Source organism: Serratia sp. B501 (assembly GCF_051172315.1).
In the GTDB taxonomy this organism is placed as follows: domain Bacteria; phylum Pseudomonadota; class Gammaproteobacteria; order Enterobacterales; family Enterobacteriaceae; genus Serratia; species Serratia ureilytica.
In genome coordinates this window covers 675,896-731,499 of record NZ_JBPIZB010000002.1, presented here as the reverse complement: position 1 = coordinate 731,499, position 55,604 = coordinate 675,896, and the positions used below count along the sequence as shown (strand labels likewise).

General features: G+C 60.1%; 57 protein-coding genes, 1 other RNA gene and 1 other annotated feature (2 of these 59 running past the window's edge). Of the genes, 43 read left to right on the top strand and 15 right to left on the bottom strand.

Features of this window, described 5'->3' with window-relative positions; genetic code table 11:
- A protein-coding gene (queC, locus tag ACSBQV_RS10060) for a 7-cyano-7-deazaguanine synthase QueC (protein WP_033644204.1) crosses the window boundary here: on the bottom strand, nucleotides 1-171 show its start. It extends 528 nt beyond the left edge of the window; the window shows 171 of its 699 coding nt (coding positions 1-171); the start codon lies at nucleotides 169-171; the stop codon falls past the left edge of the window.
- 94 nt (nucleotides 172-265) lie between these two features.
- The gene (locus ACSBQV_RS10055; RefSeq protein WP_099783806.1) at nucleotides 266-2,002 is read right to left on the bottom strand and encodes an SgrR family transcriptional regulator; all 1,737 of its coding nucleotides are present in this window, start codon (nucleotides 2,000-2,002) and stop codon (nucleotides 266-268) included.
- Nucleotides 2,003-2,106: 104 nt separating this feature from the next.
- Between ACSBQV_RS10055 and cof the strand changes: the two genes are divergently transcribed.
- Nucleotides 2,107-2,928 (top strand): HMP-PP phosphatase, encoded by an 822-nt coding sequence (gene cof, locus ACSBQV_RS10050; protein ID WP_047025761.1) that lies wholly within the window; start codon nucleotides 2,107-2,109, stop codon nucleotides 2,926-2,928.
- Nucleotides 2,929-2,991: 63 nt separating this feature from the next.
- Here cof and ACSBQV_RS10045 read toward each other — a convergent pair whose 3' ends face one another.
- Nucleotides 2,992-4,032, bottom strand: coding sequence for a PLP-dependent cysteine synthase family protein (locus tag ACSBQV_RS10045; protein WP_033642080.1), 1,041 nt, complete (start codon nucleotides 4,030-4,032; stop codon nucleotides 2,992-2,994).
- A 122-nt stretch (nucleotides 4,033-4,154) separates the two neighbouring features.
- Here ACSBQV_RS10045 and ACSBQV_RS10040 point away from each other — a divergent pair, with 122 nt between their 5' ends.
- The 5 genes from ACSBQV_RS10040 (at nucleotide 4,155) to amtB (ending at nucleotide 10,195) form a co-directional block, all read left to right on the top strand.
- Nucleotides 4,155-4,616 (top strand): Lrp/AsnC family transcriptional regulator, encoded by a 462-nt coding sequence (locus ACSBQV_RS10040; RefSeq protein ID WP_004940330.1) that lies wholly within the window; start codon nucleotides 4,155-4,157, stop codon nucleotides 4,614-4,616.
- 92 nt (nucleotides 4,617-4,708) lie between these two features.
- Nucleotides 4,709-6,484 (top strand): multidrug efflux ABC transporter permease/ATP-binding subunit SmdA, encoded by a 1,776-nt coding sequence (smdA, locus tag ACSBQV_RS10035; RefSeq protein ID WP_033642081.1) that lies wholly within the window; start codon nucleotides 4,709-4,711, stop codon nucleotides 6,482-6,484.
- Nucleotides 6,477-8,255 (top strand): multidrug efflux ABC transporter permease/ATP-binding subunit SmdB, encoded by a 1,779-nt coding sequence (smdB, locus tag ACSBQV_RS10030; RefSeq protein ID WP_099783804.1) that lies wholly within the window; start codon nucleotides 6,477-6,479, stop codon nucleotides 8,253-8,255. Before smdA ends, smdB begins: the two co-directional genes overlap by 8 nt.
- A 279-nt stretch (nucleotides 8,256-8,534) precedes the next feature.
- Nucleotides 8,535-8,873, top strand: a complete 339-nt coding sequence (gene glnK / locus ACSBQV_RS10025; RefSeq protein WP_004940327.1) for a P-II family nitrogen regulator — start codon at nucleotides 8,535-8,537, stop codon at nucleotides 8,871-8,873.
- A 35-nt stretch (nucleotides 8,874-8,908) separates the two neighbouring features.
- Nucleotides 8,909-10,195, top strand: coding sequence for an ammonium transporter AmtB (gene amtB / locus ACSBQV_RS10020; protein ID WP_033651092.1), 1,287 nt, complete (start codon nucleotides 8,909-8,911; stop codon nucleotides 10,193-10,195).
- 90 nt (nucleotides 10,196-10,285) lie between these two features.
- Here amtB and tesB read toward each other — a convergent pair whose 3' ends face one another.
- Nucleotides 10,286-11,149: an acyl-CoA thioesterase II gene (gene tesB / locus ACSBQV_RS10015; RefSeq protein WP_033642086.1), complete on the bottom strand. Its 864-nt coding sequence runs from the start codon at nucleotides 11,147-11,149 to the stop codon at nucleotides 10,286-10,288.
- 231 nt (nucleotides 11,150-11,380) lie between these two features.
- Between tesB and ACSBQV_RS10010 the strand changes: the two genes are divergently transcribed.
- Nucleotides 11,381-11,872 carry a YbaY family lipoprotein gene (locus tag ACSBQV_RS10010; protein WP_033642087.1) on the top strand — a complete coding sequence of 164 codons (492 nt, stop codon included), beginning with the start codon at nucleotides 11,381-11,383 and terminating at the stop codon, nucleotides 11,870-11,872.
- A gap of 64 nt (nucleotides 11,873-11,936) precedes the next feature.
- On the opposite strand, the gene ACSBQV_RS10005 is transcribed toward ACSBQV_RS10010, so the two are convergent.
- Complete coding sequence (locus ACSBQV_RS10005) at nucleotides 11,937-12,251, bottom strand: MGMT family protein (protein ID WP_033642088.1); 315 nt, start codon at nucleotides 12,249-12,251, stop codon at nucleotides 11,937-11,939.
- 156 nt (nucleotides 12,252-12,407) lie between these two features.
- Here ACSBQV_RS10005 and ffs point away from each other — a divergent pair.
- The 16 genes from ffs (at nucleotide 12,408) to ACSBQV_RS09925 (ending at nucleotide 25,511) form a co-directional block, all read left to right on the top strand.
- Nucleotides 12,408-12,504: signal recognition particle sRNA small type (gene ffs / locus ACSBQV_RS10000), an RNA gene on the top strand.
- Nucleotides 12,505-12,871: 367 nt separating this feature from the next.
- Nucleotides 12,872-13,669: a winged helix-turn-helix domain-containing protein gene (locus ACSBQV_RS09995; protein WP_033642089.1), complete on the top strand. Its 798-nt coding sequence runs from the start codon at nucleotides 12,872-12,874 to the stop codon at nucleotides 13,667-13,669.
- Nucleotides 13,654-14,148, top strand: coding sequence for a FidL-like protein (locus ACSBQV_RS09990; RefSeq protein ID WP_033642090.1), 495 nt, complete (start codon nucleotides 13,654-13,656; stop codon nucleotides 14,146-14,148). The genes ACSBQV_RS09995 and ACSBQV_RS09990 overlap by 16 nt, the downstream gene beginning before the upstream one ends.
- A gap of 435 nt (nucleotides 14,149-14,583) precedes the next feature.
- Nucleotides 14,584-15,027: a winged helix-turn-helix domain-containing protein gene (locus tag ACSBQV_RS09985; RefSeq protein WP_241900201.1), complete on the top strand. Its 444-nt coding sequence runs from the start codon at nucleotides 14,584-14,586 to the stop codon at nucleotides 15,025-15,027.
- Between the two features lie 30 nt (nucleotides 15,028-15,057).
- Nucleotides 15,058-15,561 (top strand): type II secretion system protein N, encoded by a 504-nt coding sequence (locus ACSBQV_RS09980; protein ID WP_143557052.1) that lies wholly within the window; start codon nucleotides 15,058-15,060, stop codon nucleotides 15,559-15,561.
- Nucleotides 15,562-15,687: 126 nt separating this feature from the next.
- Nucleotides 15,688-17,577 (top strand): type II secretion system secretin GspD, encoded by a 1,890-nt coding sequence (gspD, locus tag ACSBQV_RS09975; RefSeq protein WP_099783896.1) that lies wholly within the window; start codon nucleotides 15,688-15,690, stop codon nucleotides 17,575-17,577.
- A complete protein-coding gene (gene gspE / locus ACSBQV_RS09970; protein WP_168177228.1) occupies nucleotides 17,574-19,070 on the top strand; it encodes a type II secretion system ATPase GspE in 1,497 nt (498 codons plus the stop codon). Before gspD ends, gspE begins: the two co-directional genes overlap by 4 nt.
- On the top strand, nucleotides 19,060-20,271 hold the full coding sequence (gspF, locus tag ACSBQV_RS09965) for a type II secretion system inner membrane protein GspF (protein ID WP_099818243.1): 1,212 nt from the start codon (nucleotides 19,060-19,062) through the stop codon (nucleotides 20,269-20,271). Before gspE ends, gspF begins: the two co-directional genes overlap by 11 nt.
- Before the next feature lie 41 nt (nucleotides 20,272-20,312).
- Nucleotides 20,313-20,741 (top strand): type II secretion system major pseudopilin GspG, encoded by a 429-nt coding sequence (gene gspG / locus ACSBQV_RS09960; RefSeq protein ID WP_033644207.1) that lies wholly within the window; start codon nucleotides 20,313-20,315, stop codon nucleotides 20,739-20,741.
- Nucleotides 20,738-21,313 (top strand): prepilin-type N-terminal cleavage/methylation domain-containing protein, encoded by a 576-nt coding sequence (locus tag ACSBQV_RS09955; RefSeq protein WP_099783798.1) that lies wholly within the window; start codon nucleotides 20,738-20,740, stop codon nucleotides 21,311-21,313. Before gspG ends, ACSBQV_RS09955 begins: the two co-directional genes overlap by 4 nt.
- On the top strand, nucleotides 21,225-21,572 hold the full coding sequence (gene gspI, locus ACSBQV_RS09950) for a type II secretion system minor pseudopilin GspI (protein WP_241900202.1): 348 nt from the start codon (nucleotides 21,225-21,227) through the stop codon (nucleotides 21,570-21,572). The genes ACSBQV_RS09955 and gspI overlap by 89 nt, the downstream gene beginning before the upstream one ends.
- On the top strand, nucleotides 21,569-22,183 hold the full coding sequence (gene gspJ, locus ACSBQV_RS09945) for a type II secretion system minor pseudopilin GspJ (protein ID WP_033642096.1): 615 nt from the start codon (nucleotides 21,569-21,571) through the stop codon (nucleotides 22,181-22,183). Before gspI ends, gspJ begins: the two co-directional genes overlap by 4 nt.
- Complete coding sequence (gene gspK / locus ACSBQV_RS09940) at nucleotides 22,180-23,082, top strand: type II secretion system minor pseudopilin GspK (RefSeq protein ID WP_099783794.1); 903 nt, start codon at nucleotides 22,180-22,182, stop codon at nucleotides 23,080-23,082. Before gspJ ends, gspK begins: the two co-directional genes overlap by 4 nt.
- 3 nt (nucleotides 23,083-23,085) lie before the next feature.
- Entirely contained in the window at nucleotides 23,086-24,219 is a 1,134-nt protein-coding gene (gene gspL, locus ACSBQV_RS09935; protein ID WP_099783792.1) for a type II secretion system protein GspL, read from the top strand.
- Entirely contained in the window at nucleotides 24,216-24,680 is a 465-nt protein-coding gene (gspM, locus tag ACSBQV_RS09930) for a type II secretion system protein GspM (RefSeq protein WP_033651100.1), read from the top strand. Before gspL ends, gspM begins: the two co-directional genes overlap by 4 nt.
- Nucleotides 24,681-24,695: 15 nt before the next feature.
- Nucleotides 24,696-25,511: a prepilin peptidase gene (locus tag ACSBQV_RS09925; protein WP_434991437.1), complete on the top strand. Its 816-nt coding sequence runs from the start codon at nucleotides 24,696-24,698 to the stop codon at nucleotides 25,509-25,511.
- Here the strand turns inward: ACSBQV_RS09925 and gspS are convergent.
- A complete protein-coding gene (gspS, locus tag ACSBQV_RS09920) occupies nucleotides 25,508-25,870 on the bottom strand; it encodes a type II secretion system pilot lipoprotein GspS (RefSeq protein WP_033642100.1) in 363 nt (120 codons plus the stop codon). The two genes, ACSBQV_RS09925 and gspS, sit on opposite strands and share 4 nt — an antisense overlap.
- Before the next feature lie 253 nt (nucleotides 25,871-26,123).
- Here gspS and gbpA point away from each other — a divergent pair, with 253 nt between their 5' ends.
- Nucleotides 26,124-27,551, top strand: coding sequence for an N-acetylglucosamine-binding protein GbpA (gbpA, locus tag ACSBQV_RS09915; RefSeq protein ID WP_099783788.1), 1,428 nt, complete (start codon nucleotides 26,124-26,126; stop codon nucleotides 27,549-27,551).
- A gap of 52 nt (nucleotides 27,552-27,603) precedes the next feature.
- A complete protein-coding gene (locus tag ACSBQV_RS09910) occupies nucleotides 27,604-28,122 on the top strand; it encodes a cytochrome b (protein ID WP_099783786.1) in 519 nt (172 codons plus the stop codon).
- Between the two features lie 281 nt (nucleotides 28,123-28,403).
- Here the strand turns inward: ACSBQV_RS09910 and ACSBQV_RS09905 are convergent, their stop codons facing one another.
- The 3 genes from ACSBQV_RS09905 to ACSBQV_RS09895 form a co-directional block, all read right to left on the bottom strand.
- Nucleotides 28,404-28,607: an HHA domain-containing protein gene (locus ACSBQV_RS09905; RefSeq protein WP_004940313.1), complete on the bottom strand. Its 204-nt coding sequence runs from the start codon at nucleotides 28,605-28,607 to the stop codon at nucleotides 28,404-28,406.
- A 50-nt stretch (nucleotides 28,608-28,657) separates the two neighbouring features.
- Nucleotides 28,658-29,026 (bottom strand): Hha toxicity modulator TomB, encoded by a 369-nt coding sequence (tomB, locus tag ACSBQV_RS09900; RefSeq protein ID WP_004940312.1) that lies wholly within the window; start codon nucleotides 29,024-29,026, stop codon nucleotides 28,658-28,660.
- 159 nt (nucleotides 29,027-29,185) lie between these two features.
- Nucleotides 29,186-29,539, bottom strand: a complete 354-nt coding sequence (locus ACSBQV_RS09895) for a hypothetical protein (RefSeq protein ID WP_047025751.1) — start codon at nucleotides 29,537-29,539, stop codon at nucleotides 29,186-29,188.
- 407 nt (nucleotides 29,540-29,946) lie between these two features.
- Between ACSBQV_RS09895 and ACSBQV_RS09890 the strand changes: the two genes are divergently transcribed.
- Genes ACSBQV_RS09890 through ACSBQV_RS09880 form a run of 3 tightly spaced genes read left to right on the top strand, consistent with a single transcriptional unit; the run spans nucleotide 29,947 to nucleotide 32,418 of the window.
- On the top strand, nucleotides 29,947-30,660 hold the full coding sequence (locus ACSBQV_RS09890) for a metal ABC transporter ATP-binding protein (RefSeq protein ID WP_099783784.1): 714 nt from the start codon (nucleotides 29,947-29,949) through the stop codon (nucleotides 30,658-30,660).
- Entirely contained in the window at nucleotides 30,657-31,514 is an 858-nt protein-coding gene (locus ACSBQV_RS09885; protein ID WP_033651105.1) for a metal ABC transporter permease, read from the top strand. The genes ACSBQV_RS09890 and ACSBQV_RS09885 overlap by 4 nt, the downstream gene beginning before the upstream one ends.
- 25 nt (nucleotides 31,515-31,539) lie before the next feature.
- Nucleotides 31,540-32,418, top strand: coding sequence for a metal ABC transporter solute-binding protein, Zn/Mn family (locus ACSBQV_RS09880; RefSeq protein ID WP_042783804.1), 879 nt, complete (start codon nucleotides 31,540-31,542; stop codon nucleotides 32,416-32,418).
- Nucleotides 32,419-32,523: 105 nt separating this feature from the next.
- On the opposite strand, the gene ykgO is transcribed toward ACSBQV_RS09880, so the two are convergent.
- The 4 genes from ykgO to sdeX form a co-directional block, all read right to left on the bottom strand.
- The gene (ykgO, locus tag ACSBQV_RS09875) at nucleotides 32,524-32,664 is read right to left on the bottom strand and encodes a type B 50S ribosomal protein L36 (protein ID WP_004940304.1); all 141 of its coding nucleotides are present in this window, start codon (nucleotides 32,662-32,664) and stop codon (nucleotides 32,524-32,526) included.
- A gap of 12 nt (nucleotides 32,665-32,676) precedes the next feature.
- A complete protein-coding gene (locus ACSBQV_RS09870; protein WP_004940303.1) occupies nucleotides 32,677-32,931 on the bottom strand; it encodes a type B 50S ribosomal protein L31 in 255 nt (84 codons plus the stop codon).
- Between the two features lie 186 nt (nucleotides 32,932-33,117).
- Nucleotides 33,118-36,264: a multidrug efflux RND transporter permease subunit SdeY gene (gene sdeY / locus ACSBQV_RS09865; protein ID WP_033651107.1), complete on the bottom strand. Its 3,147-nt coding sequence runs from the start codon at nucleotides 36,262-36,264 to the stop codon at nucleotides 33,118-33,120.
- 17 nt (nucleotides 36,265-36,281) lie between these two features.
- Entirely contained in the window at nucleotides 36,282-37,469 is a 1,188-nt protein-coding gene (gene sdeX / locus ACSBQV_RS09860) for a multidrug efflux RND transporter periplasmic adaptor subunit SdeX (protein WP_033642108.1), read from the bottom strand.
- 142 nt (nucleotides 37,470-37,611) lie between these two features.
- Between sdeX and acrR the strand changes: the two genes are divergently transcribed.
- The 3 genes from acrR to mscK all read left to right on the top strand — a co-directional run bounded on the left by acrR (nucleotide 37,612) and on the right by mscK (nucleotide 42,129).
- Nucleotides 37,612-38,271 carry a multidrug efflux transporter transcriptional repressor AcrR gene (gene acrR / locus ACSBQV_RS09855; protein ID WP_033642109.1) on the top strand — a complete coding sequence of 220 codons (660 nt, stop codon included), beginning with the start codon at nucleotides 37,612-37,614 and terminating at the stop codon, nucleotides 38,269-38,271.
- Nucleotides 38,272-38,282: 11 nt separating this feature from the next.
- Nucleotides 38,283-38,636: a DsrE/DsrF/TusD sulfur relay family protein gene (locus tag ACSBQV_RS09850; protein WP_042783805.1), complete on the top strand. Its 354-nt coding sequence runs from the start codon at nucleotides 38,283-38,285 to the stop codon at nucleotides 38,634-38,636.
- Nucleotides 38,637-38,736: 100 nt separating this feature from the next.
- Nucleotides 38,737-42,129, top strand: coding sequence for a mechanosensitive channel MscK (mscK, locus tag ACSBQV_RS09845; protein ID WP_099783778.1), 3,393 nt, complete (start codon nucleotides 38,737-38,739; stop codon nucleotides 42,127-42,129).
- Nucleotides 42,130-42,160: 31 nt separating this feature from the next.
- Here the strand turns inward: mscK and rsmS are convergent, their stop codons facing one another.
- Complete coding sequence (rsmS, locus tag ACSBQV_RS09840) at nucleotides 42,161-42,340, bottom strand: pleiotropic regulatory protein RsmS (protein ID WP_016928837.1); 180 nt, start codon at nucleotides 42,338-42,340, stop codon at nucleotides 42,161-42,163.
- A gap of 108 nt (nucleotides 42,341-42,448) precedes the next feature.
- Complete coding sequence (priC, locus tag ACSBQV_RS09835) at nucleotides 42,449-42,985, bottom strand: primosomal replication protein PriC (protein ID WP_033642112.1); 537 nt, start codon at nucleotides 42,983-42,985, stop codon at nucleotides 42,449-42,451.
- A 134-nt stretch (nucleotides 42,986-43,119) separates the two neighbouring features.
- Here priC and ACSBQV_RS09830 point away from each other — a divergent pair, with 134 nt between their 5' ends.
- The 12 genes from ACSBQV_RS09830 to ACSBQV_RS09775 all read left to right on the top strand — a co-directional run.
- Nucleotides 43,120-43,500 carry a DUF454 family protein gene (locus ACSBQV_RS09830; protein WP_016928835.1) on the top strand — a complete coding sequence of 127 codons (381 nt, stop codon included), beginning with the start codon at nucleotides 43,120-43,122 and terminating at the stop codon, nucleotides 43,498-43,500.
- A gap of 268 nt (nucleotides 43,501-43,768) precedes the next feature.
- Nucleotides 43,769-44,320: an adenine phosphoribosyltransferase gene (apt, locus tag ACSBQV_RS09825; RefSeq protein ID WP_019454166.1), complete on the top strand. Its 552-nt coding sequence runs from the start codon at nucleotides 43,769-43,771 to the stop codon at nucleotides 44,318-44,320.
- Nucleotides 44,321-44,412: 92 nt separating this feature from the next.
- Nucleotides 44,413-46,371, top strand: coding sequence for a DNA polymerase III subunit gamma/tau (gene dnaX / locus ACSBQV_RS09820; RefSeq protein ID WP_099783776.1), 1,959 nt, complete (start codon nucleotides 44,413-44,415; stop codon nucleotides 46,369-46,371).
- Nucleotides 45,704-45,768: a sequence feature (DnaX frameshifting element), on the top strand. (Overlaps the previous gene by 65 nt.)
- Nucleotides 46,372-46,412: 41 nt before the next feature.
- Nucleotides 46,413-46,742 (top strand): YbaB/EbfC family nucleoid-associated protein, encoded by a 330-nt coding sequence (locus ACSBQV_RS09815; RefSeq protein WP_004940264.1) that lies wholly within the window; start codon nucleotides 46,413-46,415, stop codon nucleotides 46,740-46,742.
- Nucleotides 46,742-47,347 (top strand): recombination mediator RecR, encoded by a 606-nt coding sequence (gene recR / locus ACSBQV_RS09810; RefSeq protein WP_004940263.1) that lies wholly within the window; start codon nucleotides 46,742-46,744, stop codon nucleotides 47,345-47,347. Before ACSBQV_RS09815 ends, recR begins: the two co-directional genes overlap by 1 nt.
- A gap of 142 nt (nucleotides 47,348-47,489) precedes the next feature.
- Nucleotides 47,490-49,355: a molecular chaperone HtpG gene (htpG, locus tag ACSBQV_RS09805; RefSeq protein ID WP_033651110.1), complete on the top strand. Its 1,866-nt coding sequence runs from the start codon at nucleotides 47,490-47,492 to the stop codon at nucleotides 49,353-49,355.
- 202 nt (nucleotides 49,356-49,557) lie between these two features.
- Nucleotides 49,558-50,202: an adenylate kinase gene (adk, locus tag ACSBQV_RS09800; RefSeq protein WP_004940261.1), complete on the top strand. Its 645-nt coding sequence runs from the start codon at nucleotides 49,558-49,560 to the stop codon at nucleotides 50,200-50,202.
- A gap of 165 nt (nucleotides 50,203-50,367) precedes the next feature.
- The gene (locus ACSBQV_RS09795; protein ID WP_099783774.1) at nucleotides 50,368-51,501 is read left to right on the top strand and encodes a sugar diacid recognition domain-containing protein; all 1,134 of its coding nucleotides are present in this window, start codon (nucleotides 50,368-50,370) and stop codon (nucleotides 51,499-51,501) included.
- A gap of 119 nt (nucleotides 51,502-51,620) precedes the next feature.
- Entirely contained in the window at nucleotides 51,621-52,886 is a 1,266-nt protein-coding gene (locus ACSBQV_RS09790; RefSeq protein WP_042783808.1) for a GntP family permease, read from the top strand.
- A 9-nt stretch (nucleotides 52,887-52,895) separates the two neighbouring features.
- Nucleotides 52,896-54,059: a glycerate kinase gene (locus ACSBQV_RS09785; RefSeq protein WP_099818233.1), complete on the top strand. Its 1,164-nt coding sequence runs from the start codon at nucleotides 52,896-52,898 to the stop codon at nucleotides 54,057-54,059.
- 119 nt (nucleotides 54,060-54,178) lie between these two features.
- The gene (hemH, locus tag ACSBQV_RS09780) at nucleotides 54,179-55,141 is read left to right on the top strand and encodes a ferrochelatase (protein ID WP_143557051.1); all 963 of its coding nucleotides are present in this window, start codon (nucleotides 54,179-54,181) and stop codon (nucleotides 55,139-55,141) included.
- 90 nt (nucleotides 55,142-55,231) lie between these two features.
- Nucleotides 55,232-55,604 carry the beginning of an inosine/guanosine kinase gene (locus ACSBQV_RS09775; RefSeq protein ID WP_099783768.1) on the top strand. Its footprint extends 932 nt past the window's final position, so 373 of the gene's 1,305 nt are visible here — the first part of the coding sequence; it begins with the start codon at nucleotides 55,232-55,234; its stop codon lies off the right edge, out of view.

Genomic DNA, 55,604 nt, shown 5'->3' with positions numbered 1-55,604 from the left:
CGCCTTGGCGCCGAGGGCCTCCGACAGCTCCTGAGCCACTTCAATTTCGGCGCGATGGCGCTGGCCGTAATCGAACGTGACGCAGTGAACTTCGTCATACTGTTGCAATGCCTGGATCAAGCAGGTCGTGGAGTCTTGTCCACCGCTGAAAACGACAACCGCGCGCTTCATAAAATCACCTTTTTGGGCTTTGGCCATTCCCGATACACATTCGGGCGGCAGGATAAAAATTGCGTTGCGGCGACAATAGTAGCAGAAAGGGCCGTCAGGCGCAGGGCGGTTCGGCTCCGGTCGGTGCGTCATCCACCGGCGGCGGCAGCCACGCCTGGCAAAAATCGAACCAGCCATGGGCGGTCAGCGTCACGCCATGCATGCGCGGCGGCGCGCTGATCTGATACTGGTAGTGGAACAGCGGCGTGATGATGGCGGCGGCCATCAGCTGTTGATAATAGGCCTGCAGCCGTTCGAAGCGCAGTGGCTGCGCCTGCAGCTGCTGGATCTCCCGCAGCGTCTCCTGTTGCTGCTGCCAGCGGCTTGCCGTCAGGATGCCGCGCCACAGCGGATCCTGCCGCAGCCAGCTCTCCAGCGTCGCCTCCGGCGCCTCGCCGATCAGGTTGTCCGCCAGCAGCAGGTCGGCCTGGGCGATCTGCGCCTCGCTTTGCCAGCGTTTGCCGGCGTAGTAACGCACTTCCAGCTCGCAGCCGTGCTGCGCGAGCAGCCGCTGTAGCGCGACCGTCACCGTTTCCAGCTCGACCGGCGGCCGATACAGCAATGTTAGCCGAGCGGGCAGCGGGACATCTTCTTCAATCCGTTGGCTGGGGATGCGCCAGCCGGGCAGCATTTCATGGCTGGGGGTGATCACGCTGTTGGGGATCGGCAGATGGCTGAGCAGGCCGGACTGCTGGATCAGCATCAGCAGCTTTTGCCCCTGGGCTTCGCTCAGCACGCCGTGGCGCAGGTTCAGCGCCAGATAACACCAGCCCAGGCTCATGCTGCGCTGTACCGGCCGGGCCTGCGCCAAATCGTCTTGCTGACCGATGGTGATGCGCACCGGATGCCGGCAGCTGGCATCGGCGCCGGCGATGGGCAGATCGGGCGTGATCCAGTATTCGATGGTGTCCAGATACGGATGCTGCAGATGGTAACCGGCATGCTGTTCCAGCCTCACCAACTGCGGTTCATTCAACGCCAGTTTAAATGGGCCGGCGCCGATGGCCGGCAGTTCGGGGTGCGTCATCAGACAAGGCAGCTCCGCCAGCCGGTGTGCCAGCCAATAGTCCGGCAGGTGCAGGTCGAACTGAATGCACAGCGGATGCGGCAGGCTGACGTTCGCGACGCTGCTCAGGCTGGGTTGGCTGCGCGGATGGCCCAGCAGTTTTTCCAGCGTTTGCAGCAGTTGCTGGCCGGTCAACGGTTCGCCGTTGTGCCAGCGCAGCTGGCTACGCAAAAAGAATTGCCAGCGCAGGCCGCCATCGCTTATCTGCCAGTGGTGCGCCAGATCGGGCTGCGGCTCCGGGTTACCGGTCATCAGGCGCGTCAGCCCGGCGTGCAGGGTCGACACCAGATGTTGCTCGGCGCGGCCGGTCAGCGTGAGCGGATCGAGCGCCTCCAGCGTACGGTAATAGGGAATGCGCAGCGTCGGGCTGCCGGCCTGCCATTGCCCGCCGAGGTGCGGGCTGAGCAGATCCTGCAGGTGTTGCGGATCGAGCTGCGCCATCTCCAGCGCCCCCTGATGATTGCCCTGTTGCAACAGCTGCTGCAACAGCTGCGCGCGCAGCTCATCCGGGGTTTTCAGGCAATGCAGGCTGGCGCGTTTGCCGCGGCCGGGCTGCGAATGCCAGCTCAGCCAGCCCTGATCCTGCAGCTGCTGCACCAGCGTGCGGGCATGGCGTTCGCTGCAGTAGAACATTGCCGCCAGCTCGCCGATGGTCACGGCGACCGGCGCGTTGCCGAGCTGTTGATACAGGCGTTGATATTGGCTGAGACGGTGAACCAGGCGCATGAGCAGAAATCCGGAACAGTTTTCCCAAATTGTTCACTATTACTTCCGCAAATACCATCCCATACTGCACTGATTGTAATCGCGTTCACATTCATGAGGTCTTTATGTATCGCCTGGCGGCTTTCGATATGGACGGCACGCTGTTGATGCCGGATCACCGGGTTGGCCCGGAAACGCTGGCGGTGCTGAACCAGCTGGTGGAGCGGGAGATGGTGGTGACGTTCGCCACCGGGCGGCACTACCTTGATGCGCAACCGATCATGGCGCAGCTGGGGTTGCAGGGCTATCTGATCACCGGCAACGGCACGCGGGTGTATGACAACCGCGGCCAACAGCTGCACGCCGCCGATCTGCCGGCGGAGATCGCCGAAGAGGTGCTGCATCATCATTGGCGCACCCGCGCCAGCATGCACGTGTTCCGCGACGAAGGTTGGCTGACCGAGTTCCCCGCGCCGGAAGAGATGCTGCAGGCGCACCACCTGAGCGGCTTTCGTTTCCAACTGGCTGACGTGCGCCGCTTACCGGCGTTCGGCAACAGCAAGGTGTGCTTTGTCGCACCGCATGAGGAGTTGCTGGAATTGCAGGTGCAGCTGCGGGCGCAGCTGGGCGGCGAGGCCGATCTGTGTTTCTCCGCTTACGATTGCCTGGAGGTGCTGCCGCTTGGTTGCAACAAGGGCGCGGCGCTGGACCGGCTGAGCCGTCACCTGGGATTGACGATGGCCGACTGCATGGCGTTCGGCGATGCGATGAACGACAAAGAGATGCTGGGCGCGGTGGGACACGGCGTGGTGATGGGGAACGCCCTGCCGCAGCTGAAATCCCTGCTGCCGCAGCTGCCGGTTATCGGCCACTGCCAACAACAGGCGGTGGCTCATTATTTACAACATTGGCTGCGTTCACCTTGCCTCACCTATTCCCCCGAATAATGAGGTTCTCCTTACAGCCGGCCGGGTATGACTACCCGGCTTTTTTTTACGTTGCGCCCGGCGTTACAAATCCGCCAACTGCGCCAGATACGGTTGCAGATCGCCAATGTTGTTGCTGACCCACTCCGGGTTGTAATAGGTATCGAGGTAGCGCTCGCCGCTGTCGCACAGCAGGGTGACGATCGCCCCTTGCTCGCCGTTTTCCCGCATCTGCTTCGCCAATTGCAGCGCGCCCCAGACGTTGGTGCCGGTGGAGGCGCCGACCTTGCGGCCGAGCACGGCCTCCAGCCAGTGAATGGTGGCGACGCTGGCGGCGTCCGGCACCCGCAACATGTTATCGACCACCGAAGGGATGAACGACGGCTCGGCGCGTGGGCGGCCGATGCCTTCGATACGGCTGCCGCAGCTGCCGATCAGGGTGCGATCGCCGTGGTGGAAGCAGTCATAGAACACCGAGTTTTCCGGATCGACCACCGTCAACCGGGTGTCGTGCCCCTGATAGCGGATATAGCGCCCCAGCGTGGCGGAGGTGCCGCCGGTGCCGGCGCTCATCACGATGTGTTTCGGCACCGGGAAGGGTTCGCGCGCCATCTGGCGGAAGATGCTGTCGGCGATATTGTTGTTGCCGCGCCAGTCGGTGGCGCGCTCGGCGTAGGTGAACTGATCCATATAGTGGCCGTTCAGCTCTTTCGCCAGCTGTTCGGAAGCGGCGTAGATCTGGGCGGCGTGATCGACGAAGTGACAGCGGCCGCCGTAAAAGGCGATCTGCTCTACCTTGCGGCGTGCGGTGCAGGACGGCATCACCGCGATGAACGGCAGACCGATCAGCCGCGCGAAGTAGGCTTCGGACACCGCCGTGCTGCCGGAAGAGGCCTCGATGATGGTGGTGTTCTCGGTGATCCAGCCGTTGCACAGGCCGTATAGGAACAGCGAGCGCGCCAGGCGGTGTTTCAGGCTGCCGGTCGGGTGGGTGCTCTCATCTTTCAGGTACAGGCAGATGCCGGGAAACGCCGGCAGGTTCAGGCGAATCAGGTGCGTATCGGCGGAGCGTTGAAAATCCGCTTCTATTTCACCGATAGCATATTTTACCCAAGAGTTTGTCATGATTTGGCCTCAGAATAGGGGGCTGATTTATGGCGTAGCATAGCCTGTCGGCAGGAAAAAAGGATTGCCATTTTCCCTGTTTAATCGCCTAATGGGAGAAAATTTTTCTCCAGGTGGCCGCTATGTTAGATAAAACAGACCGTAAGCTGCTGTGCATGCTGCAGCAAGATTGCACCCAGTCGCTGCAGGCGCTGGCCGATGCGGTTAATTTGACCTCTACGCCGTGCTGGAAGCGCCTGAAGCGTCTGGAAGACGAAGGCTATATCCGCGGCCGGGTGGCCTTGTTGGATAACGAAAAGCTTGGCCTGGGGCTGACGGCGTTCGTACTGATCAAGACCCAACAGCACAGCAGCGAGTGGTATCAGGCGTTTGTGCAGCTGACCAGCCAGATGCCCGAGGTGCTGGCGTTCTACCGTATGGCGGGAGAGTACGACTACCTGATGCAGGTCGAAGTGGCAGACATGAAAAGTTACGACGGTTTTTACAAGCGCCTGGTGAACGGCGTGCCGGGCCTTATCGACGTCACCTCGAGCTTTGCCATGGAAAAAATCAAATACACCACCGCGCTGCCGGTGCCGGAGTGAAAAGTTCACCGGACGGGCGGCTCAACGGTGGTATCCTGCTCCGTTGAAGCGGAAAAAGAGACAAACCTCATAAAACCCTGGAATCAAACTGCGTGAGATTATTTGCACAAATCGGCTGGTACTTCCGCCGGGAGTGGCGCCGCTACCTGGGCGCGGTGGTATTGCTGATCGTCATCGCCATCCTGCAACTGCTGCCGCCTAAACTGGTCGGCATCATCGTGGATGGCGTCACCGAAAAACAGATGTCTACCGGCGTGCTGTTGGCCTGGCTCGGGCTGATGATCGGCACCGCGATCGTCGTTTACCTGCTGCGCTATGTGTGGCGAGTGCTGCTGTTCGGCGCTTCCTACCAGCTGGCGGTCGAGCTGCGCGAAAACTTTTACCGTCAGCTCAGTCGGCAGAACCCGGCGTTCTACCTGCGCCACCGCACCGGCGATCTGATGGCGCGCGCCACCAACGACGTGGATCGCGTGGTGTTCGCCGCCGGTGAAGGCGTGCTGACGCTGGTGGATTCGCTGGTGATGGGGTTGGTGGTGCTGGTGGTCATGAGCACCCAAATCAGCTGGCAACTGACGGTGTTGGCGTTAATCCCGATGCCGCTGATGGCGATCGCCATCAAATATTACGGCGATCAGCTGCACCAGCGCTTTAAATCGGCGCAGGCGGCGTTTTCCAGCCTGAACGATCAGGCGCAGGAAAGCATGACCAGCATCCGCATGATCAAGGCCTTCGGGCTGGAAGATCACCAATCCAACCGCTTCGCCGACGTCGCGGCGCAGACCGGCGCCAAGAACATGCACGTGGCGCGGGTGGATGCGCGCTTCGATCCGACCATTTATATCGCCATCGGCGCCTCTAACCTGCTGGCCATCGGCGGCGGCAGCTGGATGGTAGTGAACGGTTCGCTGACGCTCGGGCAACTGACCAGCTTTGTGATGTACCTCGGCCTGATGATCTGGCCGATGCTGGCGCTGGCCTGGATGTTCAACATCGTCGAGCGCGGCAGCGCGGCCTACAGCCGTATCCGCAGCCTGCTCGACGAGGCGCCGGCGGTGCAGGACGGCCCGCAGGCGTTGCCGGCCGGGCGCGGCGTGCTGGAGGTGGATATCCGCGCGTTCCACTACCCGGAAAACCCGCACCCGGCGCTGCATGATGTGGCGCTGACGTTGAAGCCGGGGCAGATGCTGGGGCTGTGCGGGCCGACCGGGGCCGGTAAGTCGACATTACTGTCGCTGATCCAGCGGCAGTTCGACGTCGACCAAGGGCAGATCCGCTATCACGGCCTGCCGCTTCCGCAGGTCAGGCTCGACGACTGGCGTTCGCGGCTGTCGGTGGTGAGCCAGACGCCGTTCCTGTTCTCCGATACCGTGGCGAACAACATCGCGCTGGGCCAGCCGGGGGCGACGCAGGCGCAGATTGAACAGGCGGCGCGGCTGGCCAGCGTCCATGAGGACATTCTGCGGCTGCCGCAGGGCTATGACACCGAAGTGGGCGAACGCGGCGTGATGCTGTCGGGCGGCCAGAAACAGCGCATCTCCATCGCGCGTGCGTTGCTGCTGGATGCGGAGATCCTGATCCTCGACGATGCGTTGTCGGCGGTGGACGGCCGTACCGAGCACCAGATCCTGCACAACCTGCGCAGCTGGGGGCAAGATCGCACGGTGATCATCAGCGCGCACCGGCTGTCGGCATTGACCGAAGCCAGCGAAATCCTGGTGATGCAGCACGGCGGCGTGGCGCAGCGCGGCGATCCGGCGGCGCTGGCGGCGCAGCCGGGCTGGTATCGCGATATGTACCGTTATCAGCAGCTGGAAGCGGCGCTGGACGAAGCGCCGGAAAACGGCGAGGAGGCGTTGGCCGATGAATAAAGTGCAAAAGCTGTGGCCGACGCTGAAGCGGCTACTGGCCTACGGCTCGCCGTACCGCAAACCGCTGGGGGTGGCGGTGCTGATGCTGTGGGTGGCGGCGGCGGCGGAAGTCGCCGGGCCGATCCTGGTCAGCTATTTTATCGATAATTACGTCGCCAAAGGGCAACTGCCGCTGATGATTGTCGGCGGGCTGGCGGCGGCCTACATTCTGCTGGAGCTGCTGGCGGCGGCGCTGCACTACTTCCAGGCGCTGCTGTTCAACCAGGCGGCGGTAGGCGTGGTGCAGCGGCTGCGTACCGACGTGATGGACGCCGCGCTGCGCCAGCCGCTCAGCGCCTTCGACACGCAACCGGTCGGGCAATTGATCTCGCGCGTCACCAACGACACCGAAGTGATCAAGGACCTGTACGTGATGGTGGTCTCCACGGTGCTGAAAAGCGCCGCGCTGATCGGCGCCATGCTGGTGGCGATGTTCAGCCTCGACTGGCGCATGGCGTTAGTGGCTATCTGCATCTTCCCGGCGGTGTTCGTGGTGATGGGCATCTATCAATATTACAGCACGCCGATTGTGCGCCGGGTGCGCAGTTATCTGGCGGACATCAACGACGGTTTCAACGAAGTGATCAACGGCATGGGCGTGATCCAGCAATTCCGCCAGCAGGTGCGCTTCGGCGAGCGCATGAGCGCCGCCAGCCAGTCGCACTATCTTGCGCGCATGCAGACGCTGCGGCTTGACGGTTTCCTGCTGCGGCCGCTGCTCAGCCTGTTTTCGGCGCTGGTGCTGTGCGGTTTGCTGATGTTGTTCGGCTTCAGCGGCGAAGGCGTGATTGGCGTCGGCGTGCTCTATGCCTTCATCAACTACCTCGGGCGTTTGAACGAACCGCTGATCGAGCTGACGTCACAACAGTCAATCCTGCAGCAAGCGGTGGTGGCCGGCGAACGTATTTTCGAACTGATGGATCGCAGCCAGCAAAGCTACGGCGCAGACGATCGTCCGTTGGCCGGCGGCAGCATCGATATCACCGATCTGAGCTTCGCCTACCGTGCGGATAAAAAGGTGCTGCAGCATATTTCGCTGGCGGTGCCCTCACGCGGCTTCGTGGCGCTGGTCGGCCACACCGGCAGCGGCAAGAGCACGCTGGCTAACCTGCTGATGGGCTATTACCCGGTCAGCGAAGGGGAAGTGCGTCTCGACGGTCGTCCGCTCTCCAGCCTGTCGCACCGCACGCTGCGCCAGGGCGTGGCGATGGTGCAACAGGATCCGGTGGTGATCGCCGATTCGGTGCTGGCCAACGTGACGCTGGGGCGCAACATCGATGAAGAAGCCGTCTGGCGGGCGCTGGAAACGGTGCAGCTGGCGGATCTGGTGCGCGGCTTCCCGCAGGGTATCCACACCCGGCTGGGGGAGCAGGGCAATAACCTGTCGGTCGGGCAGAAACAGCTGCTGGCGATGGCGCGGGTATTGGTGCAGGCGCCGCAGATCCTGATCCTCGACGAGGCGACCGCCAACATCGACTCGGGCACCGAGCAGGCTATCCAGCGGGCGCTGCGCGTGATCCGCGAGCACACCACGCTGGTGGTGATCGCTCACCGCCTCTCGACGATCGTCGATGCCGATTCCATTCTGGTGCTGCATCGCGGCCAGGCGGTGGAGCAGGGCAACCATCAACAGCTGCTGGCGCAGCAGGGGCGCTACTACCAGATGTATCAGCTGCAGCTGGCGGGCGAGCAGTTGGCGGAAGCGGTACGCGAGGAGAGCCAACCCGCCTGATCCCATGGGCCGCGATCGCGGCCCTTATTTTTCCCAACGCACCACAAGCAGGCAACTGGTCCAGGCTACGCCCCCTTTCTGCACTTTTTCGACGCGGCGCGCACCAAATCAGTGCGCATTATTTAACCCATTCAAGGTATCGGTACTGCGCCGCGCCGCGGCGGCGCCCGCGTGCCCGCTAATCCGCTGAATCGCCATGCAAAATAAAATGTGGCACAGCCCTTGCTACATATGAGGCGTACCAGGGGTGAGTTTGGGCTTAATTCGTGGAGAGGCAATATGAAGCTGGTGACCGTGGTAATCAAACCGTTCAAGCTGGAGGACGTGCGCGAGGCCTTGTCCTCCGTGGGCATTCAAGGGTTGACCGTAACCGAAGTGAAGGGCTTTGGCCGCCAGAAGGGGCACGCCGAGCTGTATCGCGGCGCCGAATATAACGTCAACTTCCTGCCCAAGGTCAAAATCGATATCGCCATCGCCGACGATCAGTTGGATGAAGTGGTTGATGTCATTAGCAAAGCCGCCTACACCGGCAAAATCGGCGACGGCAAAATTTTCGTTGCCGAATTGCAACGCGTGATCCGTATTCGCACCGGCGAAACCGACGAATCGGCACTGTAACCGCGAACTCAGTTAAGTGATGGGGATGATTGATAATGAAAAGACTGTTATCCATGTTGGGCCTGAGTTCGGTAACACTGGTTCCTTCTTTGGCCCTGGCCGCCCCGGCGGTCGCCGATAAGGCCGACAACGCCTTTATGATGATCTGCACCGCGTTGGTGCTGTTCATGACGCTGCCCGGCATCGCGCTGTTTTACGGCGGCCTGCTGCGCGGCAAAAACGTGCTGTCGATGCTGACGCAGGTCACCGTCACCTTCGCGCTGGTCTGCGTGCTGTGGGTGCTGTATGGCTACAGCCTGGCGTTCAGCGAAGGCAATGCGGTGTTCGGCGGATTCCAGACGGCGATGCTGAAAGGCATCGGCATCGACAGCGTCACCGGCAGCATCAGCCAGATGATCCACGTCGCTTTCCAGGCCTCCTTCGCCTGCATTACCGTGGCGCTGGTGGTGGGGGGCTTCGCCGAACGCATTCGCTTCTCGGCGGTGCTGATCTTCGCGATCCTGTGGTTCACCCTGTCTTACCTGCCGATCGCACACATGGTGTGGGGCGGTGGCTATCTGGCCACCGACGGTGCGCTGGACTTCGCCGGCGGCACCGTGGTGCACATCAACGCCGCCAGCGCCGGGCTGATCGGTGCCTATCTGCTCGGCAAACGCGCCGGCTTTGGTAAAGAGGCGTTCAAACCGCATAACCTGCCGATGGTGTTTACCGGCGCGTCCATCTTGTATATCGGCTGGTTCGGCTTTAACGCCGGTTCCGCCAGCGCGGCTAACGGCATCGCGGCCTTGGCATTCCTGAACACTGTGGTGGCTACTGCGGGCGCCATTCTGTCCTGGACCTTCGCCGAGTGGGTGCTGCGCGGCAAGCCTTCGTTGCTGGGCGCCTGCTCCGGCATGATCGCCGGGCTGGTTGCCGTTACGCCGGCGGCGGGCACCGTGGGCGTGGGTGGCGCGTTGATCATCGGCCTGGTGGGGGGCGTCGCCGGCCTGTGGGGCGTAGTGACGTTGAAGAAATGGCTGAAAGTGGACGACACCTGCGACGTGTTCGGCGTGCACGGCGTGTGCGGCATCGTCGGCTGTCTGCTGACCGGCGTGTTCACCGCTTCTTCCCTCGGCGGCACCGGCTATGCCGAAGGGGTGACGATGGGGCATCAGGTGTGGATCCAGCTGCTGAGCGTCGTGATTACGCTGGTGTGGTCAAGCGTCGCTGCCTTTATCGCCTTCAAGATCGCGGGCGCGATGGTGGGGCTGAGAGTGCCGGAAGAGCAGGAACGCGAAGGGTTGGACGTCAACAGCCACGGCGAGAGCGCCTACAACCAGTAAGACTCGAAGCAGGGCAGTGCGCTAAATACGAAAATAATGATGAAGCAAAAAGGGGCGATGGAAACATCGCCCCTTCCTTTATGCCGCGAATCAGGCGTCGCGTTGGCGAATCACCCCTTCCTGTACGGTGGTGGCGACCAGCACGCCGTCGCGGGTGTAAATCTGGCCGCGCACAAAGCCGCGTGCGCCGGAGGCGGAGGAGCTTTCCACCGCGTACAGCAGCCAATCATCCATGCGGAACGGGCGGTGGAACCACATCGAATGGTCGATGGTGGCCACCTGCATGCCCGGCTCGAGGAAGCCGACGCCGTGCGGCTGCAGCGCCGTCGGCAGGAAGTTAAAGTCCGATGCGTAGCCCAGCAGATATTGGTGGATGCGCGCATCGTCCGGCATGCTGCCGTTGGCGCGGAACCACACGTAGCGATGCGGTTCTTCCACGCTGCCCTTCAACGGGTTGTGGAATTTCACCGGGCGCATTTCGATCGGCTTCTGACCGATAAATTTTTCGCGTACTTTGGTCGGCAGCATCGGCGCCAGCTTCTGAGCAATCTCTGATTCGGACAGCAGCCCTTCCGGCGGCGGCACGTCCGGCATCTGGTTCTGGTGCTCGAAACCTTCTTCCGGGCTCTGGAAGGAGGCGGTCATATAGAAGATAGGTTTGCCGTGCTGGATGGCGCTGACGCGACGGGCGCTGAAGCTGTTGCCGTCGCGCAGGGTTTCTACGTCGTAAACGATCGGCTTGCTGCTGTCGCCCGGGCGCAGGAAGTAGCTGTGGAACGAGTGCACGCTGCGCTCGTCCGGCACCGTCTGTTTGGCGGCGTACAGCGCCTGACCGACCACTTGCCCGCCGAACACCTGGCGCAGCCCCAGATCTTCGCTTTGGCCGCGGAACAGCCCTTCTTCGATTTTCTCCAGATCCAACAGATCGAGGAGGTTTTGCAATGCCTGGCTCATAAAATTGTTACCTTTCTAATAATCATTTTGCGCAGTGTGCGGAATATCACGGCGCGGCGTCAATATCTTGCGTTAAAGGGCCGATGAGAATGCTCTTAATAGTGAGCGCATTGGGCAGGCTAAGTGATTAATAGGTGGGGTAAAGTGGATTTATCAGTGTTTTGTGCTAAGTTTAATGAGTGAGGTGGTGAAAGCCACCAACGTGTTGATAATAAAAAAGGAGACCGATCCATGAAACTCTGGCAAATCGTAGGCGGTGCCGCGGCACTGACGATCACGCTGGCAGGATGCGCGCAAAAGAGTGCTGATGTGCCTACACCGGCGGCCGGCAACCCGGCGGCTGCGCAGACGCAGATTCAGGGCCCGGCGGTGACAGGTTCGGTTAATATACGTCAGCGCATTGCGCTGCCGCCGGACGCCGTACTGACGGTCACCCTCTCTGATGCCTCGCTGGCGGATGCGCCGTCCAAAGTGATTGCACAGCGCGCGATACGTACCGAAGGGCAACAAGCGCCGTTCAACTTTACGCTGCCGTACAACCCGTCTGATATCCAACCGAATGCGCGCATCATTCTGAGCGCGGCGGTGACGGTCAACGGGCGACTGATGTTCATTACCGACACGATCCAGGAAGTGGTTAACCGCAACGGCACCCGCGCCGATCTGCTGCTGGTTCCGGTCCAGGGCGTGCCGATGCAGGCTGCGCCAAGCGCAATGCAGTAATTCTGCTGCGGTACGGCAAGACCCAATCAACAGCCTTTGCGCTTCGGCCAAAGGCTGTTTTGTTTTACCAGCGCCAGCCGTAGCGATCGAAATCGACCGTGCTGTGCGGGCCGAAAATAATCCCCTCCGCCAGCAATGCCTGCCGTTGCCGTTGAAAATCCTCCCCCTGCTGCGAGATTTGCCCGTGCCGGTTGATTACGCGGTGCCACGGCAGCGTGCTGCCTTCCGGCAAACGCCGCAGCACACCGCCGACCTGACGCGCGGCGCGCGGCGAACCGGCCAGACGGGCGACTTCACCGTAGGTGGTGACTTTGCCGTACGGAATAGCGGCCACGATATGGAATACCCGCTGGCTGAAAGAGGCGTCTTCGGGTTGCATGTTGCAGTTCCTGCGCGAGTTAAAACCCAGGCGGAGAGTGTGCCACAATGCAGGTGGGCAAGAAAACAGCGGTTGGCCCCGGTTGGCTTGCTATTTGATGGGGCATCGCCGATAATGCCCACCGCTTCGGAGTACAGAAGCCGTCAATGGGGGCCCTGTTGGTTCTCCCGCAACACTAACTTGTGAACTCGGTCAGGTCCGGAAGGAAGCAGCCGCAGCAGGTGACGTGTGTGCCGGGATGTAGCTGGCAGGGTCCCCACCCATTTGCGTCCCGCAAAACGCTTTTCCCCGTTATTCATCAAGTCGATACGCTGAACAGGCGTTACTTGCGCACGTCGCGATCGCGAAGCGTGTCCTCTGCACCGTTTAGCCTTTATCCCCCTGATAGAAATGTATTGTTGCCAACAGATCCGATGACGGCGAAAAAAATAACGCGTATACCGCCATTTGTGGGACAAATAAGGATGGAGAGATGGGGAAAATTCTTAAAGTTGCGCACCTGTTGGGATGACGTTAGTATTGTTTTTTCTCTGTGCGAAAAAACTATCCGCGCTTAGCGGCGGTCGTCGAACTGGCTCAATAAGTTTAAATAATAACCCGTGTGCGCTGTCAGGCTAAACATGATTTATATCATTGATAAAGATATTACATTTAATACTGAAAACGGTTCATTGAAAAGTTTAAAGAAGGGACGGGAAGTTTTCTTATCCAGCGTCAATGCCAGAGTATTCAAATGCTTGCTTGAACACGGTCATGAGACGGTGAGCCGCGAGACGCTGTTGCAGCAGGTTTGGACCGATCACGGCTTGAGCGCCTCTTCAGCGACGTTAAATCAATATATCAGCCTGACCCGACGCGCATTGACGTCTGTCGGTTTCAACGAGCGCCTCATCGTTACCCTATCCAAAAAGGGGTATAGACTTAATCGAATAATACCTGTCGACCGACTGCGGATTGATTTACCCGAGCCCCCTCAGCTTGCCGATGCCGCGGTGACGTTGGCGTCACCTGCCGCAACGACAAAAAACACCCATCACTATTTTTTTATTCTGCTGCGCAGTTTATCGATCGTCGTACCCTTATCTTTTCTGGCGCTGTGCTTCATCTATTACAAGCACCATCGCGACAGTGAAAAGAAGCAGGTATTGTCCTACGTCGGCACGGTGAACGGTTGCCCGATCTACTATGCCGGCCATTTTTTGGCGAATCACCAGGACGGCTACTTGCAGTTTCTGGTCAGGAAAGATTTGTATGGCCGGCATTGCCGATCCGGCGAGGTCGTCATTACCAAGGTTAACCGTTCTCAAAATGCCAATGAAGACAGCGGACGCCAGTTTATCGCCAAATGCACGAAGGACAGTGCGGCTGTTTTGCATAACTGTGAGAGCGAGTACATTCGGGCATGGAAAAAAAGTTAAATATTCTGTCAGCCACGCTGGTCGGCCTGTGCGTGTTGACCGGCAGCGTGATGTATTCCCTGATACGCAGCCATCATGACTTCAGTGATTTTTCCTGTGAAGCGAACGCCACGTTCAATTATTTCAATTCACTGGACGCGCAGGCGGCCCATAACGACATTCAGCTGTCGCTGAAAATAAACTACATCTTTTTGTCCGGCGATAAGGGCGTGATGGTCCTGTCGGGGTTAGCCAACGACGGTGAAAAGAAATACTTCGTCAATCGGCGGGTTAACTTCAGCTATGTTTCGCAGGGGAGTTTTTATCGATTTCAGTACGGCGAGGTCAACTATTCGCCGCGTGATACCTTACCGGAAGAGATTTATACCTACTTTTTCAGCAATGAGTCGACGTTTTATCATATTCGCAGCATTGATAAAAACACGTTGATGTTTAGCAATGCCTATTCGCCGATGTTCTTATGCAATATTGAGTCCTGACTTTTACTTTATTGCCTCACCTGCTAAAGGTGTATTTTATTTGCCTTTTATAGCGTTCCGCCGTCTTTTTAGCGCACAACTAATAACATGAGTTATTATCGGTAAGTGTCTATTTTTCGCATTACTAATCGAATTTAATGGCGATTCATCTATTTTATAAATCCTTCTATCATCATGTTTTTAAATGATTTAATGGCTTTGCGCTGGTGTTGTTTTGTTAGATTAATTTTATATTGTTTATTTTTAACAAATAAGTTGCATGAATATTTTCAACATGATTAATTGAGTCAGCTCTTAAAACGGTGAATCACTTACTTGCGTTGAAAATGCATCTGCCGCATGCGTGCAAAGGTAATGGCACAGGGAGCCTTTGGACTTCATTAAACTGATAGGCGAGAGATGGACATACATAGCATTGCCCTGAACGAGACTCTGTTGGAAAATGAGTTGGTGATCTTAAACAACAATGAAAAGACGCTGTTATTTAAAAAAGAGAATGTGCTCATCGAAATGACCGAATTGCAGCGGCGTTTCATGCTGTGCCTGTTGAGTGGCATCTATAAGAAAAATGACATTATTCGCGCAGTCTGGTTCTGCAACCATGAGACCATCAGCGACAATAACTATTATCAAATGATATTCCAATGCCGCGCTTTGCTCTCCCGCCACGGTATTCCTGGCGAGGTGATCAAAACCATTCCCCGATTTGGCGTGATGCTGAGTTTCCAGGCCTGCGAACGCGTGAATACGCGGGAGCAATGCTTGGCGCCGGCGGCTAATAAACAGCGGCGAACGTGGCTGGACGCCGTAAATTATAAAGTGGCGCTGGCCATCACGCTGCTGTTTTCCGTGGCGATGGTGTTGGGCATTTCCGCTTAGCGTTGGCGCCGTTGAATAACCGGGGGGCCAGTGAGCAAGCGGTTGATAGACTTTTTTATTCTACTTTTCTTCCTGGCTAATTTGACGTTCATGCTTTCTCAGGTGTGGCGAATGATAACCGTGAATAACGAACCCATTGAGCCGCACCTTGAAAGTGGGCGTGGGCAAGTGCGCCATGACGCCTTTCCCCAGGAAGATGACATCGAGAAAATTAACGACGCACACTGGTTTGGCCGCTATCAGGCGGCGAAAAGCGGCGAAAAGGCGCGCGGGTATAAGGTCGGCGAGTGGACGATCGACGCCGAGCTGCTGGCTAATGCGCCGGAAGCCGCGGCGCTCGGCAAGATAACCGGTTTGCTGTTCAGTGATAGCGCCGAAAAAAGCCTGGTCATCGTGGAGCATGGCGGTAAACAAACCGGGTATGGCGTTGGCGATCGGCTGGTCGGCAGCAATGCCGTTATCGTGCGGATATTAAAAAATAAAATACTGCTCGATGAAAACGGTTATTACGCCGCGCTGACGTTTAAAGAGTAGCCGGCGCGCCGTTTCGGCGTAGGGTGTTTTACAGCATAAGGCGACACTGTGATGACGCATTTTATTTTTCGTTCCTGCGCAGGCTGGAGCGCCGGTTTATGGCGCGCGTTAGCGGCGGCGGCCGTCATGATTGCGCTGGCTGGCCCGTCGCGTGCGGAGCAATTCTCCGCCAATTTCAAAGGCACGGACATTCAGGAATTTATCAATACGGTCAGTAAAAACCTGAGCAAGACCATCATTATCGATCCGGCGGTGAAAGGTAAGATCACGGTACGCAGCTACGAACAGCTCGACGAGAAGCAATATTACCAGTTCTTTCTCAATGTGCTGGACGTCTACGGCTATACGGTCATCGGCATGCCCAACAATGTCCTGAAGGTGATCGCCGCCAAAGAGGGAAAAAGAGCCGCGCTGTCGCAAAACGGCGGCGAGGCGATCGCCGAAGGGGATGACGTGGTGATGCGCGTGGTGCCGCTGCGCAATATCGCGGCCAAAGACGTTTCGCCGATCTTGCGTCAGCTTAACGACAGCATCGGCGTGGGCAGCGTGGCGCATTACGAGCAGGGCAATGCGTTGTTGATCACCGGCCGAGCCGGGGTGGTCAACGGTCTGCTCGAGCTTGTCAGGGAGATGGATCAGGACGACGGCAATCGGGTCGAGAGCCTCGCGCTGAAGCATGCGGCGGCGCCGGAGATCGCGCGGATGGTGAACGAACTGTTTCGCGAAGAGGGCAAACGGCGTATGGCCGGGGCTGGCTCGCTGCGGCTGGTGGCGGATGAGCGCACCAACAGCGTGATGATCGCCGGGGACGATCGGGCCCGCGAACACGCCAAAGAACTGATTGAGCAGTTGGATAACAAGAGTGTCACCCAAGGCAATACCCAGGTTATTCCGCTTAAGTACGCCAAGGCGCAGAGCCTGGTCGAGGTGCTGACCGGCGTGAGCGCGGGCCTGCAAAACGAGAAAGAGAGCGCCGCCGCCAACGTGGCGCTGTTGAAAAATGTGGTGATCAAGGCCGATGAGCAGACCAATGCGCTGATCATCACCGCCGCGCCGGACGTGATGCGCGATCTGGAGGCGGTGGTCGCCAAGCTGGATGTACGGCGCGCGCAGGTGCTGGTCGAAGCGGTGATCGTCGAAGTGCAGGATGGGCAGGGGCTGAACATCGGCGTGCAGTGGGCCAACAAATACGGCGGTGGCACGCAGTTCGCCGGCCAGGCGCCCGGCATCTCGGCGGGGTTCGAAAACGGCATGAGCGATGTGTTCGGCAAGGCCAACGGCCTGATGACCGGTTTCTACAGCGGCAACTGGGGCGTATTGCTGTCCGCCATCGCCAGCAACAACCAAAACAATATCCTGGCTACGCCGAGCATCGTTACGCTCGATAACGCCGAGGCGGAGTTCAGCGTCGGGCAGGATGTGCCGATCCTCACCGGTTCGCAAACCACTAACAGCGATAACGTTTTCAATACCGTGTCGCGCAAAACGGTGGGCATCAAGCTCAAGGTCAAACCGCAGATCAATCAGGGCCAGTCCGTGCTGATGCAGATCGAGCAGGAGGTCTCCAGCGTTGCCGACAGCGCCGGCGCCACGCCGGATTCGCTGGGGGCGACCTTCAATATCCGCACGGTCAACAACACGGTACTGGTGGACAGCGGTGAGACCGTGGTGGTGGGCGGACTGCTGGACAAGTCCAACTCGGAGCTGGAGAGCAGCGTGCCGATCCTGGGCAAGATCCCGCTGGTGGGGGCGCTGTTTCGCTCGAACGCCACCAAAGCGAGCAAGCGTAATTTGATGCTGTTTATCCGCCCGACCATCATTCGCAGCACCGAGGGGTATGCCCGGCAGAGCCAGCGCAAGTTAGGCAAGTTCGACGCCGAGCAGCAGGACGATCGTGAGCTGAATAACGCACTGCGCAGCGAGATCGCCGGCGATAAGAAGGTGGTCGACAATCGGGCGTTCCTCGCCACCGTCGCGCGTATCGAGGCGTTTTATTCGCGCGGAGCGCGCCCGTGAAGCCCCGTTCTGCGGGGCCGCGGCTGCCTTTTGGCTGGGCGCGGCAGCATGGCGTGCTGGCCGTCGACGGGCAGAGCGGGATTCAACTGTATTGTCACTCCGAGACCCGCCACGCCGCGTTGATGGAGGCGTACCGCTGCCTGCCCGGTGAGCCGACGCTGGCCCGGCTGGACACGGAGGCCTTTGAACAACGGCTGGTGGCGCACTATCAGCGGGAAAGCGGCCAGGCACAGAAAATGATCGACGACCTGGGCGGCGAACTGGATTTCTACGCGTTGGCGGAAGAGTTGCCGCAGCAGCAGGACCTGTTGGACGAACAGGACGATGCGCCGATTATCCGCCTGATTAACGCCTTGCTGAGTGAGGCGATCAAAGAGCGCGCCTCCGATATTCACATCGAAACCTACGAGAGCGAGCTGGTGATCCGTTTTCGCATCGACGGCGCGCTGCGCCGCATTCTGGCGCCGCAGCGCAAGCTGGCGGCGCTGCTGGTGTCGCGCATCAAGGTCATGTCGAAGCTGGATATCGCCGAGAAGCGCGTGCCGCAGGATGGGCGCATGGCGCTGAAGGTTGGCGGGCGGGCGATCGACGTGCGGGTGTCGGTGATGCCGGCCAGCCACGGCGAGCGCGTGGTCATGCGCCTGTTGGATAAACAGGGCGTGCGGCTCGAACTGCCCAGCCTGGGCATGGCGGCGGCGCATCAACAGGCGTTGCTGCGCCTGATCCGCCAGCCGCACGGCATTATTCTGGTCACCGGCCCGACCGGTTCGGGCAAGAGCACCACGCTCTATACCTTGCTGAACCAGATCAATGACGAACAGCGCAACATCATGACGATCGAAGATCCCGTCGAGTATGAACTGGCCGGCATCGCGCAGACGCAGGTGAACCCCAAGGTGGACATGACCTTCGCGCGCGGGCTGCGCGCGCTGCTGCGTCAGGATCCCGATGTGGTGTTGATCGGCGAGATCCGCGACGGTGAAACGGCGCAGATCGCGGTGCAGGCCTCATTGACCGGACATCTGGTGCTGTCGACCCTGCATACCAACACGGCGATCGGCGCCGTGACCCGGCTGCGGGACATGGGCGTTGAACCGTTTTTGCTTTCCAGCTCGCTGAGCGGCGTGTTGGCGCAGCGCCTGGTGCGCCGGCTTTGCCCGCACTGTCGCGAGCCTTATGCGCTGCCTGACGCGCAGCGGCGCCAACTGGGGCCGGCGTCGACGCGGGCGCTGACCTGCTGGCGCCCGATAGGATGCGAGGCCTGCGGCGGGCAGGGCTATCGCGGCCGAATCGGTTTGCATGAACTGTTGGTGCTGGATGAACCGATGCGCAGGGCAATCCACCGTAGCGACGGTGAGCTGGACATCGCCAGGCTGGCCGGGGAGCGCTATCAGCCGCTGCGCCAGGATGGGATCGCCAAAATGTGCGCCGGAGAGACCAGCCTGGAAGAAGTGTTGCGGGTGACGAGCGAAGGGGATGGCGATGAAGTTTGATTATCGCGCCTGCGATCGTGAGGGGCGCGCCCGGCGTGGCGTGTTGGAGGCGGATTCTCTGCGCCAGGCCCGCGATCGGTTGCGTGAGAAGGGTTGGCAGGTGCTGGCGGTGCAGGCGCGCAGGCGATCCGCTCTTGCCGGCCTGCTCGCCGGCCGTTGGATGAGCGGCGTGAGCAGCGGCGATCTGGCGCTGCTCACCCGGCAACTGGCGACGCTGCTGTCCGCCGCGCTGCCGCTGGAAGAGGCGCTGATGGCGGTGGCGCGGCAAACGGAGAAAAAAGGCCTGCAGGCGGCGTTGACTCAGGTGAGGCAGCGCATTCTGGAGGGTTTCCCGCTGGCGCAGGCGCTGGGGCAGTATCCGCAGATTTTTGACCGTCTCTATTGCGCCATGGTGGCGGCCGGTGAGATTGCCGGCCATCTGGGGCCGGTGCTGGAACGGCTGGCTGACTATGTCGAACAGCGCCAGCACATGAAGAACAAGATCGTGCAGGCGTTGGTGTACCCGATGGTGCTGACGGCGGTGGCGATTGGCGTGGTGGCTATCTTGCTGACGGCAGTGGTGCCGAAGGTGATCGAACAGTTTGTGCATATGAAGCAGACCTTGCCGCTGTCGACCCGGATGCTGCTCGGCGCCAGCGACGGATTGCGCCAATGGGGGGCGGCGGTGTTGATGGCGGCGCTGGCGGGCCTTGGCGCTTTCCGTTATCGCCTGCGGGATCCGGCGCGGCGCGCACGCTGGCATGCGTTCATCCTGCGGCTGCCGGTGGTCGGCAAGCTGTCGCTGGCGGTGAATACCGCGCGCTACGCCAAAACGCTGAGCATTTTGAACGCCAGCGCCGTGCCGTTGCTGGAGGCGATGCGCATCAGCGCCGGCGTGTTGGGTAACGAGGCCGCCCGTGAGCGCCTGCTGGCGGCGATGGAGCGAGTGCGAGAGGGGGAAGGATTGTCGCCGTCGCTTGAAGGCACCGCGCTGTTCTCGCCGATGATGCGACACATGATCATGTCCGGCGAGCGCAGCGGCGAACTGGACATGATGCTCGAACGGGCGGCGGCGATGCAGCAGGAGGCCTTCAGCCGGCAAATCACGCTGGCGCTGGGGCTGTTTGAGCCTTTATTGGTGATCGCGATGGCCGGTTCGGTGCTGTTTATCATTCTGGCCATCCTGCAGCCGATATTGCAGCTCAATAATATGGTCGGCTAATCATGCCGTTAATGGAGAGTAAAGTGAGTCATATCAGCAATATGCGCAGGTCCCGGCAGCGTGGGTTCACGCTGCTGGAAATCATGGTGGTGATCGTCATTCTGGGGCTGTTGGCCAGCCTGACCATCCCAAGCCTGATGGGTAACAAGGAGAAGGCCGATCGGCAAAAGGCCGCCAGCGATATCGTCGCGTTGGAGAACGCGCTGGATATGTACAAGCTGGATAACGGCCGTTATCCCAGCGCGGAGCAGGGGCTGGCGGCGCTGGTGACCCGGCCGACGCTGGCGCCGATCCCAAGGAATTATCCCGAAGACGGTTATATCCGCCGCTTGCCGCAAGACCCCTGGGGGCAAGCGTATCGTCTGCGCAACCCGGGGCGCCATGGCAAGCTGGATGTGTTCACGCTGGGGCCGGACGGCGTCGCTGATACCGATGATGACATCGGTAACTGGGTGGCCGACGCGCCATGAGGCGCATACGCGGTTTTACGCTGCTGGAGACCATGTTGGTATTGCTGCTGCTGGGGGTGACCAGCGGCCTGGTGATGCTGAGTTTTCCGGCGGATGAGAAGCCGTTGGCGCAGCAGGGGGAGCGATTGAGCCATTGGCTGAATGCTCTCGCCGAGCGGGCCGAGCGCGAAGGGGTGAGATATGGCGTGGCGTTCGATGACGGCGGTTGGCGCAGCGTCGCCGAAGCGGGGCGGGAGAGCCGGGATCAGTATGCTCTGCCGGACGGCGTCGCGCTGCGGCTGAGCGTTGAAGGGCAAACCGTCGCGCTCGCCGCAGAGGCGGCGCTGCCACAGGTGTGGCTGTATCCGGGGGGCGAAACCACGGCGTTCAGCGTGGAGCTATCGCAGGGCAAGTGTCTGTGGCGATTGCAGGCGCCCGGTTACTTTGTATTTGAAACGACGGACATTCGTTGCGATGACGCGGAAAATGAGATGCCAGCAGGGCATGACGCTGCTGGAAGTGATGGTGGCCATGATGATCTTCGCCATCGGCTGTCTGGCGCTGATCAACAGCACCGGCGGCCAGGTGCGTAGCCTGAGCGCGATCGAAGCCAAGACCGTGGCGCTGTGGGTGGCGGACAACCAGCTGACGCTGCTGCAGCTCGAGCCCCGCCCACCGACGCTGGCCTGGCATTCGGGCTCCACGGTGATGGCCGGTGAAACCTGGCACTGGCGCTATCGCGGGCGGGAGACCAGCGACGCCGGGATGCGGGCGATCGCGATTGAAGTCAGGCGCGACCCGCAGGATCGCAATGCGCTGGTGGAGATGCTCGCCTATAGGGCGTTGCCGTGAAGCGCGCTTTGCAACGGGGTTTTACGCTGGTGGAAATGCTGTTGGCCATCGCCCTGTTCGCCATGCTGTCGCTCACCGCATTGACGGTCTTCAGAGGCGTGCTGAAAAACGACGAAATCACCCAGCGCAAATCGACGCAGTTGACCCAGCTGCAACGGGCGCTGGCGATCGTCGAGCGCGATTTGACGCAGGCGCAGGCGCGCGCGCCGACCGGCGATAAACGCTGGCCGGCGGCGCCGGAGTTTGCGGTGCTGCAGACGGCGGGAGAGGAAGGCGGCGATTTTCAGCTGCTACTGATCCGAAACGGCTGGCCGAACCCCCAGGCCCGATTGCCGCGCGCCACGCAGGAGCGGGTGGCGTATCGCTACCGGCAGGGGCGGCTCGAACGCCTCAGTTACCCGAATTTGAGCAGCCCGCAGGCGGCGGCGCGCAGCGTGCTGCTGCTGTCTGAGGTGACGCGGTTCCAACTGCGTTTTTACCGGCAGGGCGAATGGTTGACGGCCTGGCGCGCCGGCGGGCTGCTGCCGCAGGCGGTGGAGATCGTCATCGACACCCCCGCGCTGGGGGAAGTCCGGCGCATCGTCACGTTGCCTGCCGCGAGGCCATTATGAATAAACAACGCGGTATGGCGCTGTTGATGGTGTTGCTGATGATGTCGCTGATGGCGATCGTGGCGGTCAATATCAACGATAACTGGCAGCGTTCGCTGGCGCGCACCCAGTCTCAGCAGGATCGGTTGCGGGCGAAATGGCTGCTGCTGGGCGGCGAGAGCTACGCCCGGCAGCGGCTGCAGCAGGCGGGAGAACAGCGGAGGGCGTGGGGGGCATCAGGGGTGACCTTCAGCATGCGCACCGAAGAGGGGGAAGTGGCGATACGTCTGCGCCGCGTTGACGCCTGTTTCAACCTCAACGCCCTGATCCGCGCCGCCCGCCCGGCGGATGTCGGCGATAGCGAGGGGGGAACCCCCAATAAGGAGAGACGAATATTCATGCTGCTATTGAACAATCAGGGGATCGCCGCTGCCCAGGCGGGCGCGATTGCCGATGCGATCGTCGCCAGAGCCTATGGCGAAGGGTATCTGATGGGGGATGTCAGCGAGCTGCGGGAGCTGGCCGGCATCGACCGCGAGCTTTATCTGCGTCTTGCGCCGCTGCTTTGTGCGGCGCCGGATGCCGAGCTGCGCCTCAATCCGGACGCCGTGAACGACGCTCAGCTGCCGCTGCTGCGGGCGATGTTGATGAACGCGCTGAGCGATGAGCGGCTGCGGGCGCTGCTGGCGGCCCGCCCGCCGCAGGGCTGGCAGACGCTGGCGTTTTTGTCGCAGGAAAAAGCGCTGCAGGCGCTGGGCGAGGATGGCCTTGGCGAGCGACTGATTTTCGACGATAACCGCTGGATTGCGCAGCTGCAGCTTAGGCTGAACGACGGACGCTATCGGCTGGTCAGCGCGTTGCAGCCGGGCCCGTCAGGCGTCACGGTCAGCGGACGTCGGTTCGACAGAGGGGAAGGGTAAACGATGGCGAACACCATCCTGCTTATCGCGCTGGACGATGATGCGATGGCCGATGTGCGCTGGGGCCGCGTCGGCGAGACGCGCTGCCGCTTTGCCGCCCGCCTCGTTCTGGCCGAAGGCGGTAGTGAGTTGGCGGCCATGGCGCAGGGTAGCCGGGTCGTGGTGCTGGTGCCTGCCCGTCATGTGGTGCTGAGACAAACGACATTCCAGGGCAAGGCCCGGCAGGCGACGCCGCTGGCGCTGGCGTACTCCCATGAGACCGGATTGTTGACCGATGTCGAGCAGATGCATTGGGCGGTGCTGGGCAAGGTGCAGCGCGATTTCACTATCGCCGGCGTTGCGCTGGCGCAGATGCAAGGGTGGGTTGATAGCCTCAACGCCTGCGGCATTCGCGTCGATGCCCTGCTGCCCGACGTGCTGGCGTTGCCGTTGCCGAACCAATGCAGCGCACTGCGCTGGCGCGGACACTGGCTGCTCCGAACGGGGGGCATGCAGGGCATGCAGTTGCCCGATGCCTGGGGGGACAGCGTCCCGTGGCCGACGCCGGATTGGTGTCTGCACAGTGGCGGAGAGGTGCCGGCGGGCTGGGAAACGGCGCGTATCGATGAGGATCCGCTGTGGCGATTGGCGGAAGAGGCCTGGAACAGCACATCCACGTTGTTGCAGGGGCGTTTCAAACCGGGCGTGCGCTGGCCGCGCCGTCTGCCCGATAAGACCGCCTGCGCGATGCTGTTGCTCAGCGGTTCGCTGCTGGTGGGGGGCTTGCATCACCAATTAATGGCCAGACAGAGCGAAAGCCAGATAACGGCGCTGACTCAGCGCCTGCTGCAGAGTGGCGAGACCGCGCCGGCGTTCGCCGAACGGGCGGCGCAAGCGTGGGCACGGCGTATGCAAGACACCCTGAATGCGCCGCAGCTGTTCAGGCTGTTGCCCTACGCGGCCGAGGCGCTTGCTGTCTGGGAACCTCCGCAGTTGCAGGCGCTGGCTTTCGACGCCGCCGACGATCGTTTGGTGGTGACGGTAAACAGAAATGACGCGCCGCTGCCGGCGCCGGTCAACGACGGTGGCGTCAGCATGACGTTCAGCGAGGGAAGCGCGCCTAACCAGGCGATCCTGACGGTGAGAGGTGAGCGATGAACATCGGTTGGCGCGATAAGGCGCTGCGGCGGGCAGTGCTGTTAAGCCTGTTGATGCTGATGGCCTGCGGCTACTGCCTGTATCAATTTTCACAGGCGCAAAAAAACGCACAACGGCTGGCGGCGCTGCGGGAGCAGGCGCGCGTCATCCAACAATTGCAGGCGCGTTTGCCGCAGAGCGCCGCCGCGCGCGAGCAACTGCCGGAGCGACTGCGACAGAGTGCGCTGGCATATCGCATCGCCATCGCCGAACTGACGGAAAGTGAAGCGGATGTGCGGGTCACGCTGCCGCCCGTGCCGTTTGAACGCCTGTTGCCGTGGCTGGCCGCCCTGCAACGCGAGCACGGGATCCGCGTGCTCTCACTCGCCGCAGAACGTGCGGGGCAGGCGCCGGGCGTGGTGCAAATCAGCCAACTGCGGGTAACGGCGCAACCGGCGATGTCACCCACGCGACGACAATAGAGGATCCAGAGAGCCATGCTATCCGCAATAAACGCAGTGGCCGATGAACACTGGCTGCTATTTAGCGCCGTGTTGAGCCTGTGCATCGGCAGTTTTATCAATGTGGTCGTTTATCGGCTGCCTGTCATGCTTGAGCGCGAAATGGAAATGGCGCAGGCCGAACGATTTAATCTCTTTTTGCCGCGTTCATTCTGCCCGTGTTGCACAATGAAAATATCGGCGCTCGATAATATTCCTTTATTAAGTTGGCTGCTGTTGCGCGGTCGCTGTCGTTATTGTCGCACGCCTATTTCCATCCGTTATCCACTGGTGGAGTTATTGCTGATGCTAATGGGAATAACGCTGGCCTGGCGCGTCGGCATGGGTGTGGATTGGTTTTTCATGTTGGCGTTTGCTGCATTGCTGCTGGCCTTGGCGGCGATCGACAGCGAGCGTCAGCTGTTGCCGGATTGCCTGACGCTGTCGCTGCTGTGGGCCGGGCTGTTGTGGCATTGCCTGGCGCACCCGGCATTTTTGTCGGCGGCGGTCATCGGCGCGCTGGCGGGGTATTTGACGTTGTGGCTGCTGTATTGGGGATTTCGTCTCGCGACCGGCCGCGAGGGGCTGGGATATGGCGATTTTAAACTGCTGGCGGCGCTCGGCGCCTGGGGCGGCTATGCCGTTTTGTCGTCGATTCTGCTGTTTGCCGCCACCGGCAGCCTGCTGTGGCTGCTGCTGCGGGTGTGGCGCGGCGGCGATGGGGCGCAGCCCCTGCCTTTCGGCCCGGGGTTGGCGGTGGCGGGCGCCGGCGCGGTAGCCTGCCAGTGGCTTGCGCTACCGCTGGCGGGTTAACGGAGCTGGGCTAAAAACGGCGCCAGAGTTCGGTTGAGTCCGCTGCACTTCTCTTGCAACGGCGTGGCGTCGGCCTCCAGCTGCGCGGCGACGTTTTTGCCTGCATCAAGCAACTGGGTGCGATTAAGCGCCGGCGCCCAGCCTTTTCTCTCCGCCGCCTGCAACGCCGCCGCCGCGAGTGGGTCGTTGGCCGGGATATCGGCGCGGTTGCAGCGTTCTCTCAGAAACTGGCCGGCACCGACCAGCGATGACAGCTGGTCGCGCTGGATGGCGGCGTCAGGGGCCGATTTGGCGGCGTGCTGACAGCCGGATAACAGCAGGCATGCCATGAACGCCGTGGCGATGTTTTTCAATGTCACGTTATTTTCCCTGTGGAAGTGGCGCGGTGTCGGTATTTTCTTGCACCGCATGGCGGCGCTTTACGAGGTCAGGAATATGTTAACCCTTTATCATGCGGTTTAATATTCTGACGGCATTAGGTTTTATTATTTTAATGCATTCTAAGTGCCGGGCGTTCAGGGCTTCTACTTATTATTCCTCTCGCGGTATCGCCGCATCTCTTTGAGTTTCTTCTCACTCAGTTGGAATCCAATAAATTTAACTGGAGTCGTAATGAAATTATCCAAAATCGCCCTGATGATGGCAGCGCTCACTGCCTCCTCGGCCGCCTGGTCGCACGGTTATATCGAAGTGCCCGAGAGCCGCGCTTACAAGTGCAAGCTGGGCAGCAACACCGACTGCGGCAGAGCGCAGTGGGAACCGCAGAGCGTCGAGCAGGTTTCCGGCTTCCCTGGCGGCGCGACGCCGCGCGACGGCCAGCTGGCCAGCGGCGGGGTGGGCGGTTTCGAGCCGCTGGATCGTCAGGGCGTCAACGTCTGGGCGTTGAACACCATGAAGCCGGGACCGCAGACGTTCACCTGGTACCACACCGCCAAGCACAAAACCAATAACTGGCGTTATTACATCACCAAACAAGACTGGGACGTGAATAAGCCGCTGTCGCGCGAGGCTTTCGAAAAAGAGCCGTTCTGTGAAGTCGATGGCCATGCTCAGGCGCCAAAAGATCGCGAAGTGCACCAGTGCGTGGTGCCGGAGAGAACCGGCTATCAGGTGATTTATGGCGTGTGGGAAATCAATGACACGGTGAACAGCTTCTATCAGGTGGTTGACGTCAACTTCGAGGACGACGGCGTCGTGTCCGAATGGCGCAAGCAGCTGCAAGGCTCTCTCACCGGCAAAAACCTGCAGGTTGGCGACAAGGTGATCGCCCGCTTCTTCGATGCGGACGGTGAAGTGCTGACGATGAAAACCGAGCTGGCGATCGACAGTGAGGCGCTGACCGACAAAAACCGCTGGAACCACGCGTTGGCCAGCAAGATCAACGCCGAACAGAAAGCGGTGCGTGCCGGGGTGAAAGACGGTAAAGGCAACGTCAATCCGGTGTTTGGCAATAATGCAGTCTTCGCCAAACAAGGCAGCACGATGAAGAGCGTGGTGATCTCCTATGAGGAAGAAACGCCGGCTATCACCGAAGAGATCCGCATCGGCAACCTGTCCAGCACCAAGATCAAGGACGGTAAAGCTCAGCTGACCTTCAATGCCGAGGTTAAAGGCAAATTGACCGTTGAGGCGCGCGTTTACGATCACGGCCAGACGGAAAAAGGCTACGTGAAAGAGACGCTGGAAGACGCCAGCCAGCCGCTGACCATCGCGCTGAACAACGTCAGCGAGGGCCACCACATGCTGAAAGTTATCGCCAGCAACGACAATGGGCAGAGCATTCAGCCGGATATCGAAAACTTCAATCTGGAAGCTGAATCCACCGGCGGTGGCGGCAATGGCGACTACAACTTCGTCTTCCCGAACGCACTGAGTAAATACACCGCCGGCACCACGGTGCTGCAACCGAAAGACGGCAAGGTTTATCAGTGCAAACCTTTCCCTTACAGCGGTTACTGCATGCAGTGGAACAGCGGCGCGACTCAGTTTGAGCCGGGCGTGGGATCCAACTGGCAGGATGCCTGGGTCGTGAAAAAGTAAGTGCGAATCGGATAGGCAAGCGGCCAATGATGGCCGCTTTTAAAGGAGCTTTATGTCACACGAACCTGCCCGTTACGATCTTTTCAGTCGGTTACTGCATTGGGGCATTGCCGCCGTGATGATCTACGTCATGATCGTGGGTTATTCACTGCATTTTATGGCGGATGCGAGCATCTTCGCCTTTTTCTCCGTGACCAATATGTCGTTGGCCTTGGTGCTGACACCGCTGATGGCGGCGCGCTTTATCTGGCGTTTTTTCCGGCCTAAAGTGCCTTATGGCGATATGCTGCAAGGGCGCGAGAAGGGGTTGGTGCATTTGCTGCACGAAATATTCTACCTGCTGATTTTCGTGGTGTTGCTGAGCGGCTTTCTTATGCTGGAGCACGGCTTTGCGGTATTCGGCGCGATCGATTTTCCCCGTCCGATTGCGAATCTTGAGGTTAATCGTTTCTTTTTCGCCGTGCACCGTTATTCATGCATCGCGCTGTCGGCCATGATTGTACTGCACATCGCGGCGGTGATTAAGCATCACTGTTTCGCCCGGCGGGCGATTTTGCGCCGTATGCTCTGAGCCTGGCGGTGATGGATCACGCCGCCCGGCGCGGCGGCGTGGCAGCGATGGCCTCAGGGATATTCGCCGCGATGTGCACCACACAGGCAATGTGAGGCGAGCGTCTTCACGCGTGAATAGCGTTAAGGCGTAATACCCCGGGCATTAACCGAGAATTGTTGCTATTTATTATTAACGGCAAAGATGAGTGTAATTAACATTTCGTTGTCAATAGGAAAATGACCTATTCAACTTGAACATTGAAGCCGATAAAAGCATCGGCTCAACGCGTTGGGGGCTGATTATCTGACATATTTCCAAACGGAGGTGGGGATTTTGTCATACAGCTTGTTCATGGTCAGCTCCGCCAAACGATGATCGGCGGCTGAGTAAAACAGCTCCAGTTCATCATCGGAAAGCTCGTACTTATTTTTTTCAATAACACGTTCGAGAGTATCAATCGTGGTGCATTTACGTAAACGCATCAGATAGTCGGTTTTAGTCATGGTGGCCTTTTAGTTTAATAACCGTAAAATAGCTCGGGAATAATTATCCCCTAAGTTTTCATTGTCGTACAGATGTCCTCTCCTGAGAACATTCTGAATAATCTCGCCTTGGTTTTTTGCCAGCGGCGCAGGTCGGAATCATTGATACCGTAGCTGCTGAACAGCGTATAGGTATCGTCGAGATATTCCTCGACTAACTCCGACAAATCGGATTCGTCCATGTATTTAATTTTATAACTCATCACAAACGAAGCGATATGTTCGATCAACTCATTAAGCTGAAGGTTGACGGAGGATGTCGGATCGTTGACCCACCCGTGGTGGCTGTCTCCCAGGGTGGCGATACCTTCATCATACAAATTTTCGCACAAGAATTTGAGTTGAGCAATGTCGTGTCGCTTAGGCGAATACTCATCCATATCATCCCCTCCGTAAGTCTTAATGGCGGTGTTGATAACACTATGTGAGTAAGCTGATTTACATCATGAACGGAGGCAGCTTAACGGTGGTTAAATAAACTTCCCGTAAAATGAATATAAATCATTTTTTCGCGTTTGGCCTGCAGTTATTACGTAAACTTACAATTCATCCGCGGTTGATGGGCGTGAGTTATCAATGATGTCGAAGATTAAACCCCGTTGCGCCACACGGAACCGGACGCTATCGCTGATCGTGTCTTCGCTGTTGATATCCAGGCAAGCATTAAAAATGCCCCACTTATAGCGATAACTCATTGAATAATCGCTGTCACCTTGTTGCACTATATCAAGTATTTCTAATGAATCTTCGGCATAGCGTGCGCTTTCAGAATAAAAACTGAGTCCGCTGGTCAGCGACGGCACTAACTCCGCAATATTGTCATTAATCACTTTCTTTAATTTTTTAACAGAAAGTGCGTTGACGTCCAGGTTACAGGCAAGGGTAACAAGCATTAATCTCGGCCAACAACAATGTTATCTGCTCATCTTACTCCTTTTCCACTCGCGCCGGTAAATTTTTCGATTTACCGCTGTTTTTTTACCTTCCGCCAACATTTTTGCCGAACGGGAATATCCCTGAGTTTGATAAGGGGGTGAGGGGGGAGACCTGCTGCGCGACGAGCTGTTACGTTCCGTTGCATTAATGAGTCCGGCAATGCTTGAGACATACTATTTATTGTGATGTTATATTGTAACTATAAATCTGTTGCTTTGGTTATTCCCTTGATTCCCACTTCTCAAAATGACGCCGCGTCGTCACTGAATTCGTTGTTCACCACCTCCGCGGCCGTGCGCTGTGCGGGCGCTATCGTTTTGTTGACTCTGCTGTGGCTCGGCATTTTTTGGGCGGTGTCGCTGCCATGATTTCATTACGTCAGCTGACGATAGGCTATGGCGCCACGCCGCTTTTCCCGCCGCTGAGTGGGCAGTTTAGCGCCGGTTCGTTAACCGCGGTGGTGGGCGTCAACGGGGCAGGGAAATCGACGTTGCTGAAAACGCTCGCCGGTTTGTTGCCGCCCTTGGCGGGTCGCCTGGACTTTAGCGGTGAAAAGCCGCTGCGCAAGGCTTATTTACCGCAGCAGGCGGAGCTGGATCGGCAATTCCCGATCGCGGTGAGCGATCTGGTGGCGATGGGATGTTGGCCGCAAAGCGGCATGTTCGGCGGTATGAACCAGCGTGCGGCGAGCCAGGTTAATGAGGCGCTGGCGAGCGTCGGCATGAGCGCGCTGGCGCACAGTCCGGTGGGTGAGCTCTCCGGCGGCCAGCTGCAGCGGGTGCTGTTTGCGCGCCTGTTGGTCCAACAGGCGCCGTTGATCCTGCTGGATGAACCCTTCACCGGCATCGACAGCGCCACTACGCAGATCCTGCTGCAGGTGATCGCGCAGCTGCACCAGCAGGGGAGAACGGTGATCGCCGTCCTGCATGACATGTCGATGGTCGCCGAGCATTTTCCGCAGGTGCTGTTGCTGACCCCGCAGGCGTGTCATTGGGGCGCGGCCGAGCGCGTGCTGGAACAGGTGCCGCGGTATCTCGCCGCCGAACGGCAGCCGGGCCTGCGGGTGGTGGCGCCATGATGCTGTTGCATGGGCTTATCGACCCTTTTCTCTCTTTCGGTTTTATGCGACGCGCATTGATGGCGTGTCTGGCGCTGTCGCTCAGCGCCGCCCCGCTGGGGGTGTTTCTGTTGCTGCGCCGCATGAGCCTGGTGGGGGATGCGTTGTCCCACGCGGTGTTGCCCGGCGCGGCAATCGGTTATCTGATTTCCGGCATGTCGCTGGTGGCCATGGGCGTGGGCGGCTTTATCGCCGGGCTGGCGGTGGCGATGTTGTCCGGCCTGGTGAGCCGCCGCACGCCGCTGAAAGAGGACGCCAGCTTCGCCGGATTCTATCTGGGGTCGCTGGCGCTCGGGGTCACGTTGGTCTCGCTGCGCGGTTCCAGCGTGGATCTGCTGCACGTGCTGTTCGGTTCGATTCTGGCGGTGGATGCGCAGGCGATGCTGATGGTCGGTGCGATCGCCACGGTGTCGCTGCTGGCGCTGGCCGCGCTGTACCGCGCGTTGGTGATCGAGTCCTTCGACGTCACTTTCCTGCGCGTTAACGCGCCGCGCCGGTTGGCGCTGATCCACGGCCTGTTTTTGGCGCTGGTGGTGGTCAATCTGGTGGCGGGGTTCCAGATCCTCGGCACCCTGATGTCGGTGGGGCTGATGATGCTGCCCGCCGCCAGCGCACGCTTCTGGGCGCGCAATCTGCCGCAGACGCTGGCGGTGGCGATGGGCATCGGCGCGCTGTCCAGCCTGATTGGGCTGGTGTGGTCCTACTACGCTTCGCTGCCTGCCGGTCCGGCGATCGTGCTCAGCGCCAGCGTCATCTTCTTTGTCTCGATCCTGTTTGGAACGCGTGGAGGCATTTACGCCTTTGCGCGCCGTTGAGAAGTGCCATTTGCAAGGAGAAAATATGAAACGTTTACCTATATCGCTGGCGGTCGCTGCTCTGCTGGCCAGCCCATTGGCGATGGCGAAGACCGTCGACGCCGTCGCCAGCTTTTCCATTCTGGGAGATATCGTTAAACAGGTGGGGGGCGATCACGTCAAGGTCAGCACGCTGGTGGGGCCGGATGGCGATCCGCACAGCTTCGAGCCTTCACCGCAGGACGGCAAGACGTTGGCGCAGGCCGACGTGGTGTTCGTCAGCGGCCTGGGGCTGGAAGGGTGGATCGATCGCCTGGTCAGCGCTTCGGGTTATAAAGGACAGGTGATTACCGCGTCACAGGGCATCAACACCCGCCAAATGGAGGAGGACGGCAAACCGATTACCGATCCCCACGCCTGGAACAGCATGAAAAACGGCGTGCAGTACGCCACCAACGTGATGAACGCCCTGATCGCCGCCGATCCCGAGGATGCCAACTATTTTCGCCAGCGCGGCGCCGAATACATTCAGCAGTTGCAAAAGCTGGATCTGTGGGCCAAAACCCAGTTCGCCGCTGTGCCGCCGCAGAAACGTAAGGTGCTCACCAGCCATGATGCCTTTGGTTACTTTGGGCAAGAGTATGGCGTCACCTTCCTTGCGCCGGTCGGATTTTCCACCGAGGCCGAAGCCAGCGCCAGCGATGTGGCCGGCCTGATCAAACAAATCAAACAGGAAAAAGTTAACGCTTACTTTATCGAAAACCAGACCGATCCGCGGCTGGTGAAACAGATTGCCGCCGCCACCGGCGCCAAGGCGGGCGGCGAGCTGTACCCTGAAGCGCTCTCGCGCGTGGGCGGCCCGGCGGCCACCTATGAGCAGGCGTTCAAGCACAATGTCGACGCGCTGCTGAGCAGCATGAAGTAATCACCGCCCCCGCTTGCCGGCGGGGGCAGCTTGCAGGTACTTTCTCGCCATAAAAAAAGCCCCGTTGAGCAGCAACGGGGCTTTGCGACAGATGACACTTTGGAGTTAACGCTTTTTCTTACGTCCCTGTACCGCTTTGAATCGCGGATTGCTTTTACAGATCACATAGATGCGGCCACGACGACGCACGACTTTGCAATCCGGGTGGCGATTTTTCGCCGAACGCAATGAACTCAATACCTGCATGGGGGTTCCTTGTTACTTATTGCCGATAAAGCGGCCAAAGCGCTGCTGGAAGCGCGCCGTGCTGCCTTCTTTGGAATAGTCTTTCTGCTTGCCGGTGTAATACGGATGCGAAGCGGAAGAGACGTCGAGGGTGACATACGGCCAGCTTTCGCCGTCCAGCTCGATGGTGCGATCGGTTTTGATGGTCGATCCCACTTTGAAGTAGGCGTTGGCACTGACGTCGTGGAACACCACGGTGCGATAATCGGGATGGATGCCGGGTTTCATAATGGCTCTCTCGTGTAATGTTATACTATAACAACAATTATGCGCCGACCGGGCATCACGATCAAGCGTAAATTGCACACACGAGTGAATTAATGAGAACGGTTTGCATTAAGCAACTGAAGCAAAAGAAAAAGGCCGCATGCGCGGCCTTTTCGATTATCGGGTAGAAATCTCTTCACTGAACGATCAGTGATGCTCTACCGGGTGGCTGTGTTCCAGGTCTTCGTTCTTCTTGCTGAAGCGGCGGCGAACCACCACGAAGAACACCGGTACGAAGAAGATCGCCAATACGGTCGCGGTGATCATCCCGCCCATTACGCCGGTACCTACCGCGTTCTGTGCGCCGGAGCCTGCGCCGCTGCTGATAACCAGCGGCAGAACCCCGAGGATGAAGGCCAGGGACGTCATCAGAATTGGACGCAGACGCATACGCACCGCTTCCAACGTCGCTTCGATCAGACCTTTGCCTTCTTTCTCCATCAGATCCTTGGCGAATTCCACGATCAGGATGGCGTTCTTCGCCGATAGACCGATGGTGGTCAACAGCCCCACCTGGAAGTACACGTCGTTATTCATGCCGCGCATCGTCGCGGCCAACAACGCACCGATAACCCCCAGCGGCAATACCAGCATGACCGAGAACGGCACGGACCAGCTTTCATACAGCGCCGCCAGACACAGGAACACCACCAGAATCGAGATGGCGTACAGCGCCGGCGCCTGGTTGCCCGACAGACGTTCCTGATAGGACATGCCGGTCCAGTCGTAACCGATGCCGCTTGGCAGTTTGGACGCCAGCTGTTCCATCAGGTTCATCGCTTCACCGGTACTCTTGCCCGGTGCAGCCTGGCCCAGAATTTCCATCGACGGCAAGCCGTTATAGCGTTCCAGACGCGGTGAGCCGTATTCCCATTTCGCCGAAGAGAAGGCGGAGAATGGCACCATCTGGCCGCTGGTACCGCGCACGTACCACTTGTTGATGTCTTCCGGCAGCATGCGGAACGGCGCTTCGGCCTGTACGTACACCTTCTTCACACGACCGCGGTCGATGAAGTCGTTGACGTATGAACCACCCAGTGCGGTGCTCAGCGTGCTGTTGATGGTGGTGATGCTCACGCCCAGCGCCTTGGCTTTTTCCTGATCGACGATCAGTTTGAACTGCGGCGTATCTTCCAGGCCGTTCGGGCGCACGCCCACCAGCACGTCCGGATGCTGAGCAACCATGCCCAACAGCTGGTTACGCGCTTCGGTCAGTTTTTCGTGCCCCAGGCCGCCCTGGTCAATCAGCTCGAAGTCGAAGCCGGTTGCGGTACCGAGTTCGATGATCGCCGGCAGGTTGAACGGGAACACCAGGCCTTCTTTAATCTGCGAGAAGGCGCCCATGGCGCGACCCGCGATCGCTTCTACCTTGTTCCCGGCCCCCGGCCGCTCGCCCCAGTCTTTCAGGCTGACGAATGCCAGGCCGTTGTTCTGGCCGTTACCGTTGAAGCCGAAGCCCGCGACGGTAAACACCGAAACCACGTTGTCCTTTTCCTTGTTCAGGAAGTAGTCGGAGACTTCTTCCAACACCTTGTTGGTGCGGGATTCGGTGGCGCCGGCAGGCAACTGCACCATGGTCAACAGGATGCCCTGATCTTCGTCCGGCAGGAACGAAGAAGGCAGGCGCAGGAACAGCAGACCCATGCCAACCACGATCAGCAGGTAGATGATCAGGTAGCGGCCGGTGCTGCGCAGGATGTTGCCCACGCTGTCGGTATAGTGATGCGTGCTCTTCTCGAACATGCGGTTAAACCAGCCGAAGAAGCCCGTTTTAACCCCGTGATCGCCTTTCGGGATCGGTTTGAGCAGGGTGGCGCACAGCGCCGGCGTCAGGATCAAGGCCACCAGCACCGACAGCGCCATCGCGGACACGATGGTGATCGAGAACTGACGATAGATGGCGCCGGTTGAACCGCCGAAGAACGCCATCGGCACGAATACCGCCGACAGCACCATGGCGATACCCACCAGCGCGCCCTGGATCTGGCCCATCGATTTACGGGTCGCTTCTTTCGGCGGCAGCCCCTCTTCGGACATGACGCGCTCGACGTTTTCCACCACCACGATGGCGTCATCCACCAGCAGGCCGATCGCCAACACCATGCCGAACATCGTCAGGGTGTTTATCGAGAAGCCGAACGCCGCGAGTATCGCAAAGGTCCCCAGCAACACCACCGGCACCGCGATGGTTGGGATCAGCGTCGCGCGGAAGTTTTGCAGGAACAGATACATCACCAGGAACACCAGGATGATGGCTTCGATCAGCGTTTTCACCACTTCGTTGATGGAGATCTTAACGAATGGGGTGGTGTCGTACGGATAAACCACTTTCATCCCTTGCGGGAAGAAGGGCGCCATCTTGGCCAGCTCGTCTTTCACACCTTTGGCGGTGTTCAAGGCGTTGGCGCCGGTCGCCAGTTTGATACCCAGGCCGGCGGCAGGCTTGCCGTTATAACGCGCGGTAACGGCATAGCTTTCCGCGCCGCGCTCGATGTGAGCGACGTCGCGCAGGCGCACCTGGGAACCGTCGGTATTGACCTTCAGCAGGATCTTGCCGAACTCTTCCGGCGAAGTCAGACGGGTCTGCGCGATGATCGAGGCGTTCAACTGCTGCCCCGGCACCGGCGGCAGGCCGCCCAGCTGGCCTGCGGCGATCTGGTTGTTCTGCTCGGTGATGGCGGAGGTCACATCCGTGGTCGTCAGCTGGTAGTTGTTCAGCTTGTTCGGATCCAGCCAGATACGCATCGCGTACTGGGCACCGAACAGCTGCACTTCACCCACGCCGGACGAACGGCTGATCGGGTCCTTGATGTTGGACGCCACGTAGTCCGCAATATCGTCCTGAGTCATGTTCGGATCGTCGGAAACGAAGCCGGCCACCATCAGGAAGCTGCTGCTGGATTTTTCTACTTTCAGGCCCTGCTGCTGAACTTCTTGCGGCAGCAGCGGGGTGGCCAACGACAGTTTGTTCTGGACCTGAACCTGCGCGATGTCAGGATCGGTGCCGGACTCAAACGTCAGGGTAATGGTGACGCTACCAGAGGAATCACTGGTGGAGGACATGTACATCAGGTTATCGATACCGTTCATGTTCTGTTCGATAATCTGTGTGACGGTATCCTGCACCGTTTTGGCATCTGCGCCCGGGTAGTTGGCGGAAATACTCACCGCCGGCGGTGCAATAGTGGGATACTGCGCGATTGGCAGTTTCATTATTGCAAGCACCCCCGCCAACATGACGATGATGGCGATTACCCAGGCGAAAATTGGGCGGTCTATAAAGAACTTAGCCATGTATTACAGGCTCCTTTTTATGACTTCTGCGCTTCAGACTGCGGCTGTTTTTGCGCCTGAGTGTCAACTTCCTGCACTTTTACCTGCGCGCCCGGATGCACTTTCATCAGGCCGGTGACGATGACGCGATCGCCGGCTTTCAGGCCATCGGTAACCAGCCATTTGTCGCCAATCGCCTGGTCCGCCTTCAGCGTGCGCAGCTCAACTTTGTTGTCTGCCCCTACCACCAACGCCGTCGCGTCGCCGCGCGGGTTGCGGGTGACGCCCTGTTGAGGCACCAGCAACGCATCGCTGCGTACGCCTTCGTCCAGACGGGCGCGCACGAACATGCCAGGCAACAGCGTATCGTTCGGGTTAGGGAACAGGGCGCGAATGGTGATGGAGCCGGTGGTCTCATCGACGGTGACGTCGGAGAACTCCAGCGTGCCTTCCTGCGCGTATTCAGTGCCGTTTTCCAGCATCAGTTTCACTTTGGCCTTGCCGTTTTCCTGCTTCAGCGCGCCGCTGGCCAGTTCTTGCTTCAGGCGCAGGAAGTCGGTGCTCGACTGGGTGACGTCGACATACATCGGATCCAGCTGCTGCACGGTGGACAGGGCGGTTGCCTGGCCGTTGCTGACCAGCGCGCCTTCGGTCACGGCGGATTTGCCGATGCGGCCGGAGATCGGAGAGGTCACCTTGGTGTACGCCAGGTTGATGCGCGCGGTTTCCACGGCGGCCTTGGCGGCCACCACGGCGGCATCCGCTTGCTGCAGCGTGGACACGGCGTTGTCATAGTCCTGCTTGCTGATGTAGCTGGTGCCCAGCAATGGCTTGTAGCGGTTTACCGTCACGCGCGCGATGGAAGCGCTGGCCTGCGCTTTGGCCAAATCGCCTTTCGCGCTGTCGTAGCTGGCCTGATAGGTCGCGGGATCGATTTGGTACAGAGACGTCCCGGCCTTGATATCGCTGCCTTCAACGAAGTTACGCTTCAGGATGATGCCGCTGACCTGAGGGCGAACTTCGGCGATGCGATACGCAGCGGTGCGGCCAGGAAGATCGGTAGTGATATTGAGAGGCTCGGCCTTCAAAGTGACTACGCCCACTTCAGGAGCCTGCTGTTGGGCGCCTTGCTGTTGGGTTTCTTTATCGTTACATCCTGTTAGCACTAAGCTGCCTGAAAGCATCAGAACGGCCGCCAGAGGCGTTAACCCTCTGTTTTTGTTCATAGAAAAACCTCAAGTGTCCGATTTCAAAATGATCAATGGATCACAAGCTTTAAAACCCATTGCTGCGTTAATTATATGTGCGTGCTATGGTACATACATTCGCGAATGTATGTAAATCACACTCCCCCTAAATAACAATGCCATGGCACGAAAAACCAAACAGCAGGCGCAAGAAACCCGACAGCAAATCCTCGATGCTGCGGTGAGAGAGTTCTCTGAACGTGGCGTTGCTGCAACGTCACTGACAGATATTGCCACCGCTGCCGGGGTTACGCGTGGAGCCATTTACTGGCACTTCAAGAATAAGGTAGACCTGTTTAATGAAGTTTGGGAATCTACCGAGCCGAAAATTGACCAGCTCGAAACAGAGTATCAGGCAAAGTTTCCCGATAATCCACTGCGGGTTATCCGGGAAATTCTGATTTACATTCTGACGTCTACGGTTGAAGACGGCCGCAGGCGGGCGTTGATGGAGATTATATTCCACAAATGCGAGTTTGTCGGTGAAATGATGCCGCTGCTGGATTCGCGCAAGGTGTTGTACCTCGCCGGCTACGAACGCATCGAAGCGGTGCTGTATAACTGCATTCACCACGAGCAATTGCCCGCCGATTTGCATACCCGCCGTGCGGCGATCATCCTGCGCGGTTATATCACCGGCCTGATGGAAAACTGGCTGTTTATGCCGGAAAGTTTCGATCTGCGGGCCGAAGCCGAAGCGCTGGTCGATGCGTTTTTGGAGATGCTGCAGTTTTGCCCCACCTTGCGCCTCAACCCCGACGTCGACCGCCTTCCTTTATAAGGAGAGATTTCATGTCATCAGTTGTTCTCATCGCCAACGGCGCCGCCTATGGCCATGAATCCTTGTTCAATGCGCTGCGGTTGGCCATCGCGCTGAAAGAGCAGCAAAGCAGTCTCGACCTGCGGCTGTTTCTGATGTCCGACGCGGTGGTGGCCGGGCTGGCAGGACAGCAGCCGCACGAAGGATACCATCTGCAGCAGATGCTGGAGATCCTCACCGCGCAGCAGGTGCCGGTCAAGCTGTGCAAGACCTGCGCCGACGCGCGCGGCGTCAGCCGCTTGCCGCTGGCGGACGGCGTGGAGATCGGCACGCTGGTCGAACTGGCGCAGTGGACGCTGGCGGCGGAGAAAGTGCTCACTTTCTGATTTCGCGACAACGGGACATCATCGGCAACGTTTTTGTTGTTCGTTGCCCGCCGGCGATCGTGATAATCTTCAGGCTTCTTAACCGATCCGAAGCTAAATCATGCATCGCTGGTTGACTCTGCCCTCTCTGACGCCGCGCTCGTTTGTCGGCGCATGCCGGCGGCGCATCGCCGCCGCGACACTCCTTTTCCTGATTTGCGCGCTGAGCTCGCCGGCGCAGGCGGCGCTGAACGGCGATTTGCCGCAGCGCAGCGAAGTGCAAAGCCAGCTGGAAGCGCTGAGCAAGCAAAAAGCCCTGACGCCGGTCGAAAAGCTGTCCCAACAGGATTTAACCCGCACGCTGGAGCTGCTGGACGCCATCGAGCGCAATCGGCAGGACGCGGCGCAGCTTAAACAGCAGGTGCAGCAGGCGCCGGCGAAGCTCAATCAGGTGACCGCAGAACTGGATGCGCTGAAGCGGCCGACGGACAGCGCGGCGGCGCGCGCCGCGCTGTTGCCGCTGTCGCTGCGCCAATTGGAAAGCCGGCTGTATCAAACGCTCGACGAGCTGCAAAGCGCGCAGGAGAGCCTCTCTACTTACAACAGCCAACTGGTGTCGCTGCAAACCCAGCCTGAACGAGTACAAAGCACCATGTACGCCGCTTCGCAGCGCCTGCAGGAGATCCGCAGCCAGCTCAGCGGCCAGACGCCGGGGCAAGATTCGCTGCGCAACAGCCAGCAGGTGATGCTGACCACCGAGCAGGCGTTGCTCAACGCACAGCTTGAGCTGCAGCGCAAAAGTCTGGAAGCCAATACCACGCTGCAGGATCTGCTGCAAAAACAGCGTGATTACACCACGGCGCATATCGACGCGCTGGATCGCTCGGTGCAGTTGCTGCAGGAGATCGTCAACAGCAAACGTTTGACGCTGTCTGAAAAGACCGCCAAAGAGGCGCAAAACCCGGAAGACGCCACCGATATCCAGCACGATCTGTTGGTCAGCAAACAGCTGGACGTCAACCGCCAACTGAGCCAGCGGCTGATCGCCGCCACCGAAGAGAGCAACACCCTGTTCCAGCAGAATATTCGGGTCAAAAACTGGCTCGATCGCGGGCTGCAGGCGGAGCGTAACCTGAAAGAACAGATCCAGGTGCTGAAGGGCAGCCTGGTGCTGTCGCGCATCCTGTATCAGCAGCAGCAGAGCCTGCCGCAGGGCACGCTGTTGGCGGATATGGACACGCGCATCGCCGATTTGCGGCTGGAGCAGTTCGATATCAATCAGCAACGCGACGATCTGTTCAAGGGAGAGGATTACATCAACCAGCTGGTGGCCGAAAGCAAGGAAAAGGCCGGCCCGGAGGTGATCGACGCGTTAAACGAGATCGTCGATATGCGCCGCGAACTGCTGGATCAGCTGAACAAGCAGCTCAGCAACCAGCTGTCGCTGTCGATCAACCTGCAGATCAATCAGCAACAGCTGACCAGCGTTTACGGTTCGCTGCAAGATACGCTGACCCAGCAGATTTTCTGGGTCAACAGCAACAAGCCGGTCGATCTGGCGTGGCTGAAGGCGATGCCGGAGGCGGTGCGCGATCAGATTGCCGGGCTCGATCTCAAATTCGACGGCGGCAAGCTGGTGCAGGGCGGGTTGAATGCGCTGGTGTTCCTGATCCCGATGCTGTTGGCGATCGGGGTATTGCGCTGGCGCTACCGGCTGATCGACGGCCATTTGCAAAAGCTGGCCAACGACGTGGGGCAACTTAAGCGCGACGGCCAACTGCACACGCCGAAGGCCATCGCGCTGACCTTGCTGAAAGTGTTGCCCGGCGCCGCGTTACTCCTCGGCGTCGGTTTCTGGATGTATCGCGCGGATTTCGGCATCAGCGACTTTATATGGGCATTGTCGCAGCAGCTGGCGCTGTCGTGGCTGGTGTTCGGCTTCAGCTATCGCATGCTGAAACCGGGCGGCATCGCCGAGCGGCATTTCAACTTCGGCGCCAACCTGTGCGCGCATTACCGCCGTCAGACGCTGCGGCTGGGGTTGGCGCTGCAGCCGTTGATCTTCTGGTCGGTATTGGGCGAGAAAGCGCCGCTGCGTCTGGTGGAAGACGTGATCGGCCAGATCGTGGTGATGTTGACGCTGGCGCTGCTCACGGTGCTGGTGTTCCCGCTGTGCCGCGACAGCTGGCGTGAAAAAGGCTCGCACGCCGTGCGGCTGGTGGTGGTCACCGCGCTGGCCGCCACGCCGCTGATCCTGCTGGGGCTGATGTTCGCCGGCTACTTCTATACCACGCTGCGGCTGGCCAGCCGCTGGATAGACAGCCTGTATCTGTTTTTCCTGTGGAATATCGTATACCTGACCGCGCTGCGCGGCCTGAGCGTGGCGGCGCGGCGTCTGGCTTACCGGCGCGCGTTGGCGCGGCGGCAAAACGTGGCGAAAGAAGGAGCCGAAGGCGGCGAACCGGTGGTGGAAGAGCCGCCGCTGGCGCTCGATCAGATCAACCAGCAGTCGCTGCGCCTGACCACCCTGGTGCTGTTCGCCATCTTCGCCAGCGCCTTCTACGCCATTTGGTCGGATCTGGTGACGGTCATCGCTTATCTGGACAGCATCACGCTGTGGCATTACACCAGCACCGTGGCGGGCAGCAGCGTGTCGCAGGCGGTGACGCTGGGCAACATGATGGTGGCGATCGCCGCAGTGATTGTCGCCTACGTGCTCACCCGCAACTTGCCCGGTTTGCTGGAGGTGGTGGTGCTGTCGCGGCTGCAACTGCGGCAGGGGGCGTCTTACGCCATCACCACCGTGCTCACTTACCTGATTACCGCCGTGGGCGCCGTGGTTGCGCTGGGATCGCTCGGCGTATCCTGGGACAAACTGCAATGGCTGGCCGCCGGTCTGACGGTCGGGCTGGGTTTCGGCCTGCAAGAGATCTTCGCCAACTTCGTCTCCGGCCTGATCATTCTGTTCGAACGCCCGATCCGCATCGGCGATACCATCACCATCGGCACCTTCTCCGGTTCGGTCAGCAAGATCCGCATTCGCGCCACCACCATTACCGACTTCGATCGCAAAGAGGTGATCATTCCGAACAAGGCGTTCGTCACCGAGCGGCTGATCAACTGGTCGCTGTCCGATACCATCACCCGCGTGCTGATCAAGGTCGGCGTGGCCTACGGCTCCGATCTCGACAAGGTGAAAAAGGTGCTGTTGCAGGCGGCGCACGACAACCCGCGGGTGATGACCGATCCCGAACCGCAGGTGTTCTTCCTCAACTTCGGCGCCAGCACGCTGGATCACGAACTGCGGCTCTATGTGCGGGAACTGCGCGATCGCAGCTACACGGTGGACGAACTGAATCGCTCAATCGACCGCTTGTGCCGGGAAAACGGCATCGACATCGCCTTCAATCAGCTGGAGGTGTATCTGCATAACCAGCAGGGCAATGAAGTGCAGGAAGTGAAAAGAACGCTGTCGCCGGACGACGGCGGCCAGACGGCGGCGGATAAGCAATGAGAGGCGAAAGGGACAGCGGCGCTGTCCCTGGTTACTGTCCGGCAGGCAGATAGGGAGAGGTGACGCCGGCGCGCTGCAGCTTTTCCTGATAATCCCGTTTGACGATATCCAGCGCCGCCAGCGCGGTGGCCGGATCGATCTCGTTGCATTCCAGCAGGTAAATCAAGTCTACCGCCAGCTGCAGTTCGGGTGAGGCGTTTTCCAGAGACATAGCACCTGCGCTTATTTAATTAATGGGATGAATAACTCGGGTATCGGCAGAGTATAGTGAACCCGGCGCGCAACCGGGGAATAATCATTAAAATATTGTGATAAATCTTCAAAAACCGTTTTCTTTGCGCTCGATATTGCGCTCGATGCGCGCCAACGCCTGACGACAGCGCATCAGCCGCCCCTCCAGCGCCGCCAGCTCGTGCTGCAGCTTTTGCTGCGCCGCCAGCGTGGTCTGGCGCCCCAGCAGGCTTTCCCGATCCTGAATCATGGCGATCAGCCGGCGTTCGTAATCCTGATGCTCGGCCAGCTTGTGGTAGAGATCGACCTCGGGGGCTTCCTTCGGCTGATTCTTGCGCCGCAGCGCCTGGGTCGCCAGCTCGCGCTGCAGGGCGGCGATCTGAGCCACCAGTTTTTCGGCCAGAAAGGCCACCTGGCTGGCGCGGCTGTCGTTAGCGGCGTTTTGCAGCTGGGCGAAGTTTTTCTCCACTTCGGCCAGGTAGTCGCGCAGCCGCGTGCCGCGGTTGGCGAACAGGGCGGCGTCGAACCGCGCCTGCGGGATCGGGGCGTCGCCGCGCGGGCTGACTTCGGCCGCCAGCGCCGCGATCTGCTGTGCCAACACCTGTAATAGACGCTGAGTGCTCACATAAGCTCCCTCTTGATTTCAACAGGCCTAAGCTTGCCCGCGATGCCGTCCTGAAACAAGCGCCGCATGTATATTCCGCCGGCGCGGCGCCGATGCTACAGTAAACCGCAACCGATTGAGGAGCGAAGAACCGCATGACGCGTGGGTTATTGATCATTTTGGGCTGGTTGGCGGTGGTGCTGGCGACGTTGGGCGTGGTGTTGCCGCTGTTGCCGACCACGCCGTTCCTGCTGTTGGCCGCCTGGTGCTTTGCCCGCTCTTCGCCGCGCTTTCATCACTGGCTGCTGTACCGTTCCTGGTTTGGCCCTTATCTGCGCCATTGGCAGCAGCATCGCGCGCTGCCGCCGGGGGCGAAGTGGAAAGCGGTGCTGGTGATCGTGCTGACCTTCGCCTGTTCGCTGTGGCTGGTGAAAATCTGGTGGGTGCGCGGGCTGTTGCTGCTGATGTTGGCCATTTTGCTGACCTTTATGCTGCGCCTGCCGGTTATTGATCTGCCGCAACAAAAACAGCGCTGATTGTACCTTAAACTCCTCAATAGCTTTCAAGCCGCAGCCAGGCGACAAACGCAGGCATCCCCGGGAGCTTACTTAGGTAAGTAATGCGTGCGGTCAACAACGCTGCGGGTTGAAAGATGCAGGGGAGAGTTGCATTTGTCCGCCAGTTTGCATAGATTTGGGCGTTTTCGTGCGCGGATCGCCTGCCATTTTTTCTCCGGTGTGTTTCACCCGGGGGCGGCGGGTGAGCGGCGCGCCGGTTTTCAGGCAGTTTTATCAGGCAACAATTATGACCGCTACTGCGCAGCAGCTTCAGTTTATTAAAGACAGTATCAAAACCATCCCGGATTATCCGAAGCCGGGCATCCTGTTCCGCGACGTGACCAGCCTGCTGGAAAACCCGTTGGCCTACGCCGCCAGCATCGAGCTGCTGGTTGAGCGCTATCGCGAAGCGGGCGTGACCAAGGTGGTGGGTACCGAAGCGCGTGGTTTCCTGTTCGGCGCGCCCGTCGCGTTGGCGTTGGGCGTCGGTTTCGTGCCGGTGCGCAAACCGGGCAAACTGCCGCGCGCCACGCTCAGCGAAAGCTATGAGCTGGAATACGGCACCGACAAGCTGGAGATCCACACCGACGCCATCACCGCGGGCGACAAAGTGCTGGTGGTGGACGATCTGCTGGCGACCGGCGGCACCATTGAAGCGACCACCAAACTGATCCGCCGTCTGGGCGGTGAAGTGAAAGACGCCGCGTTCATCATCAACCTGCCGGATCTGGGCGGAGAAGCGCGTCTGAACAAGCTGGGCATCGACTGCTACTGCCTGGTGGACTTCGCCGGTCATTGATGCGGCATCGCCCCTTGGGCACAACGGCCTCGCGGATTGCCGCGGGGCTGTGTTAGCATGACCCTCCAGATTACTCGACTTCTCCGGTATTAATGAGCTATCAGGTTCTCGCCCGTAAGTGGCGCCCTCAAACGTTCGCAGACGTGGTCGGCCAGGAACATGTCCTGACCGCGCTGGCCAACGGCCTCTCGCTGGGGCGGATCCATCACGCCTATCTGTTCTCGGGCACGCGCGGCGTGGGGAAAACCACCATCGCCCGCTTGCTGGCCAAAGGCCTGAACTGTGAAACCGGCATCACCGCCACGCCGTGCGGCCAATGCGACAACTGCCGCGAGATCGAGCAGGGGCGTTTCGTCGATCTGATCGAGATCGACGCCGCTTCCCGAACCAAGGTGGAAGATACCCGCGATCTGCTGGACAACGTTCAGTACGCGCCGGCGCGCGGCCGCTTCAAGGTCTACCTGATCGATGAAGTGCACATGCTGTCGCGCCACAGCTTCAACGCGTTGCTGAAGACGCTGGAAGAGCCGCCGCCGCACGTCAAATTCCTGTTGGCCACCACCGATCCGCAAAAATTGCCGGTGACCATTCTTTCCCGCTGCCTGCAGTTTCACCTCAAAGCGCTGGACGTCGATCAGATCCGCCAGCAGCTGGAAACGGTGCTGACGGCGGAGCAGATCACCAGCGACGCCCGCGCGCTGCAGCTGCTGGCGCGCGCCGCCGACGGCAGCATGCGCGATGCGCTGAGCCTGACCGATCAGGCGATCGCCATGGGGCAGGGGCAGGTGACCGCCGCCACCGTCAGCCAGATGCTCGGTACGCTCGATGACGAGCAGCCGCTGGCGATCCTCGAAGCGCTGGTCAGCGCCGACGGTGAAAAGGTGATGGCGCAGGTCGCGCAGGCCGCTTCGCGCGGCGTGGATTGGGAAAACCTGCTGGTGGAGACGCTGGCGTTGCTGCACCGCATTGCGATGGTGCAACTGCTGCCTTCGATGCTCGACAACCACTACGCCGCCGTGGAACAACGGCTGCGTGAGCTGGCGCGCACCCTGCCGCCGGCCGATGTGCAACTCTATTACCAAACGCTGTTGGTGGGCCGCAAAGAGCTGGCCTATGCGCCGGATCGCCGCATGGGGGTTGAGATGACTCTGCTGCGCGCGCTGGCGTTTCACCCGAAAGCGGTGATCCCGGAGCCGGTGGCGTTGGTGCAGACCGCGCCGGCGCCGATGGCGCAGCCGCAGCAGACCGCATCGCCACAGCCGCCGCAGTTTCAGGACGCGCCGCCGCCGCTAGGGCAGCCGGCCGCGCCGCAGCGACAATCATCGACCCCTTTACCGGATGCCACCGCCCAGCTGTTGAAAGCGCGGTCCCAGCTGCAACGGCAGCAGGGAGCATCCACACCAAAAAAGAATGAGCCGGCGGCGCCAGGAATAGCGCGGCCGGCAAACTCGGCGCTGGGGCGTTTGGCTTCCGTGACCGAGCGCAGCCAGCAGCGCCTGGCGGAGAAGAAGGTGCCGGAAAAACCGGCGAAACCGGAAGCCTATCGTTGGCGCGCGCAGACCGAGCCCGAGGCGGCGCCGGAACCGCTGGCGACGCCGAAAGCGCTGCGCACGGCGTTGGAACACGAGAAAACGCCGGAGCTGGCCGCCAAGCTGGTGGTGGAGTCGCTGGAGCGCGACGCCTGGGCGGCGGAAATCGATAAGCTGAAGATCCCGAAACTGGTGCAGCAGCTGGCGTTGAACGCCTTCAAGCAGCAGCCGGAGCCGGGCAAGATTAGCCTCCATCTGCGGTCTTCGCAGCGCCATCTGAATTCGCCTTCGGCGCAGAAGACGCTGGCCGACGCGCTCGGTGAGCTGTACGGCAGCCCGATCGAGCTGACCGTGGTGGAGGACGATAATCCGGCGGAGCGCACCCCGCTGGAATGGCGACAAGCCATCTATGAGGAAAAGCTGGCGCAGGCGCGCCAGTCCATCGAAGCGGATACCAACATTCAGACGCTGCGCCGATTCTTCGACGCGGATCTGGATGAAGAGAGTATTCGCCCCCTTTAAACGCTGCGCGATGTGCGCGGCCCTAGCGACGAGAGACGACTATGTTTGGTAAAGGCGGTCTGGGCAACCTGATGAAGCAAGCCCAGCAAATGCAAGAAAAAATGCAGCAGATGCAGGAAGAAGTCGCCAAATTGGAAGTGACCGGCGAATCTGGCGCCGGCCTGGTGAAAGTCACCATCAATGGCGCGCACAACTGCCGCCGCGTGGAAATCGATCCAAGCCTGATGGAAGACGACAAAGAGATGCTGGAAGATCTGATCGCCGCTGCGTTTAACGACGCCGCGCGCCGCATCGAAGAGACCCAGAAAGAGAAAATGGCCTCCGTCTCCAGCGGCATGCAGTTGCCGCCTGGCTTCAAGATGCCGTTCTGATGCAAACCAGCCCGCTCCTTGAATCCCTGATGGAGGCGCTGCGCTGCCTGCCGGGCGTCGGCCCGAAATCGGCGCAGCGCATGGCGTTTCAGCTGCTGCAGCGCGATCGCAGCGGCGGCATGCGTCTGGCGCAGGCGTTGACGCGCGCGATGTCGGAGATCGGCCACTGCGCCGATTGCCGCACCTTCACCGAGCAGGACGTCTGCACCATTTGCGCCAATCCGCGCCGCCAGCAAAACGGCCAGATTTGCGTGGTGGAAAGCCCGGCGGATATCCACGCCATCGAGCAGACCGGCCAGTTCGCCGGGCGCTACTTTGTGCTGATGGGGCATCTGTCGCCGCTGGACGGCATCGGGCCGGGCGATATCGGTCTGGATCGCCTGGAGCAACGGCTGGAAAAGGAAAGCATCACCGAAGTGATCCTCGCCACCAACCCGACGGTGGAAGGGGAGGCGACCGCCAACTACATCGCCGAGATGTGTGGCCAGTATGGCGTGCTCGCCAGCCGCATCGCCCACGGCGTGCCGGTGGGCGGCGAGCTGGAGATGGTCGACGGCACCACGCTGTCGCATTCGCTGGCGGGGCGCCACGCCATCAAGTTCTGATGTTTTCCCGGATGGGGCCGCCCGGCCCCATTGTTTTTTGCCAAAAATTTCCCGCCGTCCGCTTGAAAAACAAGACCCTGACCCTCATCTGATCCTCATTGTTCGATTTTGGTAGCCATTGTCTTTGAGGTAATCAATGAGTATGAAAGGTCAAGAAACCCGCGGGTTCCAGTCTGAAGTAAAACAGCTGCTTCATTTGATGATCCATTCGCTGTACTCCAACAAAGAAATTTTTCTGCGCGAGCTGATCTCCAACGCCTCTGACGCCGCCGACAAGCTGCGCTTCCGCGCTCTGTCCGCGCCGGAGCTGTATGCCGGCGACGGCGAGCTGCGCGTGCGTTTGTCCTTCGATAAAGAGCAGCGCACCCTGACCATTGCCGACAACGGCATCGGTATGCGCCGCGAAGAAGTGATCGAAAACCTCGGCACCATCGCCAAATCGGGCACCAAAGCGTTCCTGGAATCCATCGGTTCCGACCAGGCGAAAGACAGCCAACTGATCGGCCAATTCGGCGTCGGTTTCTACTCGGCGTTCATCGTGGCGGACAAAGTGACCGTGCGCACCCGCGCGGCCGGCGCCGCCGATGACGAGGGCGTGTTCTGGGAGTCCGCCGGTGAAGGCGACTACACCATCGCCGACATCACCAAAGAAACCCGCGGCACCGAAATCACCCTGCATCTGCGCGAAGGCGAAGATGAGTACCTCGACGCCTGGCGCCTGCGCTCGGTGATCGGCAAATATTCCGATCACATCGCCTTGCCGGTGGAGATCGAAAGCAAGAACGAAGAAGACGGCACCGTCACCTGGGAGAAGATCAACAAGGCGCAGGCCCTGTGGACCCGCAGCAAGGCTGACGTGACAGACGAAGAGTACAAAGAGTTCTACAAGCACATCGCCCACGATTTCACCGATCCGCTGAGCTGGAGCCACAATCGGGTGGAAGGCAAGCAGGAATATACCAGCCTGCTGTATATCCCGGCGCAGGCGCCGTGGGACATGTGGAACCGCGATCACAAGCACGGCCTGAAGCTGTACGTGCAGCGCGTGTTCATCATGGACGACGCCGAGCAGTTCATGCCGAACTATCTGCGCTTCGTGCGCGGCCTGATCGATTCCAACGATCTGCCGCTGAACGTATCGCGCGAGATCCTGCAAGACAGCCGCGTGACGCAGAACCTGCGCGGCGCGCTGACCAAGCGCGTGCTGCAGATGCTGGATAAGCTGGCTAAAGACGACGCCGAAGGCTACCAGAAATTCTGGCAGCAGTTCGGTCTGGTGCTGAAAGAAGGCCCGGCGGAAGACAACGGCAACCAGGAAGCGATCGCCAAACTGCTGCGCTTCGCGACCACCCACGGCGACAGCTCGGCGCAGACCGTGTCGCTGGAAGAGTACGTCGGCCGCATGGCGGAAGGGCAGGAAAAAATTTACTACATCACCGCCGACAGCTACGCCGCCGCCAAGAGCAGCCCGCATCTGGAGCTGTTCCGCAAGAAAGGCATCGAAGTGCTGCTGTTGTCTGATCGCATCGACGAGTGGATGATGAGCTACCTGACCGAGTTCGACGGCAAGCCGTTCCAGTCGGTCAGCAAGGCGGATGAAACGCTGGATAAACTGGCGGATGAAACCGAAGAGCAGAAGGCGGCCGAGAAGCAGTTGGAACCGTTCATCGAACGCGTAAAAACCCTGCTGGGCGACCGCGTGAAGGATGTGCGTCTGACGCACCGTCTGACCGATACGCCGGCGATCGTGGTGACCGACGCCGACGAGATGAGCACCCAGATGGCCAAGCTGTTCGCCGCTGCGGGCCAGCAGGCGCCGGAAGTGAAGTACATTTTCGAGCTTAATCCTGAGCATGCGTTGGTCAAACGCGCATCCGACGTGGGCGATAACGAACATTTCGCCGAGTGGATCGACCTGCTTTTGGATCAGGCGCTGTTGGCTGAACGCGGCACGCTGGAGGATCCGAACCTGTTCATCCGCCGCATGAACAAGTTGCTGTCCGCCTGAAGTTGATTATATGCGCCCTTAACGGCACCGTTAGGGGCGCATTTCCGGTTTTTCCCCGCATTTTCCCCTCTTTTGTTCGCTTGAATTTTTGCATGTTCCGCAATCGATTTCCTTCGCGCGCCTTGAGCCTGCCCCCCCTGAAATGGTATCGTTGAGCGTTTTCGCAATTTTATAAAAACTACATAGCAAGGGGATTTACGCAATGCGTATCATTCTGCTGGGCGCTCCGGGCGCTGGTAAAGGTACTCAGGCTCAATTCATCATGGAGAAATACGGCATTCCGCAAATCTCCACCGGTGATATGTTGCGCGCAGCCGTGAAGGCCGGCAGTGAACTGGGCAAGCAGGCGAAAGAGATCATGGACGCCGGCAAGCTGGTGACCGATGAGCTGGTGATCGCGCTGGTCAAAGAGCGCATCGCTCAGGAAGATTGCCGCAAGGGCTTCCTGTTGGACGGCTTCCCGCGCACCATTCCGCAAGCTGACGCGATGAAAGAAGCCGGCATCAATGTGGACTTCGTGCTGGAGTTCGACGTGCCGGACGAGCTGATCGTTGACCGCATCGTTGGCCGCCGCGTGCACGCGCCGTCCGGCCGCGTATACCACGTGAAGTTCAATCCGCCGCAGGTAGAAGGCAAAGACGACGTGACCGGCGAAGAGCTGACCACGCGCAAGGACGATCAGGAAGAGACCGTGCGCAAGCGCCTGGTGGAATACCATCAGATGACCGCGCCGCTGATCTCTTACTACAGCAAAGAAGCGGCAGCGGGCAACACCCAATACCGCAAAATCGACGGCACCCGCAAGGTGGCCGAAGTGAGCGCAGAGCTGGCGACTATCCTCGGTTGATAGCAAGCTGGCTGTGCATGACGCCGGGCCTGTGGCCCGGCGTTTTTTTTTGCCGTTTTCCCGTTAAATTGTGATCGCGGCGGCTTGTTGCGGCCGTGACCGTTAATCGCCCGCGCCAAATGGCGTATAACAAGCCTGCGTTTTCATCCTCAGCAGGGAGCCGGCATGCTCAGACAGACCAAACTTCTGGCGGAAGCCACCGCGCGCCAGATCGTCCAGCGGGCGATGGGCATCATCAGCCATTCCGTCAACGTGATGGACAGCAACGGCGTGATCATCGCCTCCGGCAACCCGCAGCGTCTGTTCCAGCGTCATGAAGGCGCGGTGCTGGCGCTGGCGGAGAATCGGGTGGTGGAAATCGATCGCGCCACCGCCGAACACCTGAAGGGCGTGCGGCCCGGCATCAACCTGCCGTTCAGCTTTCGCAATCAGCGGGTGGGAGTGATCGGCATTTCCGGCGAGCCGGCCGAGGTGCGCGCCTACGCCGAGTTGGTCAAAATGGCGGCGGAGATGATGGTGGAGCAGGCGGCGTTGCTGGATCAGCACCAGTGGGAAAAACGCTACCGGGAAGAGCTGGCGAACCAGCTGTTGCAGCCGCAGCCGAACACGGCGTCGCTGGAAGCGATGGCGGCGTATCTGGGATTGGATCTGCGCCAGGCGCGCATCGTCTGGATCGTCGAGCTGCAAGAGGCGCAGCCGCACCTGCTGCGTGAGCTGTTGGCGGAGCTGGAGGCCACCCAGCGCGACGCGTTGATCGCCATTACCGGCTTCAATGAAATGACCCTGTTGCGCCCGGCTTGTATGGCTCAGGGCGAATGGAGTTTGAAGCTGGAGCGCCAGCAGGCGCAGCGTTTGCAAAACCAGCTAAAACACCGCTTTCGGGTGCGGCTGATCGTCGGCGGTTTTTATGACGATCCGCAAAGCGCCTACCGTTCCAGCCTGACGGCGCGTGCCACCCAGGCAATGGCGCAGCGCCTGAAACTGCGTCACGCCACGCTGTTCTACCACGACTATCCGCTGCCGTCGCTGCTGTGCGATCTCGGGGAGGACTGGCGAGCGCAAGAGCTGGGGCGCCCCTGGCGGACGCTGGGCGAACAGGATGAAAAAGGCGTGCTGCGCGCCACGCTGCGCCACTATTTTTCGCAGAATTGTGATCAGACGCAGGCCGCCGCGCAGCTGCATATTCACGTCAATACCCTGCGCTATCGCCTGCAGCGCATCGAAGCCATAACCGGCATGAAAATCAATCAATTAACTGACTCTCTGCGGTTGTATATCGGCATGCTGATGCACGACTGAGTTGTGCCAACCCACAAATTCCGCGCCGTTCCTTCGGCGATTTTTTGTTGTTTCCCCTCAGGCCAACGCCGGGCGCGCGGGATATGTTGGCCTGCACATCAACCACGGAGAAAACAACAATGACAACCGTATCCACTCTGGGGGCGCTGGTGGCGTTAGCCGTCGCCATCGTCCTGATTCTACGCAAGGTTCCACCGGCTTACGGCATGATTGCCGGCGCGCTGGCGGGCGGGCTGTGCGGCGGCGCCGATCTGGTGCAGACCGTGACGCTGATGATCGGCGGGGCGCAGGGCATCACCAACGCCGTGATGCGCATTCTGGCGGCGGGGGTATTGGCCGGGGTGCTGATCGAATCCGGCGCGGCGCACACCATCGCCGAAACTATCGTACGCAAGGTGGGCGAAACCCGCGCGCTGCTGGCGCTGGCGGTGGCTACACTGATCCTGACGGCGGTGGGGGTGTTTATCGACGTGGCGGTGATCACCGTCGCGCCGATCGCGCTGTCGATCGCCCAAAAGGCCGGCATTTCTCGTGCGGCGATCCTGCTGGCGATGATCGGCGGCGGCAAGGCCGGCAACGTGATGTCGCCCAACCCGAACACCATCGCGGCGGCGGACAACTTCCACGTGCCGCTCACCTCGGTGATGATGGCCGGCATCGTGCCGGGGCTGTGCGGCCTGGTGGTGGCCTATCTGCTGGCGCGTCGCCTGAGCGATAAAGGTAGCAGGGTGATGGCTGAAGAGCTGACTCAGCATGCCGAAGGGGCGCGGCCGGGCTTCGCTGCGGCGATCAGCGCGCCGCTGGTGGCGATCCTGCTGCTGTCGCTGCGGCCGATAGCCGGTATCGCCGTTGATCCGCTGATCGCGCTGCCGGCCGGCGGTTTGGCGGGCGCGCTGCTGATGGGGCGCATTCGTCAGTGCAATCAGTTTATGGTCTCCGGCCTGTCGCGCATGGCGCCGGTAGCGATCATGTTGCTCGGCACCGGCACGCTGGCGGGCATTATCGCCAACTCGGCGCTGAAGGATGTCTTGATTACCGGTTTGACGCACACCGGGCTGCCGGCCTGGCTGCTGGCGCCGCTGTCCGGCGCGCTGATGTCGATGGCGACCGCCTCGACCACCGCCGGCACCGCCGTCGCCTCCGGGGTGTTCAGCTCCACGCTGCTTGAGCTGGGGGTGAGCGGATTGGCCGGCGCGGCGATGATCCATGCGGGCGCCACGGTGTTGGATCACCTGCCGCACGGCAGCTTCTTCCACGCCACCGGCGGCAGCGTCAATATGGCGGTGCACGAGCGGCTCAAGCTGTTGCCGTATGAAACGCTGGTGGGGTTCACCATCGCGGCAATCTCGGCGCTGATGTTTGGCGTATTTAACCTGGCGGGATAAGGAACAGTGATGAAAACGCTGAAAAAAGTGGTTATTGCCCCGGATTCTTTCAAAGAGAGCCTGAGCGCGCTCGGCGTCGCCGACGCCATCGAGCGGGGATTCCGTCAGATTTACCCGCAGGCGCACTACGTGAAGCTACCGATGGCGGACGGCGGTGAAGGCACGGTGGAGTCGATGGTGGCTGCCACCGGCGGTGAAATCGTTCAGGTGACGGTCACCGGCCCGCTCGGGGAGCCGGTGCAGGGATTCTATGGCCTGTTGGGCGACGGCGAAACCGCGGTGATTGAAATGGCCGCCGCCTCCGGGCTGCACTTGGCACCGCCCAACCGGCGCGATCCGCGCATTACCACCAGTTACGGCACCGGCGAACTGATGTTGGCGGCGCTGGATCGCGGCGTGAAGGCGATCGTTCTCGGCATCGGCGGCAGCGCCACCAACGACGGCGGCGCCGGAATGATGCAGGCGCTGGGCGTTAAATTGCTGGATAAGGATCGTCGCCCGCTGCCAATGGGCGGCGCGGCGCTGGCGCAGCTGGCGCACCTCGATCTCGCCGGGCTGGACGTGCGTCTGCAGCGGGTGAGCGTAACCGCCGCCTGTGACGTGGATAACCCGCTGTGCGGCGCAAAGGGCGCGTCGGCGGTATTCGGGCCGCAGAAAGGGGCGACGCCGGAGATGGTGGCGCAGCTCGATGCGGCGTTGCACCACTATGGCGAACTGCTGGAACGGGAAACCGGCCGCGCCGTGCTGACCCAGCCGGGGGCGGGCGCGGCGGGCGGCATGGGGGCGGCGCTGCTTGGCATGCTCGACGCGCGCTTGCGGCCGGGCATCGAGATTGTCACTGAAACCCTGCGCCTGGATGAAGCGGTGCGCGATGCCGATCTGGTGATCACCGGCGAAGGGCGGCTGGACAGCCAGTCGATTCACGGCAAAACGCCGATCGGCGTGGCGCGGGTGGCCAAGCGTCACGGCGTGCCGGTGATCGCCATCGCCGGCAGCCTGACGCCGGATTATTCGGTGGTGCATCAACACGGCATCGATGCAGCGTTTTCGGTGCTCGATCGCATTGTGACGCTGGAAGAAGCGCTGGCGGACGCCGATCGCAATCTGCAGGTGACGGCGCGCAACGTGGCGGCGGTATGGCAGCTGGCGCAAGGAAGATGCCTACAGGCATAGCCTGTTGCTGTTATCGGTTTCGACGCAGGACTTTTCCGTTACAATAGCCGGCATTAATGGCTGCTGACATCCCGACCCAGAACGGAATGCCGGCCGGAAAGGAAATGAGGGGAACTGAGATGAAGCAAGAGAAACACGGCGTATTGCTGGTGAACCTGGGCACGCCAGATGCGCCGACCTCGTCGGCGGTCAAACGCTATCTGAAGGAATTCCTCAGTGACGATCGCGTGGTCGATACGGCGCCGCTGATCTGGTGGCCGATCCTCAACGGCGCGATCCTGCCGATCCGCTCGCCGCGCGTGGCGAAACTCTATCAGTCGGTGTGGATGGAAGAGGGTTCGCCGCTGCTGGTGTACAGCCGCCGCCAACAGCGGGCGCTGGCGGCGCGCATGCCGAATACGCCGGTGGAGCTGGGGATGAGCTACGGCTCGCCGAGCCTGGCGGAAGCCATCGACAAGCTGCTGGTGCAGGGCGTGACCAACCTGGTGGTGCTGCCGCTCTATCCGCAATATTCCTGTTCCACCAGCGCGGCGGTATGGGACGGCGTAGCCCGGGTGCTGAAAGGCTATCGCCGCTTGCCGTCGGTGGCCTTCATTCGCGACTATGCCGAGCACCCAGCCTATATCGCCGCGCTGCAGCAAAGCGTGGAGCGCTCGTTCGCCGAACACGGCCAGCCGGATCGGCTGGTGCTGTCGTTCCACGGCATCCCCAAGCGCTATGCGCGGCTTGGCGACGACTACCCGCAGCGCTGCGAGGATACGCTGCGAGCGCTGAGCGCCGCGTTGCCGCTGGCACCGGAGCGAGTGATGATGACGTACCAATCGCGCTTCGGCCGCGAGCCTTGGCTGACGCCGTATACCGATGAGACCCTAAAAGGGCTGCCGGCGCAGGGCGTGAAGCATATTCAGCTGATCTGCCCCGGTTTCTCGGCGGACTGCCTGGAAACGCTGGAAGAGATTAAAGAGCAGAACCGCGAGATCTTCCTTAAGGCCGGCGGCGAGAAGTTTGAATACATCTCAGCGTTGAACGACGAACCGGCGCATATCGACATGATGCAGCAGTTGGTGGCGCAGCGTCTGTAATCATCCATAATCTGTCTATTAGATGCATCGTGATCGGGCGGGGATGTGTTAACATTCTCCGCTTGTTAAACCGCCACCACCACCAATCACATGAAATTTCCTGGTAAACGCAAGTCCAAACACTATTTCCCGGTGAGCGCCCGCGATCCGCTTCTGCAGCAGGCCCAGCCCGAAAGTGAAATCAGCACCTCGTATATCGTCGGCATCGACCAGACGCTGGTGGATATCGAGGCGAAAGTGGACGACGCTTTTGTCCAGCGCTACGGCCTGAGCCTGGGCCACTCTCTGGTGATCGAAGATGACGTCGCCGAGGCGCTGTATCAGGAATTGAATGAAAACAACCTGGTCACCCATCAGTTCGCCGGCGGCACCATCGGCAACACCATGCACAACTATTCGGTGCTGGCGGACGACCGCTCGGTGCTGCTCGGCGTGATGTGCAGCAACGTGAAAATCGGCAGCT

Bases quoted from the DNA above. Each gene is read 5' to 3' on its own strand.
- ACSBQV_RS09885 (WP_033651105.1), top strand. From the start codon at position 30,657: ATGATGCTGTTGCATGGGCTTATCGACCCTTTTCTCTCTTTCGGTTTT.
- ACSBQV_RS10005 (WP_033642088.1), bottom strand. From the start codon at position 12,251: ATGCAACCCGAAGACGCCTCTTTCAGCCAGCGGGTATTCCATATCGTG.
- adk (WP_004940261.1), top strand. From the start codon at position 49,558: ATGCGTATCATTCTGCTGGGCGCTCCGGGCGCTGGTAAAGGTACTCAG.
- gspI (WP_241900202.1), top strand. From the start codon at position 21,225: ATGACGCTGCTGGAAGTGATGGTGGCCATGATGATCTTCGCCATCGGC.
- hemH (WP_143557051.1), top strand. From the start codon at position 54,179: ATGAAGCAAGAGAAACACGGCGTATTGCTGGTGAACCTGGGCACGCCA.
- ACSBQV_RS09910 (WP_099783786.1), top strand. From the start codon at position 27,604: ATGTCACACGAACCTGCCCGTTACGATCTTTTCAGTCGGTTACTGCAT.
- ACSBQV_RS09890 (WP_099783784.1), top strand. From the start codon at position 29,947: ATGATTTCATTACGTCAGCTGACGATAGGCTATGGCGCCACGCCGCTT.
- ACSBQV_RS09850 (WP_042783805.1), top strand. From the start codon at position 38,283: ATGTCATCAGTTGTTCTCATCGCCAACGGCGCCGCCTATGGCCATGAA.
- ACSBQV_RS09895 (WP_047025751.1), bottom strand. From the start codon at position 29,539: ATGCTTGTTACCCTTGCCTGTAACCTGGACGTCAACGCACTTTCTGTT.
- ACSBQV_RS09905 (WP_004940313.1), bottom strand. From the start codon at position 28,607: ATGACTAAAACCGACTATCTGATGCGTTTACGTAAATGCACCACGATT.
- ACSBQV_RS10040 (WP_004940330.1), top strand. From the start codon at position 4,155: ATGTTAGATAAAACAGACCGTAAGCTGCTGTGCATGCTGCAGCAAGAT.
- gspL (WP_099783792.1), top strand. From the start codon at position 23,086: ATGGCGAACACCATCCTGCTTATCGCGCTGGACGATGATGCGATGGCC.
- ACSBQV_RS10045 (WP_033642080.1), bottom strand. From the start codon at position 4,032: ATGACAAACTCTTGGGTAAAATATGCTATCGGTGAAATAGAAGCGGAT.
- ACSBQV_RS09785 (WP_099818233.1), top strand. From the start codon at position 52,896: ATGAAAACGCTGAAAAAAGTGGTTATTGCCCCGGATTCTTTCAAAGAG.
- ACSBQV_RS09925 (WP_434991437.1), top strand. From the start codon at position 24,696: ATGCTATCCGCAATAAACGCAGTGGCCGATGAACACTGGCTGCTATTT.
- htpG (WP_033651110.1), top strand. From the start codon at position 47,490: ATGAAAGGTCAAGAAACCCGCGGGTTCCAGTCTGAAGTAAAACAGCTG.
- dnaX (WP_099783776.1), top strand. From the start codon at position 44,413: ATGAGCTATCAGGTTCTCGCCCGTAAGTGGCGCCCTCAAACGTTCGCA.
- ykgO (WP_004940304.1), bottom strand. From the start codon at position 32,664: ATGCAGGTATTGAGTTCATTGCGTTCGGCGAAAAATCGCCACCCGGAT.
- recR (WP_004940263.1), top strand. From the start codon at position 46,742: ATGCAAACCAGCCCGCTCCTTGAATCCCTGATGGAGGCGCTGCGCTGC.
- ACSBQV_RS09815 (WP_004940264.1), top strand. From the start codon at position 46,413: ATGTTTGGTAAAGGCGGTCTGGGCAACCTGATGAAGCAAGCCCAGCAA.
- ACSBQV_RS09880 (WP_042783804.1), top strand. From the start codon at position 31,540: ATGAAACGTTTACCTATATCGCTGGCGGTCGCTGCTCTGCTGGCCAGC.
- tesB (WP_033642086.1), bottom strand. From the start codon at position 11,149: ATGAGCCAGGCATTGCAAAACCTCCTCGATCTGTTGGATCTGGAGAAA.
- apt (WP_019454166.1), top strand. From the start codon at position 43,769: ATGACCGCTACTGCGCAGCAGCTTCAGTTTATTAAAGACAGTATCAAA.
- sdeY (WP_033651107.1), bottom strand. From the start codon at position 36,264: ATGGCTAAGTTCTTTATAGACCGCCCAATTTTCGCCTGGGTAATCGCC.
- gbpA (WP_099783788.1), top strand. From the start codon at position 26,124: ATGAAATTATCCAAAATCGCCCTGATGATGGCAGCGCTCACTGCCTCC.
- acrR (WP_033642109.1), top strand. From the start codon at position 37,612: ATGGCACGAAAAACCAAACAGCAGGCGCAAGAAACCCGACAGCAAATC.
- tomB (WP_004940312.1), bottom strand. From the start codon at position 29,026: ATGGATGAGTATTCGCCTAAGCGACACGACATTGCTCAACTCAAATTC.
- gspD (WP_099783896.1), top strand. From the start codon at position 15,688: ATGATTGCGCTGGCTGGCCCGTCGCGTGCGGAGCAATTCTCCGCCAAT.
- ACSBQV_RS09790 (WP_042783808.1), top strand. From the start codon at position 51,621: ATGACAACCGTATCCACTCTGGGGGCGCTGGTGGCGTTAGCCGTCGCC.
- gspK (WP_099783794.1), top strand. From the start codon at position 22,180: ATGAATAAACAACGCGGTATGGCGCTGTTGATGGTGTTGCTGATGATG.
- ACSBQV_RS09795 (WP_099783774.1), top strand. From the start codon at position 50,368: ATGCTCAGACAGACCAAACTTCTGGCGGAAGCCACCGCGCGCCAGATC.
- ACSBQV_RS09830 (WP_016928835.1), top strand. From the start codon at position 43,120: ATGACGCGTGGGTTATTGATCATTTTGGGCTGGTTGGCGGTGGTGCTG.
- gspM (WP_033651100.1), top strand. From the start codon at position 24,216: ATGAACATCGGTTGGCGCGATAAGGCGCTGCGGCGGGCAGTGCTGTTA.
- smdB (WP_099783804.1), top strand. From the start codon at position 6,477: ATGAATAAAGTGCAAAAGCTGTGGCCGACGCTGAAGCGGCTACTGGCC.
- rsmS (WP_016928837.1), bottom strand. From the start codon at position 42,340: ATGTCTCTGGAAAACGCCTCACCCGAACTGCAGCTGGCGGTAGACTTG.
- cof (WP_047025761.1), top strand. From the start codon at position 2,107: ATGTATCGCCTGGCGGCTTTCGATATGGACGGCACGCTGTTGATGCCG.
- ACSBQV_RS09870 (WP_004940303.1), bottom strand. From the start codon at position 32,931: ATGAAACCCGGCATCCATCCCGATTATCGCACCGTGGTGTTCCACGAC.
- ACSBQV_RS10010 (WP_033642087.1), top strand. From the start codon at position 11,381: ATGAAACTCTGGCAAATCGTAGGCGGTGCCGCGGCACTGACGATCACG.
- glnK (WP_004940327.1), top strand. From the start codon at position 8,535: ATGAAGCTGGTGACCGTGGTAATCAAACCGTTCAAGCTGGAGGACGTG.
- ACSBQV_RS10055 (WP_099783806.1), bottom strand. From the start codon at position 2,002: ATGCGCCTGGTTCACCGTCTCAGCCAATATCAACGCCTGTATCAACAG.
- sdeX (WP_033642108.1), bottom strand. From the start codon at position 37,469: ATGAACAAAAACAGAGGGTTAACGCCTCTGGCGGCCGTTCTGATGCTT.
- mscK (WP_099783778.1), top strand. From the start codon at position 38,737: ATGCATCGCTGGTTGACTCTGCCCTCTCTGACGCCGCGCTCGTTTGTC.
- ACSBQV_RS09955 (WP_099783798.1), top strand. From the start codon at position 20,738: ATGAGGCGCATACGCGGTTTTACGCTGCTGGAGACCATGTTGGTATTG.
- gspG (WP_033644207.1), top strand. From the start codon at position 20,313: ATGCGCAGGTCCCGGCAGCGTGGGTTCACGCTGCTGGAAATCATGGTG.
- ACSBQV_RS09995 (WP_033642089.1), top strand. From the start codon at position 12,872: ATGATTTATATCATTGATAAAGATATTACATTTAATACTGAAAACGGT.
- gspF (WP_099818243.1), top strand. From the start codon at position 19,060: ATGAAGTTTGATTATCGCGCCTGCGATCGTGAGGGGCGCGCCCGGCGT.
- ACSBQV_RS09990 (WP_033642090.1), top strand. From the start codon at position 13,654: ATGGAAAAAAAGTTAAATATTCTGTCAGCCACGCTGGTCGGCCTGTGC.
- amtB (WP_033651092.1), top strand. From the start codon at position 8,909: ATGAAAAGACTGTTATCCATGTTGGGCCTGAGTTCGGTAACACTGGTT.